The organism is Colwellia asteriadis (assembly GCF_039523295.1).
GTDB lineage: Bacteria > Pseudomonadota > Gammaproteobacteria > Enterobacterales > Alteromonadaceae > Colwellia > Colwellia asteriadis.
Map to the genome: position 1 here is coordinate 1 of NZ_BAAAFA010000010.1, position 57,671 is coordinate 57,671.

A 57,671-nucleotide genomic window follows, 5' to 3' on the forward strand; every position below is an offset into this window, starting at 1 on the left:
ACTCTTATTTAAGCTTCCGACTCGCCGAGAAGATAGAAAATATCCCCGATGGGTTAAACCTAAACCATCCAAGTATCCCCATAAAAAGAAAAATGCCAGTCAGCTTAACTGACTGGCATTGGGCATTAGCCCTTTTTTATTACTTTTTTTATGGCGGCTTTCTCTAATAATTAACCTGAACTCGGTTTAAGAGATATTTAACAAATTGAAATATCAGCAAAAATTACTTTCATGAACCTCTAGCTTGATAGTTTTTCTTCTTTTCATATGATAAGCAAAGCAAATTTCGCGTCAATAGGGAGCTATTGCAAGTAAATTTAACGAAGAAGTTAGGAAGAGTAGCTGCTAGAGAAACATTTGTTAAGCCGAGATCAGGTTAAGTTAATAGTAATAAACGAACAAAAGACATTCTAATACTAAGGCGTCCATGAATATACTTTCAAGCGCTTGCGCCTAATGTGGTTACGAATGGAGTATAAGATTGAAGTGATTTTCAGGCTATAAGTGTGATAATACTTGTTATAATTTAATAAAGTTCGCTGCATTTAAATATAAAATCAAAAAGCAGTGAAATAGTAAATAATCTGACTTTGTAATACCTGAATTATTGTTTTTAATAGTACTCTCTAAAGGTACACTCTAAAGGTACTATCTAAAAGTATTAACGCAATTTCTTCCGTGTTCTTTAGAAGCATACATCGCACTATCAGCATCACCGAGTAAGTCAGTTAACTCAAAGCCAGATATAGCAACATCACTTATACCAAAGCTTGCCGTTATTTGGTCATTAAGACCTAAAGCCTTATAGTCAATTTGTTGAATACTTAATCGACATCGTTGGGCTATATCTTCGGCGATAATAACGCTACACCCTGGTAATATATAGGCGAACTCCTCGCCACCTAAGCGACCTAAAATATCATTTTGCCGACCAATTTTTCTACAGACTCTCGCGACTTCTTTTAAGGCTTTATCGCCTATAGCATGACCGTAGTTATCATTAATGCGTTTGAAATTATCTAAATCAAATAATACACAAGTTAATGGCTGCTCTGTTTTTTGACAGTGCTTTAAGGAACTTTTTGCGAGCTGAATAAAGTGACCTCTGCTATGTACCTTGGTTAAACTGTCATACTCGGTTAACTGTTTTAAACGTTGCTGAACTAACCATGATTTATAAGCCCATAAAGCAAGTGCCATTAAAAATACGATTAAAAGCATAATCAAAAGTAATGAGTTTTCAGCTTGTTTTTTAGTTAATAGATGTTGAACACTAAGTAAATCAATTTGCTGATTTTGTTGCTCTATACGCTGTTTATTCGCGTAATCATTGTGTTTAGCTAATTGGAATGCGATTTGTTTTGCCTGCACTTCATCGAGGTGTTTTTGCGTCGCTTGGCTATATTTTTTATGAAAATATAAAGCCTGTTCAAAGTTACCTTCTTGCTCCGCAATTTGAAAAAGTAGTTTGTAAGTTGCCGCAATCTCTTTATTTTTTGTTAAACCACCGCCTACATCTTCAGCTAAAAGAGCATATTCTTTTGTCTTATCTATATCACTTTTCAAATGATATGCCTGCGCTAATAAATTATAAGTTAAGCTAATCAAAACTTTATAATGGGTAGACTTAACAGCATTTAAATGTGGCAGTAGGGCATTAATCGCATCATCTGCGTTTTTTTCATTTAAATGCAAGCGAGCTTGGTAACTTCGAATAATTCCTGTAAAAATCGGTTCATTGGCTTGTTGGCAAACTTCAATGCCTTTTGTTAATTCATTGCTTTTAATAGATAGTTGTTGGGTTTCTAATTTAGCCAATAATACCAATTGATTAACTATACAATGAGTTCTTTTTTCACTGATGTTGTGTAATAGCTGCTCACTATAATCAAGAGCTAACTGGTATTGCTCAATTTGGTTATAGAAGGCTATTACTGACACAAGTGCTAATTTAAAGTGTTCATCCCCTTCAATACTCTTTCTGGTTGTCAGTACCTTGGCTACTTGCTGTAAACCTTCTTGCCAACGTTGTTGTAACGTATATAGATTTATCAAACTATAGTTTGCTCTGAATTTGATTAACTCACTGGTGTTCGAGCCTAATAAAGCTAAGAATTTTTTTTCGCCTTCAAGGTAGTTTCCCTGATAAATTGATTTGGAAGCACTAAGGTAAGTTAAATGATGGCGTTGAGACTCGCTTAACTTAGTAATATTATTCTCTAGTTTGGTAATGATCTCTTGCCCTAAAGCAGGAGCATGGCTACGTAGTTTATCAGCCTCAATTAGCATACTATCGATATTTAAAAGGTTATTTTCACTAACACCTTGAGTGGCATAACTAGCGTGACTACACAGTATAAAAAGCGCATAAAATAAGCCTAAATAAAGCTTATGTAAAAAATTGTATTTATGAGAGAGATTTATCAACATATTAATTTTATAACTGCCGAGTAATAGTTACTCGGCTTATTTGGTCAATGAGTAAGTTAAATGGCAAATTTTATGAGGCTTTGTGCTTCTTTGTTATCTTCTTGATCACCTTCTTGCTCATCTGTTTGCTCTTCTTCGTCTTCAGCAGGAAAAATTCCGACACACTTTATGTTACCACTAAGGTTAAGTTGAGCTTCTAAACTCGAAATATCTTGCTCAAGTAGTGCTTTCTTTAATTCGCATGTGATGTCTGTACTTTTAATCGCATGACTTTTAGGTTGTAACTCTTGAAGTGTCGACTGTGTCGCCAGTTGTTCAATTAATTTAATCGTATTTTTTTCGGCATCAGTAATGAGATTGTTAACAGTGTTACTTTTCATAGAATATCCTTGTTTTTATAATTAAGCGTTAAACTAATTTAAGTTTGGGCTGGTTACTTTTTCGCCCTAAGCCTTCGAGTTTATCAAGTATGACTTGATTTACTAGCATTTTCTTTGTTGGTGGAATGACCAGTGTAGTATGTTGATAAATTTTATGACTTGCTAGCTCATTTAAAGGCACTTTATCGGCTCGCACTGTTTCTATTGGTAGTACTTTTGCTTGATATAATATTACGAGATGATCATCAGGATAAAATGTCGTTAATAAGTCCACTAAAACTTGTTTATAAGCTTTATCAGTATTAAATTTTGTTAATGACCTGTCACCAGTAAAACCTACTTGCCATAGTACTAAATATGCACTGGTATCTATCTGGCGTTGATAAAATAAAAACTGACTCGCTTCAAAGTGAGCGCAGCCATAGCTACCTGGGTCTATCGATAAATCTGCATATAAGCATGATTCAGCAGATATCCCTGGCTCCATGTGAGCATTAAACCCTTCAATATGAGCTATTTTTATTGCACGGTGAGCAACACAAGCAAAAACTCCTGGGTGACCATAAAAAGCTGCCACTACTTTTTTACCTGCTTTTACTTCATCAATAATGGCGTTAACCATTTCATTGTAACTGTGGTTGCGGTTTTTACCTTCTTGATAAAAGCTTTGTAAGCTACGTACATCATTATTTTTTTCTGCTAACCAGCGCTCAGTAATTGCAGAGGCCATTAAAGAGAAAACCACATCGGCATGCTCTATATGGCTTTGACAAATAGGGCTAATATGAGCACCAAGCATCATGCCAGTGCCTACGCAAACTAAACTCCCCTTCATAATATTCCTTCTACGCGTGTGCGCCTATTTTAATGATTTTAAACATGACCGGCTTGCCATTGTTGTGCAGTTAATTGCTGCACTAACATGGCATTTTTACTCTTAAGTGTCGATTTGCTTTTACTGAGCGATAAATTGTTAGGCGATTTGTGAGCGAGTGATGTAAAGCCTAACTTTCTAGCAATAATTTGCATTAAGTTATTGTCTTGATGAAAGCGAATGTTAACTTGGGTTAAAGATAGCTTGTTAAAGCAATAACCTAATAAACCCATTAATGCTTCTTTAGCAAACCCTTGTTTAGTTACTTCAGGTAAGAGCAATACGCCAATCTCAATATTAGCGAGTCTTTCTTGCTTCCATTCATCGTATACCATGACAATACCAAAACTCATATTTGTCGCTGTATAAGGAGCGTTTAAGCACTTCAAAGTAATAGCCCAAGTGTTAATGACGCGGTTTTGGTTTTTATTAAAATGTAGAGCGCTATAGAAAGTCTTTTTAGCTTTTTCTGCGCTATAGGGAGCTGACATATAAGCCATGGTATGCTTACTAGTGTATAGCTGACAAAACATGTCTTGATCAGCAGCGATGAGCGGCCGCAAAGTAAGCCGCTCAGTGGGTATTGATAACATTGAGTTATTAAATTGAGAAAACTAACTACAGAAGCGTGTTTTTATCTAATAAAGTGACAATAACGTCAACTTGTTGCTTTTTATCTTGTGGTGAAATAATCACCCGTATTTGCTGTTCATTAGCACGAAAGTGCAACGTCAAACGACCGTACTGAGTACCCTGACTCACTAACTCTCCATAAGCCTCTTGATAAAACTTGATAATATGAGCTTGGTTTGCAAAAGTATAATAGTTAACAATAGCGGGCAGTTCATCATCAAAATTAGCGAAAATAATAGCGTCTTGTATTACAGGAATAAACTGGTTCTCACTTTTGGTGATGTGTTCCAAAAATAGTGTAGGGTTACTTGCTAAAGGTTTTGCTGTACGAGGTTCAGTAGCGGAGGTATCATCTGGACTATTGTCAGAGTTTTTGGCATTAACAATATCAGGTGTTGATAGTTTTGGAATAACAACATCAGGCTCTTCATTAACCGTAAACTTGTAAGCAGCACCACTCATCATCGCTTTAGGATGATCGGAACTTGTGCTTTGGCTAGTGTTTGCTGTAGCAGAAAAACTGATGCTGGCATAAATCACCGTCAAAACGATAGTTAGTTGCGGTTGTTGTAATACTTTCATTTGTGGTAACTTCCTGCTGTTGAATATTTTACTTTATAAATTTATTTCAATATATCCGATTTTTATCGCTTAGGCGATAAAAAGCCTATTTTTGTTGGTAACATCAACAATTTGTTTAAAGAATAGATAAAACTTGCTTAAATAAAAATTAGTATGTTCGAGTGACAAAATTATTTTTATAGTGATCTACCCATATCGCTGTTGCACCGCAAATAGCAACAGGCATTACAATAAAATTAATAATTGGTAACATAGAGAATATAGCGATGGTTGCCCCAAAACTATAGCTTAAGCCTTGTTTTTGTTTTAATGCTACTTTCATTTCATTAAACGGCACTTTATGGTTATCAAACGGGTAATCCTTGTATTGAATAGCCATCATCCAAGTAACAAATAAAAACCAAATGATTTGGCCTATTACGGGTAAAAACCACATAATGATAAAAAAGCCTATAGCTCTTGGTAAGTAATAATAGAGCTTACTAGCTTCACGTTTTAGTGTTCTGGGAATGTCCTTAATTACAGCGAAATTGCTTTCTTGGGGAAGGGAGTCACCCGATAAAAGTGCTTCTGCTTTTTCAGATAATAAACCGTTAAAAGGCGCAGCTAGCCAATTGGCAGCGCTACTAAAAACAAAAGAAAAAACCACCAAAATAGTGAGTACGGCAAGTGGCCATAACACCATACTTAACCAATTAAGCCAATTGGGGAGCCAGCCGAGTAAGGCGTTCATGTAATGCTCAAGCTCTAATACCATAAAATACAACGCAATAGAAAAGAGCATGATGTTAATTGCCAGCGGAATAAAGACAAATTTTCTTAAGCTTTTGTGAGTGATCAATTCCAAGCCACGAAAAAAATAACTGGCTCCATTAGAAGTTACAGGTAATGTACGCATAGAGTTTTCCATTTAAGAGTACTTTTTATAATTAAATAAAGATGTTAGCGCATTAAAAACGATGACACAGTATAAATTGCGCCTCAGTGTAATAACAGCACTAACTTGTTACAAAATACCAAAGTTTCTGATAAAGTTGCTTGATATGATGTTACGCAGAACGTAACGAATAGCGTATGTAATATATCAACACGGTTAGTAAACAGGCTTAAAAAATGGAAGATAACTTCAGAAACGTATTAATTATTATTAGTGTCCTTGTGATTGGCGCTATTTTTGTACATGGTTTATGGACTATTCGTAAGCAGAAGAACCCTTATAAACTCAAAGCAACAAAAGAACGGGTAGAGCCTGTTTCTCGTGATTTTGACGGTAGTGGTTTTGATCAAGATGGTATTGGTCAAGTGACGGTAAAAAAACAATCGTCATGGCAAGATACAACAAATCAGCCAGTTGAAAATAGCTTCGAAGAAGAGCATACATCGATTAATGAAAGTGAAGCTTTAATTAATACCGAGCTTGATTCAGCCCAAAATAGTGACTGGTTTAATGAAGGGCCTCCTAAAACCTTTAGTAAAGAAGAATTAGGAGACGATCTTGTTTTAACGCAACAAGTGGCAACAAGCGAGACTCAACCTGAACCCGAGCTAGAACTAGCTAAAGAAAACACAAAAGTAAAAAGAGAGCCCGTTTATCAGCAACCCGTAATTAAAGCAAAACCGTCTCGTGTTAAACCTCCTGTTAATAAAGAGCCTGTAAAGCGTGAACAAATGGAAATTAACTTTGCTGAGCCAGTACAAGAAACTAATACAGAACAAGTGAGCGATACTCAAAGTACGGTAGACACCGTTAGCCAAACCGCTGAAAAAGTTGAGCCACAGGTTATTGTCTTATCAGTAGTTATGCCTGCCAATCAACAAATGTTAGGTGCCGCACTATTACCAAGCTTATTAACTTTAGGGCTTAAATATGGCGAAATGAATATTTTTCATCGTCATCAAGATAACGCCGGTAATGGTGATGTTACTTTCAGCTTAGCGAACATGATGCAGCCGGGATCGTTTGATTTAGATAGCATGGAAACCTTTGCAACGGCTGGGGTTAGCTTGTTTATGATGTTACCTAACCACGGTGATCCTTTTGTTGTTTTTGAGCAGATGCTTAACGCTGCCAAACAGTTAGCTACAGAGTTTAATGCGCAAATTCTCGATGATAAAAGAAATGTCATGACTCAACAAACAGAGCAGCATTATATGAGTAAAATTCGTGAGTTCGATCGCTTAAACCGTATAGCTTCCGCTTAAAGTAATAACGAATAATAATTACCAATATACAAGCTCTATTACTGCTTAGGTTGTGTGTTGGTAATTATAGTGTTTTGAGCTAACTTACCGTTAAAAAGTCGTCAAATGGTTTCTAATTAACCCATATAATTCTTAGTATTATCGCCACTTATTTTATTCTTTTTCTATAGCCTTATTGAAGCATTTATATGTCAAACCCCACTGAACAAATCAATGAAATAAAAAAACTAATTAATCAATATAATCATCAATATTATGTTTTAGACGAGCCAAGTGTTCCTGATGCAGAATACGACAGATTAATGCAGGCATTAATTGCCCTAGAGCAAGAGAACCCAACACTTAAAACTACCGACTCCCCAAGTCAAAAAGTAGGTGGCTTAGCGTTAAAAGCATTTACTCAAGTAACGCACCAATTACCGATGCTATCTCTTGATAATGTATTTGATTTAGCTGACTTCAACAGTTTTATAAAGCGTAATAAAGAGCGTTTACATAGTAATAAGGCTCTAACGCTTTGTGCCGAGCCTAAACTTGATGGTTTAGCGGTAAGCCTTCGATATGAAAAAGGTATTCTCGTACAAGCAGCGACGCGTGGCGATGGCGCCATTGGTGAAAATATTACTGAAAATATTCGTACTATTAAGTCTATACCATTGAAGTTAATTGGCGTATTGGAGACTGATTACCCTGAGGTTGTCGAAGTGCGCGGTGAAGTATTTATGCCAAAAGCAAGCTTTGAGCAGCTTAATGAGCAAGCCAAAAAACGTGGTGACAAAATATTTGCTAACCCGAGAAATGCCGCCGCAGGTAGTTTACGTCAGCTCGACTCTAAAATAACAGCTAAACGTAATTTGGCTTTTTATGCTTACAGCTTGGGTTTTGTCGGTAACTTGCAAGGTGATGAGTTAACTGAAGAATTTTTTGAAAGCTCTCACTATCAGCGTTTATGTCAAATAAAGCTGTTGGGCTTGCCTATGTGTCCAGAAGTACGCTTGTTATCAAATGAAAATGAGAGTGAAGCATTTTATCAAAACATTCTCAGCAAGCGCGCCGCGTTGAGTTATGAAATTGATGGAACGGTATTTAAAGTTGATGATATTAATCAGCAAAAACGCTTAGGTTTTGTTGCGCGAGCACCGCGCTGGGCTATTGCTTATAAATTCCCTGCGCAAGAAGAGTTAACAACCGTTGAAGATGTTGAGTTTCAAGTAGGTAGAACTGGCGCAATAACCCCTGTAGCCCGATTAAAACCTGTTTTTGTTGGTGGTGTTACTGTTTCTAATGCAACTTTGCATAATCAAGACGAAATTACGCGTTTAGGGTTAAAAATATCTGATACGGTTATTATTCGCCGCGCGGGTGATGTAATCCCACAAATTGTTAGCGTAGTGTTAGCTAAACGCCCTGAAAATGCGCGTGATGTGGTTTTCCCTAGTACTTGTCCAGTATGTGACTCTGACGTTGCAAAGCCCGAAGGTGAAGCCGTTTTACGTTGTACTGCAGGACTGTTTTGTCCCGCGCAGCGTAAAGAAGCGATTAAACACTTTTCATCACGTAAGGCACATGATATTGACGGCTTAGGCGATAAACTGGTTGAACAATTAGTCGATGAGAACATGATTAACACACCTGCTGATTTGTTTAATTTAACTGAAGTACAAGTATCGACAATGGAACGTATGGGGCAAAAGTCAGCCACTAAATTAATTACCTCGCTAGAAAAAGCAAAAAATACTACTTTGGCTAAGTTTATTTATGGTCTAGGTATTCGTGAAGTTGGAGAGGCAACTGCTGGTAACTTAGCCGCACATTTTTATACCTTAACTGCCATTGAAGAGGCAACGATAGAGCAGTTGCAAGCGGTACCCGATGTGGGTGAGGTCGTGGCTAAAAATATTATTAACTTTTTTAAAGAATCCCATAATATATCGGTTGTTAGTGCCTTAGCCGAGTTAATGTCGTGGCCTGATATTGTGAAAAAATCTGCTGATGAGCAGCCCTTAGCCGAGCAAACCTTTGTATTAACAGGGACACTAACTCGAATGGGCAGAAGCGAAGCTAAAGCAGGATTACAATCGCTTGGTGCCAAAGTATCAGGCAGTGTCTCAAAAAATACTCATTATTTAGTTGCCGGTGATAAAGCAGGCTCTAAATTGACGAAAGCGCAAGACTTAGGAGTTAAAGTGCTGACGGAAGACGAGCTAATTGCACTGTTTACTGAACATAATATTACCTTATGAAAGCGTTGATATTATCTGCTTTAAATGAGCTTGGGCTTTGGTGTCGACCTTACCAATATCAAATTGCTTTGGCTATTATTGCCACATTACTGGTGATTTTTGGTAACGACATTAATGCCAGCATAAAAAAACTCTTAAGCAAGCAACACTTAATTGTACGACTGTGCGCTTTTATTTTTATTTGTGCGGTTGGCTATGGTTTATTAACCGTTTGGCTAACAAGTTTGCTGGCAGCGCAGTTGGCGAATATACCAACAGTATACCTTGCGCCAGCTATTGTTGTGATTTTTGCTGCTTTAGCGCTTTACGCACAAAAACAACGACATATTTAAGCGTAACAAACACACATTAGCCGACATAATAGCTAATGTGTTTTATTTTATTTTATTTTATTGTGTTGTTAGCTTAATGGAGGGGTTAGCCGACGACAATGATCGCGTATAAAAATATCAACGTTGGCATTGGTAATAAAATAAAAAATAATACCGCTTCGCACCATTCAACTGCTCGGTAAAGTTTAAACCAATAACTGGACGATTTACTTTTTTCCGAAGATATTTTAGCCGCTTCTTTTTTCGAGGGAAGTTGCTGAAAAAACCAAATAAAAGCGCTAAATACCAGCAACTGCAAACCACTAAACAAAATCAAAAAGGCTAACCAAACTAGCAGCGTTGGTGTGTTGGCGTTAATTTGTGCCTGTATTAACGTAAATAATATAAGTAAAGGAGTACTCCAGCCTAATAAACGCCAGCGCAAAGATAAAAACCGCTGGGCAATTAGGTGGAATAAGTCGGGGGAGCAGTAAAGTTTCATCCGTATGTTATTACCTTAGGGACTGTTGAACTTTCGAGATTGTTTTTGCAGCTCTTTGTTGAACAGTATTTGCTTAGAATGACTAGGCAACACACTGTCTTGCGTGATTAAAACGCTTTTATCTCGAACGAAATTTAATCGCGAAAGTTCAACAGCCTCTAGTCTTCACTTAAAAAATGCTTTTGATACAAAATCCTTTAATCATTTATTGATCATAGCATGAAGTTAGTTGTTTTTTCGGGTTAATCGCCAAAAAGAAAAGCCGGCAACAAAAAATAATACCATAGGATAGAAAGCGTGGCTTGCCACCTCGATAGGTGAAATCTTTAAGGTGGCCCCTAATAATAAAGCTTGAGCGCCATAAGGCAATAACCCTTGGTTGATACAAGCAAAAACGTCTAACAAACTTGCTGACTCTGCCGGACTTAATTCGCCGTCAGTGGCGAGGTTTTTAGCGGTGTCGCCGGTCACTATAATTGATACGGTATTATTAGCAGTAAAAAAATTACACAGAAAAGCTAGACCGGCAATACCAAAACCAGCGGCACGCTTATTATTACTTGGACTTAATTTTCTAGCGAGTGACTCTATTGCCTTTGTTAATGCAGCTAAACCACCTTGTTGTCTTACTAACTCACTTAACCCCCCCATAAATAAAGATAAAATGAATATATCTTGCATGCTTGCAAAGCCACTATTAATGTCGTTTACCCAAGCGGATACTTGATAATCACTCGTTAACATACCTATAACAGCGGCGAGTATTATTCCTGCAACTAATACAGCAAAAACATTAACCCCCATCAAAGCTAGAACTAAAATAACCGCGTAAGGGAGCAGGCCAATTAACGAAGCATCACTGCTAATACTATGATTGACCTCTCCACCTAAAATAGCAAAAGCCACCAAACAGATTAACGCTGCAGGTACGGCAAATTTAAAATTTACTTTAAACTTATCTTTCATATGTGCGCCTTGACTGCGCGTTGAGGCTATCGTGGTATCTGAAATAATAGATAAGTTATCGCCAAAAATTGCACCAGAAACAATACAACCAGCAACAAGCGCTGCATCAAGCTGTGCTGAGTCGATAAATCCAAGTGCAATGGGAGTGATTGCGGCAATGGTTCCCATTGATGTGCCCATAGCTGTAGATAAAAGTGCAGCAACCAGAAACAAACCAGGCAGTAGTAGATAATCTGGAAAAATGGCTAGCCCTAACTCTACACTTGCATCAACACTGCCTGTCGCTTTTGCTACCACCGCAAAAGCACCTGCTAATAAGTAAATAACACACATGGTAGTAATGTTGCTATTACCTGCACCAGAGATAAATTGAGCAATTTGTTGGTTAAGTGAGCCTGTACCTATTCGCATACCGGCATATATCGCTACCAAGATCGCTGGGATAATAGCAATACTTGCAGGTAATTGAGAAAAGGCAGAATAGACACCTTGTAACGTTAATATAATGCCGGTACCTAAAAATAGGCTTAAAAACACCGCAAAAGGTAATAACGCACTGAGTTTTGGAGTAATTAAACTTGGCTTAGTAAATGTAGGTGAAGGTTGTTCTTCATGATTCATAGTAATGTTCTGTATTATCAACAATAGAGTGCATTATAAAAGCATAACAGAAACTGTCAATATAGATGTTTAGATGGCTAAATGGGGTTGGGAGGATTATGTAAAGATTAATGCGCTTTATTGCGACCATAAAGAAATAGAGTGCTTTAATAATAGCTTTATTAAGCCATCGTATAATTTATTACGATTTACTTTGTTACTACACTACAGTGACGTAAAGATTTATGATAAAATCCGACAAATTTTAAACCCTATCTAAAAATATTCAGTCTATGAATGGCTGATAATATCTGGAGTTAGTGAATAATGTCATTTGAAACAATTGAACAACGTGTAAGCTATGGTGTAGGTCGTCAACTAGGTGACCAATTACGTAACAACCCTTTTAAAGAGTTTGATATTACGGCAGTACAAGCAGGTATTGCTGATGCATTAGCTGATGCTGCAAGCCAAGTATCGGATGAAGATTTAAATGAAGCATTCACTGTTGTTTCTAAAAAATTACAAGAGCTAGAGCAAGCAGCAGCCAAAGAAGCAGCAGCTGCAGGCGAAGCCTTTTTAGCTGAAAATGCTCAACGTGCAGAAGTCACTGTAACTGAATCAGGTTTACAATACGAAGTAATTACTACTGGTGAAGGCGAAAAGCCAGCAGCAGATAGCACAGTAAGTGTTCATTACCATGGTACATTTGCAAATGGCGATGTATTTGATAGCTCTGTAGAGCGTGGACAACCTGCTGAATTCCCAGTAAATGGTGTTATTGCTGGCTGGACTGAAGCATTACAGTTAATGACTGAAGGTTCAAAATGGCGTTTAGCTATTCCTTATAACTTAGCTTACGGCGAACGTGGTTCACAAGGTGCTATTCCTCCTTATGCAACGTTAGTATTTGATGTTGAGTTATTAAGCATTAAGTAAGTTATTTTTAAAGCCCTCCGTTGAGGGCTTTTTATTGAACTGATATTAAGAATGAATACTAACAAAATAACTAATCTTTTTACTCGTTACTTGCAGTACTTTAAAACGTACAACTTAGCGGGGATTGCTAGTTGCTATCACTTACCTTGTACATTAAATACGCCTGATAAGTTAACGCTTGTTGTTAATGAGCAAGAGTGCCATGCAGCACTAGGGGAAATATTTACTCAGTTAAAAGAAGCTGAAACCTCTAATATAGTAGCGAGAAAAGCCAGTTACCAACAAATAGACGAAACGGTTTTTTTAGTGAGCATTGATTGGGATTTTTTCGATGGTAACCAGCAGATTTTTGCTGATTTTACTGCGCTATATCATGTGTTAGTTGTAGCTGATGAATTAAAAATAATGAATGTCATTTCTCATGAGCTTAGTAATTCATTATCACTAGAGCATTCATTCTCAATATCGGTTACTGCTTAACTAATGGCACCTTAATATATTAAACAGCATCAATTAAAAACTATTAAAGGCAATTTAACTATTTTTTAAATTGCCTTTTAAAGAAAACTCAAAGAGAAAAGTATGAAAGTAAAAGTAGCTATTTTAGGTTGTAGCGGCCGCATGGGACGTAATTTAATACAAGCGGCACATGAACACGAAAGCATTGAGCTAGTGGGTGGTAGTGTGCGTGAAAGTTCATCTTTTGTTGATTTTGATTTAGGTGAATTAGCAGGTATCGGCGCAATTGGTCTAAAAACTTCAACATCATTAACACAGTTAAGTCATGCCGACGTGTTTATTGATTTTACTTCAATAGAAACCACGTTAGAAAACTTAGCTTGGTGTAACGAACATCAAAAAGCCTTAGTGATAGGCACAACAGGCTTTAGCGACGAACAAGTTGCTACCATTAAAAACGCAGGTAACACTATGCCGGTAATTTTAGCGCCTAACACCAGTGTTGGTGTAAACCTAATGTTTAAATTACTACAAATTACCGCAAAAGCGATTGGCGACTATACTGATATAGAGATTTTTGAAGCCCATCACCGTTTTAAGAAGGATGCACCGTCAGGTACTGCGGTAAAAATGGGACAAGTGATTGCCGATGAATTAGGGCGAAACCTTAATGAGGTTGCAGTTTATGGCCGAGAAGGAATCACCGAAGAACGTAAAAAAGAAACCATTGGTTTTGCGACAGTAAGAGCCGGCGATATTGTAGGTGAGCATACTGCTTTTTTTGCTGATTTAGGTGAGCGCCTTGAAATAACCCATAAAGCTAGTTCACGTATGACTTTTGCACTAGGTGCAATGCGAGCTGCTTTTTGGCTGCAAAATGCAGACAATGGTTTTTATGATATGCAAGACGTTTTAGGGTTAAAGGATTAAAAAGCTAAAAGGTTGATAAAACCATCCTGATTATAATTTTTAACTTGTTTTTAGGATGTTATAACGAAGATAAGTGCTCTTTTTGACGGTTTGAAAACAAAATCACCTAAAAGAGCTGTTTTTTATGATTTATTACTAGACGAAATAATACTACAAGCGTAAAATAAGTGGATTTTGTCAAAAATTTAGAGGAATTTAAGTTTTTGACATTTTTTATGTGCAAATTTTGCGTTTATTTTTTCTTCCTTTGGAGGTTACATTGGCTACATCTGCTATTTTAGTGCTTGAAGACGGCACTGTGTTTAAAGGCACCGCAATTGGTGCAAAAGGATCGGCTGTTGGTGAGGTGGTATTTAATACCTCAATGACAGGTTATCAAGAAATTCTAACCGACCCCTCTTACGCAGAGCAAATTATTACCCTAACTTACCCACATATTGGTAATACAGGTACAAATAGCGAAGATAAAGAATCGAATAGTATTGTAGCTAAAGGGTTAGTTATTCGTGATTTACCTTTACTAGCAAGTAACTTCCGTAATGAACAAAGCTTAAGTGAGTACCTAATAGCGCATAACATTTTAGGTATAGCTGATATTGATACGCGTAAATTAACACGTATTTTACGTGAGAAAGGCGCACAAAACGGTTGTATCGTGAATGTATCAGATAGCGATGAAGAAAGCTTAGTAGCAGAGCAAGAAAAAGCCTTAGCGCAAGCTAAATCATTTCCAGGTCTTAAAGGCATGGACTTAGCTAAAGTTGTTTCAACTAAAGAACAATATCAATGGGACGAAGGTAGCTGGACACTGAAAGTAGCCGATGGTGAAGGTACCGGTTTCACTAAACCAGCGAGTTACGATTACCATGTTGTCGCTTATGACTTTGGCGCAAAAAGTAACATATTACGCATGTTAGTAGACCGTGGTTGTAAGTTAACCGTTGTGCCAGCTCAAACACCTGCTAGCGAAGTACTTGCGATGAATCCAGATGGTATTTTCCTATCTAATGGCCCAGGTGACCCAGAGCCATGTGACTACGCAATTACGGCAATTAAAGAGTTCTTAACAACAGATATTCCAGTATTTGGTATTTGTTTAGGTCATCAATTATTAGGTTTAGCGAGCGGTGCAACTACATTAAAAATGAAGTTTGGTCACCACGGCGCTAACCACCCAGTAAAAGATCATGCGCGCGATGTGGTAATGATAACTTCACAAAACCATGGTTTTGCAATTGATGAAGCTAACATTCCAGCTAACATTAAAGTGACGCATACTTCATTATTTGATGGCTCAATTCAAGGTATTCATTTAACCGATAAGCCAGCATTTAGCTTCCAAGGTCACCCTGAAGCAAGCCCTGGACCACATGATGCGGCACCATTATTTGATCACTTTATTGATTTAATTAAAGTATTTAAAGAAAACCAATAAACTCACAAGACAAGAGAGAAAGACAACCATGGCAAAAAGAACTGATTTAAAAAGTATCTTGATCTTAGGCGCTGGACCAATCGTTATTGGCCAAGCCTGTGAGTTTGATTATTCAGGTGCACAAGCGTGTAAAGCCCTTCGCGAAGAAGGCTATCGAGTTATTTTAGTTAACTCTAACCCTGCAACAATTATGACTGACCCAGAGATGGCCGATGCTACTTACATTGAGCCAATTCATTGGGAAGTTGTTCGTAAAATTATTGAAAAAGAACGCCCATGTGCAGTATTGCCAACAATGGGTGGTCAAACTGCATTAAACTGTGCGCTAGAACTTGAAGCTAAAGGCGTATTAAAAGAGTTTAATGTTGAAATGATTGGCGCTACAGCTGATGCAATTGACAAAGCAGAAAACCGTGAACGTTTTGACCAAGCAATGAAAAACATTGGTTTAGAATGTCCACGTGCAGAAATCGTACATACTATTGAAGAAGCGCATGAAACATCAAAGCGCATTGGCTTCCCATGTATTATTCGCCCTTCATTTACTATGGGTGGTACCGGTGGTGGTATCGCTTATAACATTGAAGAGTTTGATGAAATCTGTACTCGTGGTTTAGATTTATCACCAACTAATGAACTATTGATTGATGAATCATTAATTGGTTGGAAAGAGTATGAAATGGAAGTAGTTCGTGACAAAAATGATAACTGTATCATTATTTGTTCTATCGAAAACTTTGACCCTATGGGTATTCATACGGGTGACTCAATTACCGTAGCACCAGCACAAACGTTAACAGATAAAGAATACCAAATCATGCGTAACGCTTCATTAGCGGTATTACGTGAAATTGGTGTTGAAACTGGTGGTTCAAACGTACAGTTTGGTATTTGTCCAGATACAGGCCGTATGGTTATTATCGAAATGAATCCACGTGTATCTCGCTCATCAGCTTTAGCATCAAAGGCAACTGGTTTCCCAATTGCTAAAATTGCGGCAAAACTTGCGGTAGGTTACACACTTGATGAGTTATCTAATGATATTACTGGCGGAAAAACACCAGCATCATTTGAACCAACAATAGATTACGTTGTAACTAAGATCCCACGTTTTAACTTTGAAAAATTCGCAGGCTCAGAAGACCGTTTAACGACGCAAATGAAATCTGTTGGTGAAGTCATGGCTATTGGCCGTAACCAACAAGAGTCAATGCAAAAAGCATTACGCGGCTTAGAAGTTGGCGTAAACGGTTTTGATCCAATTGTTGATGTGAGCCAACCAGGCGCTAAAACTAAAATCATGCATGAGCTTCAAGAAGCAGGTGCTGACCGTATTTGGTACATTGCGGATGCATTCCGTTTAGGTTTAACGGTAGAAGATATCTTTAACGCTACTAAGATTGACCGTTGGTTCTTAGTTCAAATTGAAGATATCATCAAAGAAGAAGCAAATGTTGCTGATGGTGGTTTAAAAGTATTAACCCCCGATTACTTACGTAAACTTAAACGTAAAGGTTTTGCTGACTCTCGCCTTGCTAGTGTTATTGGTGTTAGCGAAACTGAAATTCGTAAAAAGCGCCATGCTGCAGATATTTACCCTGTGTATAAGCGTGTTGATACCTGTGCGGCTGAGTTTAGCTCAGATACCGCTTACATGTACTCTACTTATGATGAAGAGTGTGAAGCTAACCCGAGTAATCGTGACAAAATCATGATTTTAGGTGGTGGTCCAAACCGTATTGGTCAAGGTATTGAATTTGATTACTGCTGTGTACATGCAGCTTTAGCATTACGTGAAGACGGTTATGAAACTATTATGGTTAACTGTAACCCTGAAACAGTTTCTACCGATTACGATACATCAGATCGTTTATACTTTGAGTCAATTACTTTTGAAGACGTACTTGAAATTGTTCGTATTGAAAAGCCTAAAGGCGTTATCGTACAGTACGGTGGTCAAACACCACTTAAGCTAGCCCGTGCTTTAGAAGCGGCAGGAGTACCAATTATTGGTACCTCACCAGATGCTATTGACCGTGCGGAAGATCGTGAGCGTTTTCAACAAGCGGTTGACCGTTTAGGTTTACTACAACCAGAAAATGCAACGGTTACTTCACTTGATGAAGCAATGGCAAAAGCCGAAAGTATTGGCTTCCCATTAGTTGTTCGCCCATCTTATGTATTAGGTGGTCGTGCGATGGAAATCGTTTATGACTTAGAAGACTTGCGTCGCTATATGACAGAAGCGGTAAGCGTATCAAATGACTCACCAGTATTACTTGATCACTTCCTTGATGATGCCATTGAAGTTGATATTGACGTAGTATGTGATGGTACCGATGTTGTTGTTGGCGGCATTATGCAGCACATTGAACAAGCAGGCGTTCACTCGGGTGATAGTGCATGTTCACTTCCTGCATACAGCTTAAGTCAAGAAGTACAAGATATTATGCGTAAGCAAGTAACCGATTTAGCGTTTGAGCTAGGTGTTATTGGCTTAATGAATACGCAAATGGCGGTTAAAGATGGCAAAGTTTACTTAATTGAAGTAAACCCTCGTGCAGCACGAACTATTCCATTTGTCTCTAAAGCTACATCTGTACCTTTAGCCAAAGTTGGTGCGCGTGTTATGGCAGGGAAATCTCTAAAAGAGCAGGGTATTGTTGAAGAAGTTATTCCACCATACTTCTCTGTTAAAGAAGTCGTTATTCCTTTTAACAAGTTCCACGGTAGTGACCCGCTTGTTGGCCCAGAAATGCGCTCAACAGGTGAAGTAATGGGTGTTGGTAATACTTTTGAAGAAGCTTACGCTAAAGCTAACTTAGGCGCTGGTGTATCAGTACCTAAAGAAGGTCGCGCGTTAATTTCTGTTCGTGATAGCGATAAAGAGCGAGTATTAGAGTTAGCTAAAATCATGGTTGATTTAGGTTACGAGCTTGATGCAACGCACGGCACAGAGATTATTTTACGTGAAGCAGGTGTGCCAGTTCGCCGCGTTAATAAAGTACATGAAGGTCGTCCACATATTCTTGATAGAATCAAAAACAGTGAGTACAGCTACATTATTAATACAACAGAAGGTCGTAAAGCGATTGAAGATTCAAAAGTTTTACGTGGCGGGGCATTACGTTATAAAGTAGCTTACACTACAACGTTAAATGCTGCGTTCGCTGCTTGTATGTCGCATGCCGCTGATGACCGTAATACGGTAACATCAATTCAAGAACTACATACACGTTGTAAATAAAGTATTCTAATTGTCACCTTGAAATAACGGCTTAAAAACGTTATTTCAAGGCTAGTTAAGTATGACTAGGTTCTTATTATTGTAAAAAGAATAGACGCGGATCAAAATAAAAAAGTTGTTTTTTAACAACTTTTTTCTTTAAAAAGAAGAGATTATGAGCCAATATCCAATGACAGTTCAAGGCGCAGATAGATTGCGTGAAGAGCTAAACCAATTGAAAACAGTAAAACGTCCAGAAATTGTTGCTGCAATTGCCGATGCTCGTGAGCATGGTGACTTGAAAGAAAATGCAGAATACCATGCAGCGCGTGAGCAACAAGGCTTCTGTGAAGGACGAATTCAAGATATTGAAGGTAAGTTGGGCAACGCTCAAATTATTGATGTATCAAAAATTACCAATACAGGTAAAGTGTTATTTGGTACAACAGTTACGTTACTTAATATTGAAACAGAAGCTGAAGTTACTTATCAAATCGTTGGTGATGATGAAGCGGATATTAAGCAAAACCGTATATCAATTAGTTCACCTATTGCCCGTGGTTTAATTGGTAAAATGGTTGATAGCGAAATTGAAATAACAACCCCTGGCGGCGTTGTTGAATATGAAATTATTGCCGTTGATCACATTTAGTTTACCCGTTAGTTAATCGAGTCAATTGCTCGAGTTAATTGATAGAACTAGCTAACTTGATTGAAAATAAAAACCCCATACTCTTTTGAGTCTGGGGTTTTTTATTGCTTTGAACTAGGGCTGTTATTGACAAAATAACAAAAGACAATATAATCAAAGTCATTCCAAATGATATCTTTTTGATATCACTTTATCCGAGGTGTTTATGCAAGAGAAAAAAGGTTTTTCATTAAATGGTTATGCAGTTTTTGTAATATTGTTAGTCATTGCAGGCTTTGTTTTGAGTCAAGCGGCAACTAATAACATCAATATTGCTACTGTTATTGTTGCAATGATAGCGGTACTGACTATTCCTGGTTTCTTTATGGTACAACCTAATCAGGCTATGGTGATGACGTTTTTTGGCAGCTACGTCGGAACGGTTAAATCAAACGGCTTACAATGGACAATTCCTTTGTTTATTCGCAAAAGCATTTCTTTGCGTATTCGCAATTTTGAATCTAACCAAATGAAAGTTAACGACTACCATGGTAACCCTATTGAAATTGCAACTGTGGTTGTTTGGTCAGTTGATGATACCGCTGAAGCTTTCTTTGAAGTCGATGACTACCTTAGTTTTGTTAATATTCAAAGTGAATCAGCGCTGCGTAATATGGCGATTAGTTATCCTTATGATCAACATGAAGGTGATGAAATTGCCTTGCGAAGCCATCCGCAGGAAATATCTCAAGCGCTAAAAGAAGAAATTCAACAACGTTTAGGTAAAGCAGGTATGAAAGTTCACGAAGCACGTATTAGCCACTTAGCTTATGCCCCCGAAATAGCCAACGCGATGTTACAAAGGCAGCAGGCATCAGCTATTATCGCCGCACGAAGTATGATTGTTGATGGTGCGGTTGGTATGGTTGAAATGGCATTAAGCCAGCTTTCAGCGAAGCATATTGTCGAGTTAGATGAAGAACGAAAAGCGGCAATGGTGAGTAACTTACTTGTGGTGTTGTGTAGTGATAAAAGTACGCAACCCGTTGTTAATACTGGTAGTTTGTATTAATCATGTGCAACTTAAGTAAATAGATTACTTTTATAGTTTTAGGTTTATTATTTGTGATAAGTGATCAAACATCAGCAGAGGAGTAATAATGGCAGCTAAAAAAAGCTACCCTTTAAGAATTAATCCAGAGGTTCTTGCTGCAATGCAGCGTTGGTCTGACGATGAGTTACGTAGTGTTAATGCACAAATAGAGTATGTATTAAGAAAGGCGCTTGTTGACTCAGGTAGAGTAAAGCTGGTTGAAAAAGTTATTACCATGGTGGAGGATAACACGGCTAAAGAATAATAATGCTTTGCATGTTATTTCATACTTTGCGCGAAATATTTTACAATTTCGCGCAAAGGTATTATCGGCTCAGCAATAATATTAGATCTTAGGAATATGGATCTTTTTCTCTGCACTTTGACGATAAATGACTAATGTTTTACCAATAACTTGTACTTGGGTTGCATTAGTTTCACGACAAATTGCTTCAACAATTAATGCCTTTGTTTCTCTGTCATCTGTTGGAATTTTTACTTTAATTAATTCATGATGATTTAAGGCATAATCAATTTCAGCAACAACGGCCTCAGTTAAACCATTACTACCAAGTAAAACCACTGGTTTTAAAGGGTGCGCTACACCTTTAAGGTGTTGAATTTGTTTTTTGTTTAAGCTCATTACTCAATTTCATTATCTGTTGGCTTGAATTGACGCTATTTTACCCTTATCTAGTAATTAATACTAATACCAATCGCACTAATTTTATAATCTGTTATAAATGAGTCGCTTTAAGTCACCTGATAAAATTTATTACAGTCGACTTTGGCTACTTCCTCAATCCTAATGGTATAATCTCAATAAATTAATGTGCTTTTAATGAGTAAGCAAACATGACGAATAAAAAACACAAAGTAAGTAGCCAGCGCTGGCTTGATGAGCACTTTGAAGATGAATATGTTAAAAAAGCGCAGCGTTTAGGTTTACGCTCTCGTGCTGTTTTTAAAATAGAAGAAATAAATAATAAAGATAAATTAATTAAACCTGGTATGAAAGTGGTTGATCTAGGCGCTGCGCCAGGAGGTTGGTCTGAATATGCGGTAAAAGCCGTTGGCGATAAAGGGCAAGTAGTTGCATGCGACATATTACCTATGGATGCCATTGCCGGTGTTGATTTCTTAGAAGGTGACTTTCGAGAAGAGGCGGTATTAGAAGCATTACTTGAGCGCATTAGCGGGAAAAATATTGACGTTGTTATGTCTGACATGGCCGCAAATATGACAGGTAACGAAAGTGCTGACTCTGCACGTAGTATGTACTTAGTTGAGCTTGCACTAGATATGTGTAGTGAAGTGTTAAAGCCTAATGGTGCTTTCGTGGTGAAAGTATTCCAAGGGGCTGGCTTTGAGCAATACATGAAAGATGTTAGAGCTGTTTTTAAAACCGTTAAAACCCGTAAGCCTGAATCATCAAGAGCACGTTCAAGAGAAGTTTATTTGGTAGCTACAGGATATAAAGGTTAATTTATTTTCTTAGCTAACCTATTAATTACTCCATTGAGTTAACGCCAATTAATTAGGGACTGTTGACCTTTCGAGATTGTTTTTGCAGCTTTTTGTTGGGTATTTATACAAGGCAGAGCCTTTGTTGTGTGGTTATTCAGGACAATAAGCTCCTGCATTGTCTAATAAGCTACATCCATGTAGCGCCACATAAAAAGGTGATAACGCAGTAAAAATACCCAACAAATGCTGTCCGAAGGATTCGGCTAAAAGCGTTTTACTCTTTGTTGAACAGTATTTGCTTAGAATGACTAGGCAACACACTGTCCGCCGTGATTAAAACGCTTTTATCTCGAACAAAATTTAACCGCGAAAGGTCAACAGCCCCTAGGCAAGTTGTAACCAGTTGTAACTTGTTGCTAAAGTTAAATGGCGACTAGACTTGAATTGTAGTAAATTAAACACAATTAACATTATTAAAACTTTTTTTAATAAATTATCACGCACCACAAGAGGTCATTAAGTTGAGCGATATGGCAAAAAATCTTATTTTATGGTTAGTTATTGCGGTTGTTTTAATGAGTGTATTTCAGAGTTTTTCTCCAAATACTGCTCAAGAACAGCAAATGGATTATACCCGCTTTATTCAAGATGTCCGCCAAGGACAGATTCGTGATGCGAAAGTTGATCGAAATGGTGTGATCACCGGCGAAAAAAGAAGCGGTGAAGCTTACGTTACCACCATACCCGGTGGTTTTGATCGCGACTTAATTAACGACTTAGTTAAGCAAGGTGTTCGCGCTGAAGGTAAATTACCAGAAGAAACAAGCTTCTTAACGACTATTTTTGTATCTTGGTTCCCGTTCATCCTTCTTATTGGTGTGTGGATTTTCTTCATGCGTCAAATGCAAGGCGGTGGCGGTAAAGGTGCTATGTCGTTTGGCAAAAGTAAAGCACGTCAGTTAACCGAAGAGCAAATTAAAACAACCTTTGCAGATGTTGCTGGTTGTGATGAAGCAAAAGCAGAAGTTGCAGAGTTAGTTGATTACTTAAAAGAGCCTACTCGCTTTCAAAAACTCGGTGGTCGTATTCCATCAGGTATTTTATTAGTAGGCCAGCCTGGTACTGGTAAAACATTATTAGCAAAAGCCATTGCTGGTGAGGCGAAAGTACCGTTTTTCACCATTTCTGGTTCAGACTTTGTCGAAATGTTTGTTGGTGTTGGTGCGTCTCGTGTACGTGATATGTTTGAGCAAGCGAAAAAAGCAGCGCCTTGTATTATCTTTATTGATGAAATTGATGCCGTAGGTCGCCAACGTGGTGCTGGTATGGGTGGCGGTCATGATGAACGTGAGCAAACATTAAACCAAATGTTAGTAGAAATGGATGGTTTTGAAGGTAATGAAGGCGTTATTGTTATTGCCGCAACTAACCGTCCAGACGTATTAGATCCAGCATTACTTAGACCAGGTCGTTTTGACCGTCAAGTCACGGTTGGTTTACCTGACATTCGTGGTCGTGAGCAAATTTTAAAAGTTCATATGCGTAAAGTGCCATTAGCTGACGATGTAAATGCATCGGTTATTGCGCGAGGTACACCTGGTTTTTCTGGTGCTGATTTAGCCAACTTAGTCAATGAAGCAGCGTTATGGTCTGCACGTACATCACGACGCTTAGTGGGTATGTACGAGTTTGATAAAGCTAAAGACAAAATCATGATGGGCTCAGAGCGCAAAACTATGGTGATGAGTGAGTCAGAAAGAGAAATGACTGCTTACCATGAAGCAGGCCATGCTATTGTTGGACGTTTAGTGCCAGACCATGATCCTGTTTACAAAGTGAGTATTATTCCTCGTGGTCGCGCTTTAGGTGTCACGATGTACTTACCTGAACAAGACCGCTTTAGTCACTCTAAGCAACATTTAGAAAGCAACATATCATCACTTTACGGTGGTCGTATTGCAGAAGATGTTATTTATGGCAGTGATAAAGTCTCAACGGGTGCTTCAAATGATATTGAACGTGCAACTAATATTGCTCGTAAAATGGTTACTCAATGGGGCTTATCTGAAAAAATGGGGCCTATGCTGTTTGCAGAAGAAGAAGGTGAAGTATTCTTAGGAAGAACGTCTGCCAAGTCTTTACATATGTCTGATGAAACGGCAAGAGCTATTGATGATGAGATTAAAGCGGTTATTAACCGTAACTATCAACGCGCTGAAAGCTTGATTAAAGAAAATATGGATGTTTTACATGCCATGAAAGATGCTTTAATGAAGTATGAAACGATTGATGCGCTACAAATTGATGACTTAATGGCACGTACTGACGTAAGAGCTCCAGCTGATTGGGACGATAACAGCAGTGATTCATCACCTGATAATCGTGCTAATAAAGGCGGTGGTGAAAAAGCAGAAGAAACGGCTAATAGTGAAAGTGCCGAAAGTAAATCAGATGAAACACCTGATTTAACTAAACCAGAAGGCAATTCATCAACAAGTTAAGCCTTACTTGTTAACTTAATGTAAAGCCTCGGTGTTGAGTAAACACCGAGGCTTTATTGTATATAATGATGTAAACTAGCATCAGTAAAAAATACGTTTATTCAAAAATTAAGAAATACAATTAATATTATGACTGTAAACTCTGCAATAAACTTATCCACAGTTAAAATCATGGGAATTTTAAATGTAACGCCTGATTCATTCTCCGATGGCGGTAAATTCTTGCATACCGACTTAGCGTTGCAGCAAGTTGAAGCGATGATAAACGATGGTGCCACTATTATTGATATAGGCGGCGAGTCAACCAGACCAGGTGCTGCTGAGGTTAGTGAAACTGACGAATTAGCGCGAGTTATTCCGCTATTAAAAGCGATCAAAGAAAACTTTACGGTTGAAGTGTCTATTGATACCAGTAAAGCCGGCGTTATGGAGCAAGCTATCAGCTATGGCGCTGATATCATCAATGATGTGCGAGCACTGCAAAATGACAACTGTTTAAATGTTATGGCCAATACAACAGTGCCTATATGTTTAATGCATATGCAAGGTTTACCTCGGACGATGCAACAGGCCCCCAAATATAATGATCTTATTGGCGACATTAGTGACTTTTTCAAGCAACGTATTGATGCTTGCTTGACGGCAGGTATTGCACGCGAACGTTTAATTTTAGATCCCGGCTTTGGTTTTGGGAAAACGCTATCGCAAAATTACCAATTACTTAATCAACTATCAGCGTTTAAAGCGTTAGGTTTGCCTATTTTGTCGGGTACTTCTCGTAAATCAATGATTGGCAATTTATTATCATGCGAGGTAACAGAGCGTCTTGCGGGAAGTTTAACCACAGCCATTATCGCAATGCAGCAAGGGGCAAGTATAATTCGAGTGCATGATGTTAAAGAAACGGTTGATGCGCTCAATATTTTAAAAGCAACCAATAATTATCACGTATTAAATTGATACAAAAATAACGACAACAAAAGTTTAATTTATAAGGATTAACCATGTCTAATCGAAAATATTTTGGCACCGATGGGGTGCGAGGCTTAGTGGGACAATACCCAATAACTCCTGAGTTTGTCATGAAGTTAGGCTATGCTGCTGGTAAAGTGCTTGCGGCGCAAGGAACAAAAAAAGTTTTAATCGGTAAAGATACACGTATTTCTGGTTATATGCTTGAGTCTGCTCTTGAAGCGGGTTTTTCAGCTGCAGGTATTGATATTGGTCTTTTAGGGCCTATGCCAACACCAGGTATTGCTTATTTAACTAAAACATTTCGCGCCGAAGCGGGTATTGTTATTAGTGCGTCACATAATCCATTTTATGATAATGGCATTAAGTTTTTCTCACAAGACGGTCAAAAACTTCCCGATGAAGTTGAGCTTGCTATTGAGGCCTTACTCGACGAGCCTATGGGCTGTGTAGAGTCAGCTAGTTTAGGTAAAGCGAGCCGAATTGGTGATGCGGCTGGCCGTTATATTGAGTTCTGTAAAAGTAACTTCCCAAGTCAATTATCGCTACAAGGATTAAAAATTGTTGTCGATTGCGCTAACGGGGCTACATATCATATTGCGCCAAATGTTTTTCGAGAGCTCGGCGCAACAGTTATTGAGTTAGCTTGTTCACCGAACGGCACTAATATTAATGACGGCTGTGGTGCGACTTCAATGGATATGATCAGTAAAGCTGTGGTTGAACACGAGGCTGACTTAGGTATAGCTCTTGATGGTGACGGCGACCGACTAATGATGGTAGATCATACCGGCTACGTTATCGACGGTGATGAAGCGGTTTATATTATTGCTAGTAATGATTTGAAATCGGGTAATCTGCAAGGTGGCGTTGTTGGCACCCTAATGAGTAATATGGGGTTAGAGTTAGCATTAGAGGCACTTGATGTACCATTTGCCCGTAGTAATGTTGGCGACAGATATGTTATGGAGTTGCTAAGAGAAAAAGGTTGGCAGTTAGGCGCTGAAAACTCAGGACATATAATTAACCTAAATCATACCTCAACGGGTGATGGCGTTATTGCTGCGTTAAATGTATTAACTGCGGTTTGTCAAAGTAATAAATCGTTATATGATTTACGCCAAGGCATTACGATGTTGCCACAAGTATTAGTTAACGTACGTTTTTCTGGCAAAAACAACCCATTAAAAGATAGCGGCGTACAAGCCGAAGTGGCTAAGGTTAATGATACTTTATCAGGACGTGGTCGCGTACTTTTAAGAAAGTCGGGAACTGAGCCTTTAATTCGCGTTATGGTAGAAGGGCCTGAATTAGACGAAGTTACGAGTTTAGCTAATCAAATTGCCGACCTAGTAAAAGTAGTTAAGTAATATGAGCTAAACCCAAGCAGCGTTATCGCTGCTTGGGTTGCTAAAGTAGCGCAGTCACCTGCAGCTCGCTTCGACTTGATAAGGTTTTATTGTGCCAAGCCCTTGTTAATCTGGTTTCATGAGGCGCTCGTCGCGGCAATTTTAACAATGAAAAGCCCGCGGTAATTAATTACGTACAAATAAGCTGCAATCAGTAAAAGATATTCACTTAAATACTTGTATCTTTTGCGTAGGTTAGTTACTATCTCGCGGCTTCATTTTAGCAATGATTTGATAGCATAAATTATGAGGTAAGTATGAATAGACGAGCAATTGTTGCCGCAAATTGGAAAATGAACGGTAATTCAGCCCTAGTCGATACTATGGTAAGTGGTTTACATAACATTAGCTTATCAGACAATGTTGATGTGGTAATTTGTCCAAGTTTTGTTTATTTATCTGAACTTGCCCATAAGTTAAAAGAAAATAGCTTAGAAAACACAATCGCGCTCGGTGCTCAAAATGTTAGTGATAAAGCTAGCGGTGCATTTACCGGTGAAGTATCTACCGATATGCTACAAGAGTGCTCAGTTAAGTTTGTTATTGTAGGTCACTCTGAACGTAGAGAGCTTTACAAAGAAACATCAACGCAAGTTGCCCATAAAGTTGCAACAGTATTAAATGCGGGCTTAACCCCTATATTATGTATAGGCGAAAGTGAAAGTGAGCGTGCAACTGAGCAAACAGAGGTGGTATTATCATCTCAACTGCAGCCAGTTATTGATGAAATTGGCATAGAAAAATTTAAAGATGTTGTTATAGCGTACGAGCCTGTTTGGGCAATAGGTACAGGTAAAACAGCCTCTAAAGAAATGGCACAAGAAACACATCAATTTATTCGTCAGTTTTTAGCGCAATGTGATGCTGAAATCGCGAATAAAGTGCCTTTATTATATGGTGGAAGCGTCAATGCTTCTAACTGTGAAGCATTATTCGCACAAGCTGATATTGACGGTGGTCTTATTGGTGGTGCTAGTTTAAAAGTTGACGAATTCAGCGTAATTTGTTCAGCAGCGAAAGGAAAATAAAATGTTGTATCAAGTTTTAATTATTGCCTATGTATTAATTGCTTTAGCCTTAATCGGTTTAGTATTAATTCAACAAGGAAAGGGCGCTGATATGGGAGCATCATTTGGTGCTGGCTCTTCAGCGACAGTATTTGGCTCTGGTGGTTCAGGTAACTTCTTAACAACAAGTACGACCTACTTAGCGGTAGCATTTTTTGCAATCAGCCTAATTTTAGGTAACTTAACAGCTAACCGTACTAAAGCGGTTGATGAATGGAACAACTTAAGTGTTCCTGCTGAACAAGCTGTTGATGCTATTCCGGCTGAAAGTATTGAACCTGCAACATTAAACAGTGATGTACCGGCTTCAGCTCCAGCTAAAAAAGAACAAGAAAGCGACGTACCAAACTAGTCGTGAGTTAATTTATTGAAGTTAATACTTCCTCAGTATTGCATCATTTAAATAAATTAATGTTAAAGTGAATAATAAGATTTAGTTTTGCGCGGATGTGGCGGAATTGGTAGACGCGCCAGCTTGAGGGGCTGGTGACTTAGGTCGTGGGGGTTCAAGTCCCCCCATCCGCACCACTAAATCATAGACTATAAAAAATAATAAACCGAAATAACCTTAATTAAGGTGTTTCGGTTTTTTTATGTCTGTTGTTTGTATTTTAAAGCAGCTTGCACCGTAACCCGTATTTTAGTCTCATAATTTATATAACCAGTGAAGCGTTTGTAATCTATGTCAATTAATTACCAGCAATACCGTAGCGAATATAATAGCCAAGGATATTTTGTTATTCGAGACTACTTTGATGAGCTTGAAATAGCCGCACTTCGAAAAACCGTATTAAAGTTTCATCAAGCATGGAAAAAAGACAATGAAACTTTTTATCAAGAAGAGGCGTTTAACTCTTCACTCATTACCGGCAGCGAATATTTAAAGGCAGATGATCGCATTAAGTTATTTAACTTTATCTGCTCTAAAAAAATAATGGAGGTTGTTGAGGCGCTTGTCCCTGAACAGCCTGCTTTTATGAATACTCAATTATTTTTTAACCCTGTTAACCCCGAGCAAAAAGATTTTTGGCACCGAGATTGTCAGTATGATCATGACTTGGCAGGACAACAAAAAGCGATTCAAGAAACACAAGTCGTCCATTTACGTGTCCCTTTATTTGACGAGTTAGGAATGGAGTTAGTACCTGGTACACACCAACGTTGGGATAATGAAGAAGAGCATAATGTAAGGCAGGAAGAAAAAGGGCGAAATAGTAGCGAAGATTTAACCTACGGGGTGAAAATACCACTTGCAGCAGGTGATTTATTAGTATTTTCTGCAGATATGATCCACCGTGGTTTATATGGCTTAGATAGGCTGGCACTCGATATTTTAGTTTTTGATTCAGCCGCTGACTTTGCAGATTATGTTGACGATGACTGTTTACCTGATCAAGCTATGCTTGAAAAAATTGACAACCCTAAACTTTTAATAAATACCATTGCCGCTAAAAGTGGAGATACCCTCTATTAATAAATAGTATGCATTGTTAGCGCCGCTACAACATATATTAACAATAAGTAAGTTAAGCAAAGCTGAGTAATGGATATTGGTTTTTATCGTGCTCAGTTGCTTTACAGAGCGTTTAACGACTTTAAACGCTCTGGGGATTACACGGTAACAGTGACTAAACTAGCTTAATGGGGCAAGTAACGAGTCTAAAATATCATCGGTTAAGCTGAGTTTATTGTCACTGACCTCTTCTGATAATAGTGCTTTGGCAAGTTCAGCTTTATTTTGTTGTATTTTCTGAATTTTTTCTTCTATTGAGTTCTCAATAATATATTTGTAAACAAATACGGGTTTGTCTTGCCCAATACGGTAAGCTCTGTCGGTTGCTTGATTTTCTACCGCTGGGTTCCACCAAGGATCAAAATGAATAACGGTATCTGCGGCGGTTAAGTTCAAACCAACACCACCAGCGCGTAAACTAATTAAAAATACTGGTACTTCACCTTGCTGAAATTTGTCTACCACTTCTTGTCGGTTTGTTGTTGATCCAGTTAACTTAACATAACCAATATTATCCGCGATAAGTGCTTCTTCAATTAAAGAGAGCATACTGGTAAATTGTGAAAATATTAATATTTTACGTCCTTCATCAATTTGCTCAGGTAAAGTTTCCATTAAATAGTCAAGTTTAGCTGACTGATTTACCTTTTTAGCGCCATCAAGTGATAATAGTTTTGGGTGGTTACAAACTTGTCTTAGCTTTAATAGCGCATCTAACACTTCAATTTGGCTACGCTTTAAGCCTTTGTCGGCAATAATATCTTTTAAGCGACTATCCATAGCTAAACGTACCGATTCATATAACTCCGCCTGTTGCCCTTCAATACGTAGTGTTTGAATAATTTCAGTTTTTGGCGGTAACTCTGTGGCTATTTTGTCTTTGGTTCGTCGTAATATAAAAGGCTTAATACGTTGGTTGAGTAACTGTTTACGTTCTTGATCGCCGTGCTTTTCAATAGGGGTTCTAAAGAGTTTACTAAATTGTCTTTGTCCGCCTAAAAATCCGGGTAATAAAAAGTTAAATTGTGCCCAAAACTCACCTAAATGGTTTTCCATTGGCGTACCGGTTAAACACAATTTATGTTGTGCTTTAAGGGATATAAAGGCTTGATACAATTTGGTTTTGGTGTTTTTTATATAATGAGCTTCATCAAGAATAAGATAATAAAATTGTTGCTCACAGTAATGTGGTAAGTCTTTTGCGATTAACGCATAACTGGTAATAATAATATCAACTTGGCGTTCAATGCCATTAGCACCTTCAAGGCAGTCAAAATGCTCTTTACGCTTACTACCGTGTAATACCTGATAAGAAAGCTGCGGAGTAAACTTTTCTATTTCATTGGCCCAGTTAAAGATAACGCTGGTTGGCGCAACAATTAATACAGGCTTGTTAAGTCGACCTTGCTGTTTCTCAATTAATAAATGAGCCAAGGTTTGAATTGTTTTACCTAAGCCCATATCGTCGGCCAAAATACCGTTTAATTGATATTCACGTAAAAACTGTAACCAATTTAACCCTTGATGTTGATAGGTGCGTAATGTTGCTTTTAAGCCTTCAGGTATGGCAACGGTGGTTACTTGTTGAAAGTTCTTTAATTTCTTCGCTAGCGTTCTGAGTTTACTTGTTCCCGTTGCTACCATGCCTTGATCGTCTAGCATAGATAAGGTTTGATGCCCTTGAAATCGAGATAGCTCCATGGTGCCATCTTTCGTTAAGGCATTAGGCATAAACAGTTCAATAAATTGTTTTAATATAGGCTGTACGCTTTGGTAGCGTAGGGCAACAAAGTTGCCTTTATCTAAGTCAACATAAATAGGTAAATCTGCAGGAATTTGCGTTTCTTTTTCACGATCAAGAAGTACAGCTTTGGGTAATTGCTCAATAGCGCCTAATAAAATAGGAAATGCAGGCATTTTTTTGCCATCAATGGTTAAGTTTAACCCCAGCGAGAAAAAATCATGGTCGTCAGTCTCAATAATTTCGGCATCAAAAACACTATTGGTAGCAAGTGCTTTGTAGTAAAAATTATCAGCAAAACTTATATGCCAACCTAAATCATTAAGTAGTGGTAATTCCTGATCTAAAAAGTGATGCCATAAATAGCGACCTTGCAGCAGCATTGAATATTTAGGATCTTTGTTTTTATTCAAGTAATCTTCATTAGTAAAGGTATAACGTTTCGCTTTAGGCTGCGGGCTAAACTTTAAGGTCATAAGCTTATCAATAACAGTTTGCTCGAAAGCCAAATCACGATAAATTTTTATTGTATTACCATCATCATCTAAAGTTTCGGGCGTAATAGTAACACTGTCATTGTGTGGATTAACTAAATTTCCTTGGTAGGAAAAGTTAACTTTTACGTAGCCTGATTGCGGATCTTTTTCTAGCGGTGTTGAAAAGTGCAAGTGCACTTCGGGTGTGCTTAAGGTTTGTGAAAACTCAGTCTTAGGTTTAGGCAACCGTTTTACGGCATCGCCTAGCGACATTGAGAGCTTATTCATTATCCAAGGCAGTTTATCTTCTTCAAAAATAGGGGAGTTGAGTAAATCGGCTTCAAAGTCACATTGAGTATTGGTGTTGAGCTTGCCAAAGCTGTTTTGTTCTTCATCATAATAACAAAGAGGTTGGGCTTTAATTATATGAATACTGCTTGAGGGCTCAGGTAAAATTAACTGTAACTTGTGTAAATGGTTACCAAGCGCTATCCATTGCCACTGGGCTTCTATAGGCTCACCCAATGTAATGGCGTCGTTTAAATTGTAATTATTATGCCAAAAGCAGCGATTACTTTTAATAATACGTTCAAATAAGTCAAAGTATTTAATATTGTCGCCATATTGGTTGGTGCGCATGAGTTCGGTAATAATTAATACATCATCGCTTGTTGCATAGGCACTATTAATTAACGAGCTAGGAGAGTGTTCGCTGCCAAGTGTGCTACTCCAACCACCGTTTTTTTTAGGTTTGGTTGACTTAATTGTTAAGGTGAAATAATCCCCGTCAACATAACTGTTAGGCTTTAAAAAATATAATAAAGATTTTTGTTGGATGTTTGGCTGGTATCTACTAGGTTGAGCTTGAAAACGGCTTAACCACTTATCAACGGTTTTTTCAGAAGAGGCGATGCTATTATGATCAAAATGCTCGTTAATAAAATGCTGTGCTAAGGCAGCCGCATGTTTACAATTTCGCCCAATGTAACAGTCGCAATAACTCGCCATGCCATCGTGTTTAATATTTAACACTAATCTTGTTAAGTAACTCGATTGGCGTGAACGCTCACTTAATACTACTCCCCTAATTATGCCGCCATCAAGGGCGCAAGTGTTAACGCCTTTGTCCTGAAAAATTCTTGTGCCTTTTTTCCATTCATTTTTACTAAAGTGTTTTTCAAGTAATTCAGGGGTAAAGGTGTTTTTGGTCATAAGTTTTAATTAGTTAGCATTCAAATAGTTTAGTGAGCGTATAAGCAAGAGAATAGAAAATAAGTAGAGCTGTAATAACAAATATACTGATATGTGAGTTTGTTATTTAATGCCATTAATTGAATTTATTTATCATGTTATTGGATAATAACACTGCGTCATGAAAGCTTCAATGTAGCGTTTTAGCGAATTTACTAACTGAGCGAGGCAGAAATACGCTAAAATGTGCTATACCTTTTTGTTTTGAACCTAATAATTTAATGACCTCAGCCAAAACACCAATCAATTTTACTGATCTTGGGCTAATATCGCCTTTATTAACACGACTAACAGAGCTGGAATATCTGCGAGCAACCCCCATTCAGGAAAAGGCTATTCCAAGTGTATTATCTGGACGTGACCTAATTGCTGGCGCAAATACGGGCTCAGGTAAAACAGCAACTTTTGCTTTACCGTTACTGCAAAAGTTGCACACTGAAAAGTTAGCTTCAGTAAAAAATACAAAACAGCATAACGGTAATTACGTTGCTGGGCTTATTTTGGTGCCGACGCGAGAATTAGCCAAGCAAGTTGCCGATAGCATAAAATCTTATGCGGCACATTTAAATGGTGCAATTAAAACCGTTGCGGTTTTTGGTGGCGTTTCAGTGAATACGCAAATGCTCACGTTACGTGGCGGCTGTGATATTTTAGTGGCAACTCCTGGACGATTACTTGATTTAATTTCAAGTAATGCTATTAAACTCGATTTAGTTAATACCTTAGTGTTTGATGAAGCCGACCGTATGTTAAGCCTAGGTTTTACTGAAGAGCTTTCTGCGTTATTAGCGTTAACCCCTAAAACTAAACAAACACTATTGTTTTCAGCAACCTTTCCTGAACAAGTACAAGCTCTAACACAAGAATTGCTTAATAATCCAGTTGAAATACAAGTGCAAAGCAGCGATGCTAGCACTTTAGTACAGCGTGTTTTTACCGTTAATCAAGGTGAAAAAACGGCAGTTTTAGCGCATTTAATTGAGCAACACCAATGGCGACAAGCATTGATTTTTGTTAACGCTAAAAATCACTGTGAGCATTTAGCGCAAAAGTTATCAAAGCGTGGTATTAGCGCAGAAGTATTTCATGGTGATAAAGGACAAACCGAGCGTACGCGAGTACTTGAGGGGTTTAAATCGGGTGAAATAGCAATGTTAATTGCCACAGATATTGCTGCGCGTGGTTTAGATATTGAAAAGCTACCCGTTGTGATAAACTTCAATTTACCTCGAAGTCCTGCTGATTATATGCACCGTATTGGTCGAAGTGGTCGAGCAGGCGAAGTCGGCTTAGCATTATCTTTAATTGATCATGAAGATTTTCATCACTTTAAAGTAATTGAAAAGAAAAATAAAATTCGTTTAGAGCGTGAACAAGTTAAAGGTTTTGAGGCTGATGAAATTACCGAGGACTCTATTTTAGCCCCAGCTAAACCTATGGCAAAACCCGAAGGTAGCGGAAAGAAAAAGCGTAAAAAGAAAACCACAATTAATGCCGATATTTGGGCGGGATACTCTGAGCCTGAGTAGGTTTCTCTATAAATTGGCTTATTCTTAATGTTAGCTGCTCTAAAAGTGACTACATTTAGAGCGGCTTTAATATTTTGCTTACCTCTGAGGCTGAAAGAACAACCCCCTAGCTATTTCGTTTTTATTTTACAAATGGGTCCAACTGCTTTCATTGAGCTTTTATAGGCAACAATGAAAAGGTTAATTCAGTTAAATATTTGCTTTTCGTCGTACAGAGTTAATACTTAACCATGTAAATATGGTTGTTTATTGAACCGTAGGCGTAACTTGTATTGGCAGGAGGCTACATGAAAGCAACAACGGAACGACCTAGCTTTGATTGGTTAAATGTACTGTTAGTAGATGATAGCCAAGCTATTTTAAGCTATGTAAGCAAAGTACTAGTGAATAACTTCAATATCAGGCACCAACATGTCGCTACTTCAGCTCCCGAAGCCATGCAAATACTTCGTCAAAGTACACAAATAAATTTACTCTTTTTAGATCTTAATATGCCAAATATTGATGGAATTCAGTTATTAGAAAAACTGAGTAAACTTGAATATAAAGGTTATGTTGTGATCATGAGTGGCATTTCTACAAAAATAATTTCATCGGTTGGTTTATTAGCTAAAAAGTATGGCTTGAATTACCTAGGCACTTTAGTAAAACCCATTCATGAAGATGATTTTGAAAATATATTTAATAAAATAGGTACTTCAAGAGTAAAACGCCCAACATTAGAGTCATTAAAAAACTATGAAATTATTAGGGCGATTAAAAGCGATAATATTGAAGTGCGTTATCAGCCACAAGTTGAGTTATCTAGTCGAGGATTTATCGGCGTTGAAGCTTTATGCCGTATGAACCACCCCAGTTTAGGTATGGTTTCTCCTGATCGATTTATTGATAAAGCAGAAGAAAGTGAGTTGATAATTCATATTACTTTAGCGGTCTTAAAAAAATCAATGCGTGATTGGAAACATTGGTTTGCCTATGGGCTAGATTTAAAACTTTCTGTGAATATTTCACCTATCGCGCTGCAGCAGCCTGAATTTGCAGATACTATTTTTAGTCTTCTGACAGAGTTTTCGATGCCAGCTGATAGGTTATGCTTAGAAATTACCGAGGGGGTATTAGCTAATGACCAAGCACAAGAATTGGTAAACTTAAATCGACTTAAAATGCGAGGTGTTGCTTTAGCGCTCGATGATTTTGGGCAACGACATTCAACCATTGAGCGTTTACAAGAGCTTCCCCTAACTTATCTAAAACTCGATAAAAGTTATTTTATTGATAACCAAGACAACCCCAATCAAATCTCTTTAATTAACACAAGTTTATCTATTGCTAAAAAACTTAATATGCGCACCATTGCCGAAGGTATTGAAGACAGTCGCGTTATGAGCTTAGTCACTGAAATGGGTTGTGATATAGCACAAGGTTATTTTATTGCTAAACCTATGGAGGCAAAACATATTTTAGCTTGGCAACGGGATTGGTTGTCGCTTACATAACGTTATTTTAGTTCCTACCTTATCCTGCCTTAGTTCCAACTTTAGTAGCAATTTACCTTTCTGCACTTATATGTAGCGCTAGTGTCAGTCATAACTTCCAATATTTACCAACAAAGTATTGCAAATAAACCTTGATCTAAATCAAATTAGGTTTAAACTTTCAGAATGTTCTGAAAGTTTAATAGTTGGTTTTTTAATGTTAATGTCATCGCAAGTTGAATCGTTCGTTATGCATTGTGGCGAAATGGGGAGCCGTTGGGGGTTCAATCGTACTGTCGGTCAAATGTATGGTTTGTTAATTATTAACGAACAAGCGCTCAGTGCAATACAAATATCAGAAGCGTTAAACATATCTCGAGGTAATGTCAGTATGGGCATTAAAGAGTTACAGTCTTGGCGTTTAGTGCAAGTACAACACAAACCTAAAGACCGAAAAGAATATTACACACCAGCGGGTAGTATTTGGGAAATGGCAATACGGGTATTTGAGGAGCGTCGTAAACGTGAGGTAGACCCTACTTTATCATTACTGCGCAGTAATTTACTGGAAACTCCTAATACGCAAGAAGCACTTTTTGCGCAAGAAAAAATGAAAGAGATTCATGACTTATTAGAAACAATCACTCATTGGGCGGCAGAGCTGCAAAGTTTAAGCCCTGAAAAACTCAATACGTTAATGAAATTGGGAGCAGGGGTGAGCAAAGTTATTGATATGAAAGACCGACTTTTAAAGTAACGGTGATTATAAATAGTGAGGCTTTGAGCCTTTTTATTAATATTATCGCTAGCCTTCAATATAACAATAAATAAAATCAACCGATTGCAGTAAGTCAGCATTGAACGTAAGAGCGCTGAAAATGCAATCATTAGGAGTCACACATGTTTGAAACCTTAATGTTATCTCGTATTCAATTTGCTGCGAATATTAGCTTTCATATTCTTTTTCCTACTATTACGATTGCGTTAAGTTGGTTTTTATTTTTCTTTAAATTACGCTTTGATCAAACGGCTGATCCCGTATGGATGCGAGCCTATCGTTTTTGGGTAAAAATATTTGCTATCACTTTTGCTATAGGCGTTGTCAGCGGTATTACCATGTCATTCCAGTTTGGCACAAACTGGCCGAAGTTTATGGAAACGGTTGGTAATATTGCAGGGCCGTTATTAGGTTATGAAGTGCTGACGGCATTTTTCTTAGAGGCGGGCTTTCTTGGCATTATGCTTTTTGGTATTAATCGTGTTTCTGCCAAAGTGCATACGCTCTCTACGCTAATTGTTGCATTTGGCACAACTTTATCATCATTTTGGATTTTAGCACTCAACTCATGGATGCAAACTCCGCAAGGGCATGAAATGAGAGGCGGCGTAGCTTTTCCCGTTGATTGGCTAGCGATTATATTTAACCCGTCTTTTCCTTATCGCTTAAGCCACATGTTATTAGCATCAGGGCTAACAGCTGCCTTTTTAATTGCTGGTATTAGCGCTTATAGACTGCTGAAAGGAGATGATAAAAGAGCCCCTAAACTGACGTTGAAAATAGCACTAAGCGTAGCGATGGTGTTAACCCCATTGCAAATATTTGTTGGTGATTTACATGGCTTAAATACACTGAAGCATCAACCTCAAAAAATTGCGGCGATGGAAGGAATATGGCATACCGAAAAGTCTGCACCTTTGCTTTTGTTTGCGATTCCCGATGAAAAAAACAAGCAAAATACTTTTGAGCTAGCGATTCCTGCCATGGCGAGTTTTATTTTAACTCATGACTTTAATGGCGAAATAAAAGGATTAAATGAATTTGAAGGTAATCACCCTCCTGTTAAGCCCGTATTTTATGCTTTTAGGGTGATGGTGGGGTTAGGTATGTTGATGTTACTTCTTGCTTGGTTAGCCCGTATTCAGTTATGGCGTAAAGATAAGTTACCTCGTTGGTTGTTAAAAATACTCGTGATGATGAGCTTTTCAGGTTGGATTGGTACGTTAGCTGGTTGGTATGTCACTGAAATAGGTCGCCAACCTTGGTTAGTTACCGGTGTATTAACGGTTAAAGATGCTGCAACGACAATCGCGCCAGGCAATGTTGCTTTATCGCTATCATTATACTTATTGCTCTATCTCGTTTTAATGGTTGCCTACTTACACACCATTTTTACAATGGCAGGTCGAGCTATTGAAATTGAAGAGATTAGCGAAACAGAGCAGCAACCATCACTTAAGCAAGCTAGCATAAACGCTACGTTAGCGCAGGAGTAATATTATGTTTGAAATTAATACATTAGCAACGATTTTTGCTGCGTTAATGGGCGTATCTATTTTGTTATATGCCATTCTCGATGGTTATGACTTAGGTGTTGGGATTTTATTACCTCTTGAACAAGCCGACAATAGCGACACTATGATAGCTTCAATTGGTCCATTTTGGGATGCTAACGAAACGTGGTTGGTATTAGCTATTGGCTTATTACTGATCGCGTTCCCTGTTGCCCATAGTTATGTGTTTGAGGCGCTGTATTTACCTACCGCGATTTTACTGATTAGTTTAGTACTACGTGGCGTTGCGTTTGATTTTAGGGCTAAAGCGGCTTTTAGTCATAAGCCTACGTGGAATAAGGTTTTTAAAGCAGGCTCTTTGCTAGCAGCATTAAGCCAAGGCTACATGTTAGGTATGTATGTTATGGGGTTTGAAAGCTCAATGGCGGCATATTGTTTTAGTATGTTAAGTGCTTTTGGTGTTGCTGCAGCATATAGCTATATTGGCGCATGTTGGCTAATTATGAAAACCGAGGGAGCATTACAAATTCAAGCGGTGAACTGGGCTAAAAAAGCTGGCTGGATTTGTTTTTTTGGTGTGCTATTAGTGTCAATAGTTAACCCACTGATAAATGCTGATGTTTACGCTAAATGGTTTACTTGGCCTGTCACCTTATATATTTTACCTCTGCCATTGTTATGTTTTACTTTATTTGCTGTGAGTTATCGCGTTTTACAAAACTTACCTAAAACAGAAGATAGACATTGTTGGTTGCCATTTTTTTTAACGGTTATTATTTTTACTTTATGCTTTATTGGCTTGGCGTTTAGCTTTTTCCCTTATATTGTGCCAGGCAAATTAACTATCTGGGAAACCGCTTCTGCACCTGAGTCATTGAGCTTTATTTTGTGGGGCGCTATTGTTGTTATTCCAGTGATTGCAAGTTATACCGCTTTTTCATACCGAGTTTTCTGGGGCAAGGTACAAGAATTACGATATCATTAAGCACAGTGTTTCCCTTGAGTTTTCTCGTTATTAAGTGAGCGAATGAAGCGTGTTATGAATAATAGTGATAATAATATGACAGCAATAATTACAGCGCAGCAGTTGGCCAATGAAAACATCGTGGAGGAGTTAAAAGGCTTTGGTGATTGTAACTTTAATTTTGCCGTTTACATTGCTAATCAACCCAATATGTTTGAATATCAAAATCTCACTAGCGTTAATCCGTTAGTGACTGGCGAAATAAATAGCATTAATCAAGCGTGTGGTAATGGTTGGCGTAAGGTTTTTAATGTTTATGCTAAGCTACTTTATGCCTTAAATAGCTCTTATTATACTTTTTCAAAAAATGCACAAACTTGGCAGCAATACCGAGACCACTATTTACTTCAACAACACAGTAAAACCGCATTACTTTTTAGCCCACCAGAGCTTTCTCGGTCAGATGTAGTGCATATTATTTGTGGTAAAACCTATGCTAAGCAATTATTGGCGAGTGAAAAAATACAGGCTTCATTAATTTGGTTAGATGACGAATTTGCTATTGATTATGCAAGTAAGCTGATTGTTTGTCCTTATTTTGATTACCGACAACTGTCCAATATTAAAATTGAGAAACTGTCTGAATTACTAACCCAGCTGAAAAAATAATAAAATAAACGTTGGCTTTATATTGAAGTTACTGTATATTCGCGCTTGTTGTTTATTCCTATCTAGTTTAATTAACAAGTTATCCATGAGATAACACGTGTTATGCCTTTCCCTTTCACAGTCAGTCAGCACCTCAAATAGTAAGCATAATTATTGTCATATTTTTCGATAGTGTCGTTAAATACTTTGAGTTAACAGTTCAAGTTAAAAAATTACGTAAAATCTTCTGTCATTAAAACAGATTTCATTTATAAAATTTTCATGTAAACAATAATTTAGCTTTCTTAGTCGCGTTTAACGCAATTTAAAGGAGTTTTATTATGTCTTATACCTATAAAGGTAAAGTAGTTTCAATCGTATCGCCGTTAGTATCAATCTCTGTTAACAAACTAAATGTTGTTATTAAAGATCAATCAGGCACACAATTTTTTGAATTTACTAACCGTATTGAGTCAAAAGATTTTTTAACACTATTAGTTAATAGCTAATTGTATTAAAAATGATTACTTAAGGTTAGCACCTTAAGGAAGAGCAACTAACTCATCGTTAATGAGTTAGTTGCTAAAATTTAGTCAAGTTCGCCTATTCGTAGCTTAAGTTACGCTTCTATAAGTTTTACTTTAGACCAATCCTGCTTCTCCAATAAGTCATGTAATGCTTGTGCTAAACGCTCAGTTTCACTTAATACCGTTAACCAATATTGAATACGTGTTTTAGCATCCATTTGAGTAAAGTCGTTTCTATCTGGAATTTTTTGGTAGGGGAGTGATTGAATGAAGCGTGCGGACGGCACTAGTAATACGGTATTATCGTAACTTTTCTGAGATACACCTCGTTTACTGCTCTTATCAAACCAGCCCGCTTTAGGCATGCTATTAAAGTGTGGGTATAAGGTTAATGCTGGTGACTCATTTACCGATACTGTTTGCGCATCTTCTAACGTGAAATCAAAATGGTAGTCAATAATTCCGCCATCTCGGTAGGTATAATTTGGGAGGTTAGTAATACTTTTTACACCCGACATTACCATGGGGATAGAGCCTGATGCTAATAAAGCTGATTTAATATTCGCTAATGATAAGTTGTGATAATGGCTTGGAATATTATGTGGATCGACAATGTTAATATTACTGCTAGGCGCTTTAAATACATAGCGCTGATACTGTAATGCTAAGAACTTTCGATTAATTTTATTTAACGTCATGCTAGCGAGTAAACCTGCGCCTTGCGCTAACTTACTTTCATAGCCCGTTAAGCCACGACACTGGCTGACAATAAAATGTGCTTTTAACTGCTTGTTATTTATTACTTCTTGAGCGCCATGCTCACCAAAAATATGGTCGACAATTGTTACTGCCTTAGTTGATATTTCATTTGCGGTAGGCTTTGTTGAATATTCTGTATGAGCGTAGCTATAAGCCAAGCGCTCAATTGCAGCCACAGGATTTTTTTGAGCAAAACAAGCGGCTCTAAAAGCACCTGCACTTGAGCCAACAATATTTAACGGTGCAGCATTAGCCATATTAGTGTTATTGAAGAACTCACTAAATATATACTTGTCTAATCCAAATAAAGTAAACCACTTAGGGCCGCCACTAGCACCTAAAAAGTGAGTAAACAAATGAGGGGTGAAACCGTGTGTTAATAGGGCTTTTTTTGCGCTTTTTCCAGCATAAATATCGAGCATAATTTTCTATTCGTTGGTGATTAAACTGTTTAACTAAGGCGGTAACCCGACTCGCTATTAGCGTGAAAAAGAGATTGATAAAGGCCCATAGCATAATCATCTGTCATGCCTGCAATATAGTCGGTAATAATACGTTGGTGATTTTGTTGGTTGTTTTTAGCGTGTAACCAACGTGCAGCAGTACTATCAGGTAATAATTTTATAGGGTCAGAAGAAAGTGCTTCAAATAATTCCATCACTATTTGTTGACCACGATACTCTTTGCGTTGAATCGATGTTTGTTTAATCACAAACTTAAATACAAAACGTTTAAATATTTGTAATACCTGTGCGCTTGTTTCGGGCAAGGTCGCATTATAGCGTAATAGTGGTTCATTAAAAGTAGTGTTGTGGCTAGTGTTAAGGTCGGTTAGTTCAATCGCGGTAATTAAGTAATTGACTAAATCTCCAATAACATCTTTTTGTAGGTGATGTTTATGGCTGAATAATTTTTCAGTTAGTCCCTTACAGAAGCTTTGTAACCAAATATCATCAATTAGCACTAACTTATTTACTACATGTTGTTCAAAATCATTAGGGCTGATCACTTGAGTGACTACGGCATCTTCTAAATCGTGAATACCGTAAGCGATATCGTCAGCAAGCTCCATTATTGAACAGTCTAATGACTTGTAATACGTTTTGGCGTGTTCGAGTTCATTACATGGTTGGCTTTGTTGTTGAAATAAGCTGCGATCGGCATCAGATAGTGGAGCTAGTACCCAATCAATAATATCTTGGTCATCGTCATATAACCCTTTAGGCGGGTGCCAAAGTGCGGACTTTAGTTGTCTAAAGTTAACAGGAACATCAGAGGTTAGTTGAGAGTGCAGTTTACTGAGTGTTTGCGGGTACTTCATTAACCCCAGTAGTGTTCTTCTCGTTAGGTTCATACCATAACTTTCACTAAAAGTTTCTAGTCGAGCAACAATCCTTAAGGTTTGTCCGTTTCCTTCAAAGCCTCCGTCGTTACGCATCATATAGTTTAATGCCACCTCACCACCATGACCGAAGGGCGGATGACCTATATCATGAGCTAAACAAATACTTTCAATTAAATTATCACTGTCGGGGAGTAAAGTATGACAAAGCTCAGGATATTTGTAACGTAACTGTGAAGTAATACCAGAGCCTATTTGAGCTGCTTCTAACGAATGAGTTAAGCGAGTTCGAAAAAAGTCACTGCCACGACTACCCATTATTTGTGTTTTTGATTGTAAACGCCTAAACGAAGCCGAGTGTAATATTCTGGCACGATCACGTTGAAATGGGGTTCGGTGATCTGCTTTGCGCGCCGTCACTTTTTCTAATCGTCGTGCAACCCAATATTTTTCAATTTTCATCCGTTATTACTTCCGTTAAATGAGCTTAGACAGTGACGCTTTGAAGTTAATAGCACCTGACACTGTGTTACTTATTGATAAATGTGGTCACAGAGTGTTTTCATAACTATTATTCAACATAGATTTCATTAATGTTACTATAGTTTTAACCTTAAACTTGTAGTGATTTCAGAGTCAACGTATATTTATTGAATGTTATACGCTTATATGAGAGCTTATAGTGAGGAGATATAGCTATTTTTACAACCAGATTCGTTGCCTTTTTATGTTTAAGTTGCTGTTTCACATTATTTTCTAGCTCTGTTAGTGCACTAACTCACGTTGAAAGAAGCATAGATTTGTCTGCGGGGTTATCAAAACCTCCTTTTGTCATTGCTAATGATAATGAAAACTCAGGTATTCAACTTGATGTTATTAGAGCTGCTTTTGCTACAGAGCAGCAAGGCGTTAATTTTATTCATGTTCCTTTAGCGCGTAGCTTCTCTAGTATTAATAAGTGGCACTTTGACGGGACAATTACGTTACCAACAACTCATCAGCGTGAAGACGTTTATTTATCTGACCCTTATATTGGTTATCAAAATGTTGTCATTACATTAGCAGAAGATAATATTGAGATTAATGATGTAAGTGATTTAGCTAATAAGAGAATTGTTGCTTTTCAAATGGCGAAAAACTTTTTAGGTCCTGATTATGTTAGTGCCGTCAATAAAGCACAAGATTATCGTGAGTTGGCCGATCAAATGAAGCAAATAGATATGCTGTTTTTTAAACGTACAGATGCTTTAGTGCTTGATATAAGTATATTTAAGTATTTTTTATTGCAGCATCATGGTGATAAATATAAGAAATCTTATATTGTGCATCAGATATTTAAACCAGTTAAGTATGGCGCTGGTTTTAAAAATAAAGCGGATAGAGATAAATTCAACCAAGGCTTAAAAGTGATAAAAGCTAACGGTACTTATCAGAAAATACTTGATAAATACCAACGCTAGCTTTTAATTAGTTATAACTAAACGGCTTCTTATGGTTATCGTTATTTATTAGCAATAAAAATAGCACGCTTAGGAGCAGGGTAGCCTTCTATCGTTTTAGTATTGTCATTAGGGTCAAGAAAGTCTTGGAGCGACTCTGTATCTATCCATGATGTTTTACGCTGTTCATCAAGGGCTGTTACGTCAATATTTACCATACGCACATTTGAAAAACCACAGCGCTCTAGCCAAGCACACATTGCCTTTCCACTGGGTAAAAACCAAACATTACGCATTTTAGCATAACGCTCACCAGGTACTAATACGGTATTTTCATCCCCATCAACAATTAATGTTTCTAATACTAACTCTCCGCCTTTAACCAGCTGGGCTTTAAGTTGGTATAAAAAATCAATAGGTGAGCGGCGATGATAAAGTACACCCATTGCAAAAACCGTATCGAATGCGGCTAACTCAGGAAGTTGCTCAACTCCTAACGGTAGTAAGTTAACTTGAGGATCGTTAATGAAGTGTTGTACTGCGTTAAACTGCATTAAAAATAGTTGGGTAGGATCAACACCAACAACAAATTCAGCGCCAGCACCACGCATACGCCATAAGTGATAACCACTACCACAGCCAATATCGAGCACATATTTCCCTGTTAAGTCAGCAATATGTGGTGCTAAGCGATCCCACTTAAAATCGCTTCGCCACTCAGTATCTATATGTAAACCATGTATATGGTAAGGCCCTTTGCGCCAAGGCTTAAATTTTTTCATTAGGTTTTCAAGGCGTTTGAATTCGCCCTCGGTAAAGTCACCTAATTCACCTACTTTTACTGTACTTTGTAAATCAACAGTTGCCCCGTTTTTAGTTGTTGGTAAAGCATCTAAGGTTTTTTGCCAATGTTGATATTCACCATGTAAATTATTATTATGCCAATCGCTTAATTGAGCAGGTAAGCTTGTTAGCCAGTGGCTTAAACGGTTAGTGGCTATTTGTTGATAAAAAGTATTAAAACGGGTCATAAGTATTAAATTAAGGCCTTAGTTGGTGAATAGCGTTATATTGGAGGTAGTGCTAATTGAGCACTATTTTATTGCAACAAACGAGGTAAAGTTGAAGCACTGAAACCAGGGAGAAATATGATTAAAACCTGCATTTGTTAAACGCTCTGTATGTACTTCAATAGTATCGGTTAGCATCACTTTTTCTAATGCGCTACGCTTTTGCGCAACCTCTAGTTCACTGTAACCATTATCACGTTTGAATTTGTGATGAAGATCTATAAGTAGCTCATCTATTTTATTATCGCCCTTAGCTATTTTCTCAGATAATACTAATAAGCCACCGGGTAACATACCTTGTGATATTTTATTGAGTAACGCTTGGCGTTGTTCTTTTTCAATAAATTGCAGGGTGAAATTTAAAACCACCATAGAAGCATTATTAATATCAATATCTTGAATATTACCTTCAACAATTGTAACGGGAGTTTTTCCTTTAAACGCATCTACATGCATTTTACAGCGCTTCACCATATCGGCTGAGTTATCGACCCCAATAATTTGACAATTATCGGCGTTAACCCCCTTACGCATAGCAAGTGTGGCAGCACCGAGTGAGCAACCTAAGTCGTAAATATTGGTATTTTTTTGGACAAACTGTTGGCTAAGTCGACCTATTGTGTCGATAATAGTGTTATAACCGGGTACTGAGCGGGCAATCATATCTGGAAAAACTTCCACTACTTGCGCATCAAAAGCAAAGTCTTTTACTTGTTTGTGTGCTTTAGAGTAAATTAAATCAGTGTCAGAATGATGCATAGTGTTAGTACCTAGAGAAAATAATGGTTATTTTAACTGATCTCACTGGCAAGGCTATATTTATAGGGTTTTTTTTGAAAAAAATTTATCAATGTAATAGTAAAAAAAGTGCAATCATGCTGTTACTCTTTGTTGCTTTAGGCTTTTTTAGTTTAAGTAAACAATCATATGCACTAGCTACTGAGCCATTTTCAGGCACTGAACTTGACTTATCAAAGCCGTTAACTATTGCGGTTAATCGCACTTCTGCTCCTTATCATTATGTTAACAGTGAAGGAGAGGTCGCTGGTATCATGCCTGACTTATGGCGGTTATGGGCTAAAAAGCAACAAGTTGAGATAGAGTTTGTGGTAATGCCATGGAGTGATACCTTAACCAGTGTTGGCGAGAGCAAAGTGGATATTCATGCTGGTTTGTCTATTGTTGATAGTCGAAAGCAGTATTTAAGATTTTCTACACCTCATTTTCCTATTTATATGTATTTTTATGTCAATAAAAAACTTCATGAGGTTAATAAGATAAATGACTTAGCACCATATACGGTTGGTGTTGTGAAAAACTCAGCACAGCCTGAGATGCTAGCTAAAAGCTATCCGTGGTTACCATTAAGGCCTTATATTAATCGTTATGCTGTTTACCAAGCGGCATTACAAGGTGAAATCTTTGTATTCACAGGCATGGAGAAACTCTCTGATGCTTATCCTGAGCATGATCGACTAACGGGGATGTTTCCTGCCTATAAAACAATACGCTACCAGCAAGGTGATTACGCTGTTGCTGTCGCCAAAGATAACAAAGTATTAATGAGCTTTATTGAGGAAGGGTTTGCTAAAATAGACCCAGAAGAAAAAGCAACGATTGAACGAAAGTGGTTGGGGATTGAAAAAAAGAAAAACAGTTTACTTGTTGCTTTTGATCCGAATTATGCACCTTATATGGCACTTAGCCCGTTAGGAAAACCTCAAGGCTTATTAATTGATATATGGCGTTTATGGTCAAAAAATACCGGCATAGCGGTTGAGTTTGTCGCAAGAGAAATTACTAATGATGTTAACTTGGTTCAGCAAAATAAAGTTGATGTGCTGCTTGCTTATCCCGAGGTAGCTACTCCGCCCAGCAATACGTTATTTACTCAGCCTATTTATCAAGGCAAAATGAAAACTTATATAGCGAAAACTTTTCTTGATACTACTACAGATAATAGTGTTGAAGTAAGTTCGCTAGAGGAGCTTTCTCAGCGTTACCCGAATAAAGTGATTGGTGTATGGCAGCAGAGCTCATTTAAAGATAAATTAAATGAACTCTATCCAGCACTCAATATTCGTTATTTCAACACCGTACCTGAAATACTTAAAGCGATAGAAGATAACGAAATATCGGCAATGATTGGGCTTGAAGATATATTAAGTACCCGCCTTATTCAAAATAACTTACAAGCACAGTTTTACCACATTGAACAACCAGATTTTATGCTTGATTTATCGCCATTAATACATGTGAATAATGCGAAATTGGCTCGTATTATTAATGATGGGTTTAAAGGTCTGGATATCAAAAATCTTGTCGCTTTGGAAAAACGCTGGTTAAACGGTGGTGAGCATTATTACCAACGACAGGCTAAAAAAGTGACCTTAAGCGCACAAGAACAAGAATTTTTAGCGAACTATAAAACAGTTAATTTCGGATTAATTAAAGACTTATCTCCAGTAGAGTCAATAAATGAGCGAGGTGATTTTGTTGGGATTAATCGCGATATTATTAACCTAATCAGTCAGCGCACTGATATTAAGTTTAACTATGTGGCTTATGACTCTTGGCAACAATTATACCAAGCATTATTGGATAATAAGGTGGATATGCTTGCCAGTATTACTCCAACGGAGCAGCGCGAGAAAGAAATATTATTTAGCGAAAGCTATTGGAAAATGCCTTGGGTTATTCTTCATCAACAAAAAACAGGTAAACAATTAAGCTTAAAAGATTTTTATGGTAAGAGTCTCGCTATTGTTAAAGGCTATTATTTAATAGGGATGTTACGAGAACAATACCCGTTAATTAACTTTAAGTTAGTTGATAATCGAGAACAAGCTGTGGTTGCTATGCAGCAAGATATAGTGGCAGGGTTTGTAACTACCATGGCATCAGCAACGCAGTTACTTAAAAAAGAGCATTTAGTACCGTTAATGATCTCAGTAGTAGAAGAGGTTAATTTAGACATAAGTCATTTTGGTATTAACAACCAACTTCCTTTATTACAAAGTATTATAAATAAAGGCTTACTGAGTATTAGCGAGCGAGAAACTCAGGCTATTTACGATGCTTGGTTTAGCGTATCAATAAATACGGGCTTAAACAAAAAAATGGTGATGCAGGTTGCCGCGCAAGTTGGTGTTATTATTTTATTTGTTTTAGTGGTTATTGTTATGTGGAACCGGCGCTTGCAAGTAGAAATTAAACGCCGAGAACAATTAGAAAAAATAATGAAGCATATGGCCACTCATGATGAGCTAACGGGGCTGGCAAATAGAGTGCTACTTAAAGATCGCTTAAATTCAGCGATAGCCTTTCATCAAAGGCAGCAATTAAAAATAGCCGTATTATTTATTGATTTAGATGGCTTTAAAAGTATTAATGACAATTATGGCCATGATGTTGGTGATGAACTTTTACAAGAAGTAGCCTCTCGTTTAAAAGGGTGCGTGCGAGAGTCTGACACTATAGTACGCTTTGGCGGCGATGAATTCGTTTTACTGTTAACTGGGCTACATAGTAATAATGAGGCAGCATATGTTGCCGAAAAAGTTCTGAGGTTAATGCAGGCAGAGTTTACTCTATCAACAGATAGCGCTTATATTGGTTGCAGTATTGGTATTGCTGTTTATCCAGAGGACGGAGTTGATGATAATGAGCTACTCAAAGTTGCAGATACGTTAATGTATAAAGTAAAAGCAGCAGGTAAAAATCATTATATGTTCAATTAAACTCACCTTGCTAATATGTTAAACGACACGATGACAGTTAACTTAAACGTCGATTGACGATAGACGGGTGACATTAACAATCTTTGCTTTATAATATGCGAAAAATTATCATAACGAGCAGTACAATATCTCTATTTGTACCTTAGTGTTCGTTAATTATTTCGATACAAACGTAAGGCAAAAATACATGCGCAGTCTTTATTGTGGTGAGGTTAATGAATCTCACATTGGTCAAGAAGTTACTTTATGTGGTTGGGTTAATAAACGTCGTGATTTAGGCGCGGTTATATTTTTAGATTTACGCGATCGAGAAGGCCTTGTTCAAGTTGTCTATGATCCTGATTTACCTGAGGTCATTAAAAAAGCCAATACCTTACGTAATGAATTTTGTGTGCAAGTTAAAGGTAAAGTACGTGCTCGTCCAGAAGGGCAAATCAATAAAGGCATGAAAACGGGCGGTATTGAAGTTCTCGGTTTAGAGCTAACCATTTTAAATAAATCGGCACCATTACCACTTGATCCAAATCAGAAAAATTCAGAAGAACAACGTTTAAAATATCGTTATTTAGACTTACGCCGTAGTGAAATGACGGATCGTTTGCGTTTTCGCGCAAAGGTAACATCAGCGGTTCGTTCATCACTTGAATCACAAGGCTTTCTAGACATTGAAACGCCAATTTTGACAGCGGCAACTCCAGAAGGCGCACGTGATTACTTAGTGCCAAGTCGTACACATAAAGGCCAGTTTTTTGCATTGCCACAATCACCACAATTGTTTAAACAATTGTTAATGATGTCTGGCATGGAGCGTTACTATCAAATCGTTAAGTGTTTCCGTGATGAAGATTTGCGTGCAGATAGACAGCCTGAATTTACACAAATAGATATTGAAACCTCATTTATGAGCAGCGATCAAGTAATGGAAGTTACTGAAAAAATGATCCGTGAGTTATTTTTAACCATGCTTGATGTTGATTTAGGTGACTTCCCTCGTATGCCTTATTCAGAGGCAATGACACGTTTCGGTAGCGATAAACCAGACTTACGTAACCCATTAGAAATTGTTGATGTTAACGACATCTTAAAAGATGTTGATTTTAAAGTTTTCTCAGGCCCTGCCAATGACGATAAAGGTCGTGTTGCCGTTATTTGTGTACCTGATGGAGCATCGAAATTTTCACGTAAAGGTCTTGACGAATTAACTAAATTTGTTGGCATTTACGGCGCTAAAGGTATGCCTTGGTTAAAAGTAAATGATCGAGATGCTGGTCTTGAAGGTTTACAGTCACCTATCTTGAAATTCTTAACTGAAGAAGCAGTTAACACTTTATTAGATCGCGTTAACGCCAAAACAGGGGATATTATTTTCTTTGGCTCTGATACTTATAATGTGGTAACAGAATCATTAGGTGCTTTACGTTTGAAGTTAGGTGAAGACTTAGATTTATTACAAGGTGAATGGAAACCATTATGGGTTGTTGACTTCCCGATGTTTGAAGAGGTTGATGGTCATATGCATGCTATCCATCACCCATTTACAGCACCTACTAATTTAACCGCAGCAGAATTAGAGGCTAACCCTGTTGGCGCTTTATCTGATGCTTACGACATGGTATTAAACGGTTGTGAATTAGGTGGTGGTTCGGTACGTATTCATAATCAAGATATGCAAGCAGCAGTTTTTAGAATTTTAGGTATTAGCGACGAAGAAGCTCAAGAGAAATTTGGTTTCTTACTTGAAGCACTACAATATGGTGCGCCGCCACACGCAGGTTTAGCGTTTGGTTTAGACCGTTTAGTGATGTTAATGACGGGGGCTTCATCAATTCGTGATGTTATGGCTTTCCCTAAAACAACAACTGCAGCGTGTCCATTAACTAATGCACCAGGTAATGCAAACCCAGAGCAATTAGTTGAATTAGGTGTAGCGGTTATCCCAGCAGCAAAAAATGAAGAGCCTAGCGAATAAACGACGCTCCTCTTTAAATAGAAATAAATCATAATTTGTATTAGTCACTAAGACAGTTATGGCAATATAATGCAGCGAGAACATTAAGTTTTAGCTGCATTTTTTATAACTTAAAACATGCCGCTTAATAAAAGGTTAGCCATTGACTATTATTTTAGGGATTGACCCTGGCTCCCGTTTTACCGGGTACGGCGTTATCAAACAAGAGAAACGAGGTTTTAGTTACTTAGGGAGTGGTTGTATCAAAGCCCTTAGTCAGGGAGAAGATCTTGCTTCGCGTCTGCAAACTATTTTTGCTGGCGTTTCAGAAATTATCTTACAGTTTCAACCAGACACGTTTGCCATTGAGCAGGTTTTTATGGGCGTGAACCCTGGGGGAGCCTTAAAACTAGGTCAAGCCCGCGGGGTAGCTATTGTGGCGGCAACGAATGTCGGTTTACCCATTGCTGAATATTCAGCACGGCAAATAAAACAAGCCGTTGTTGGTACGGGCGCTGCAGATAAAAATCAAGTACAGCATATGGTTAAAAATATGCTTAAGCTTCCAGGTACTCCACAAGCTGATGCTGCCGATGCTCTCGCGGTTGCGTTGTGCCATGGTCATAGTCATATTAATATTGCGCGACTATCCGGGCAAGCCAGTAAAACAGTACGTGGCCGACTGCGCTAATACTTTAAGAATGATTTATTAAAAATATTGTAGCGTCTTTACTGTATATATATATAGTGTTATTATTTTTTCACTAAAGAAATAATAATAGGTCTTCGTTGTGATTGGACGTTTACGCGGTACTTTAGCTGAGAAGCTGCCCCCTGAAATTTTAATTGAATGTGCTGGCGTTGGTTATGAAGTTACCATGCCAATGACAAGCATTTATGCACTACCTGAACTTGAGCAACAAGCGACAATTTACACGCATTTTGTGGTGCGCGAAGATGCTCAACTACTTTATGGTTTTGCTAATAAAGTTGAGCGTAAGTTATTTCGCTTACTTATTAAAGTGAATGGCGTAGGCCCTAAATTGGCACTAGCAATATTATCATCGATGTCTGCTGATCAGTTTGTCAGTTGCGTAAGACATGATGATGTTAGTGCTATTGTTAAAATACCAGGAGTGGGTAAAAAAACTGCTGAGCGTCTATTAATTGAAATGCGAGACCGCTTAAAAGATTGGCAAGTACAAAAGCCTATTATTGATGATAGTATGCCAGAGCAATTGTTAGCGCAATTTTCAGGTGAAAATGGTTTTGAAGATACCTTTGTTAATGATGAAAAAGGTGATGCGATTAATGCATTATTATCACTAGGTTATAAACAGGCACAAGCAGATAAAGCGGTAAAATCTGTTTATCAAAAAGGGATGGTCAGTCAAGACATTATCCGTGACGCCCTTAAATCGATGTTATAAAAATTGCCATGTGCCAGCTATAAATGATGCTGAGTATAATGAACATAATAGGAAAATAGAGCTACATGATAGAAGCTGATCGTTTAATAGAGCCCATAGCTACCATTGAAGATGAAAGTGTTGATCGCGCTATTCGTCCTAAGATGTTGCAAGACTATACAGGTCAAGCTCATGTAAAAGCACAAATGGAAATTTTTATTCCCGCAGCTAAAAATAGAGGCGAGCCACTCGATCATTTACTTATTTTTGGGCCCCCAGGTTTAGGTAAAACCACCTTGGCAAATATTGTTGCCAATGAAATGGAAGTGAATATTCGTACCACTTCAGGACCCGTATTAGAAAAAGCAGGGGACTTAGCGGCATTACTGACTAATCTTGAAGAAAACGACATTTTATTTATTGATGAAATACATAGATTAAGCCCTGTTGTTGAAGAAATTCTTTACCCCGCCATGGAAGATTACCAATTAGATATTATGATTGGTGAAGGGCCAGCAGCACGTTCCATAAAATTAGATCTACCGCCATTTACGCTAATTGGCGCGACCACACGAGCAGGGGCGTTAACTTCACCTTTACGAGACCGTTTTGGCATAGTGCAGCGTTTAGAGTTTTATAATGTGGAAGATTTAACGAGTATTGTCAGTCGCTCGGCGCACTTTCTTAATTTAAATTTAGATGATGATGGGGCTTTTGAAGTAGCAAGACGATCTCGTGGTACACCTCGTATTGCTAACCGTTTATTAAGGCGAGTACGAGACTACGCAGATATAAAAACTCAAGGAGTCGTTAATCGAGCAACTGCTGCTGCCGCGCTTGATATGCTTGAGGTCGATAATGAAGGTTTTGATATTATGGACCGTAAATTATTACATGCCATTATTGATAAGTTTATGGGCGGCCCTGTTGGTCTTGATAATGTTGCCGCCGCCATTGGTGAAGCACGTGAAACTATTGAAGATGTTTTAGAGCCCTTTTTAATTCAGCAAGGCTTTTTACAGCGAACGCCGCGAGGGCGTATTGCTACCGATAGAGCCTACCAACACTTTGGCATTGAGCGTTCGCCGTCACAATAGCTATTTTGAACTGAAGCTAATCTATTGCAAATGAACTCAAGGTGCTTGGTGATTTAAATAGTAGCTCGAGATGAATTTATTATCCCGAGTTTAGGTTATTTATGACCGCGGCTTTTCCATGCTTTAATTACACTATAACGCCATAAACTTTGAATACCAAAATAGCCAAGCACAGAAAAAACAATGGCTAAAAATAAGCAACCTACAAAAAAGGCAGGCCCAATAGTCGATAAACTATCAACAACCCACTGCCAATTTGCTTCAAAAGCAAATTTTCTTTCGGGTACGGCTAATAATAATGTTCCAACTAAGTAACAGGCATAAAAAATAACTGGCATAGTTAATGGGTTAGTTAGCCACACTAAAGCAATTGAAAGCGGTAAATTTGCATGAAATATTATGGCGCCGCCTGCAGCGAGTACCATTTGAAATGGTACGGGTATAAACGCAAAAAATAAGCCTATCGCAAAAGCTTTTGCTACCGAGTGACGATTTAAATGCCAAAGATTAGGATTGTGCAGTAAATCTCCGAACACTTTTAAATACTTATTATCTCTGATGGTTTGATGATCAGGCATAAAACGTTTAATAGTCTTTTTTGGCATAAATTATCTAAAGTCCTTTAAAGCGCCAATGTCGTGAAATAGTGATTATTCTACTATCCTTTATGTAGCTTAAATACAAAGGATTAAGTTGCACTATGGATTGGTGGCTTATTACATTTTTTATCGGTGCACTATTGTCACTATTTTTACCAATAGTGCCAGCGCTTTTTCAGCTATTTTGTCTTCTTTTGTTCGCATTAGTGTTTTTTTATTATAAACCGTTGCGTACAAGCTCTGGTTTATTGTTTGCAATGTGCTGGGTTTTACTACACGCTTGGCATTATCAGCATCAATTACCGTCTGAGCTGGTGAGCATGATGCACGATAAGCAAAGTATGTTGATTCAAGCTGAAATATTGAATTTACAACAACCATCACAAGTAAATGAGCTGCAAAAAAATAACCTAACTCAGTCTGGCAAACAACGCTTAAGTAAATCACCCGCACGTAAACTGAATGTCAAAGTGTTAAATGTTAATGGTACCACGTTACAACAACATTTTATCGCAAGACTTAGCTTGGCAAATGAAAAAATTAATATGTTTAACCCCTTGGCTCAAGGACAAGTTATTGAGCTGACGGTAAAGCTAAAACCTGCCCATGGCTTGGCAAACCTAGGGGGCTTTAATTATCAAATGTGGCTGAAAAGTCAAAATATTGCGGCAACAGGTTATGTCACAGCACCCAAGAAAATTGTTAGTCAGACCTACAATACAAACCCAGCAGCATATCAGTTAAGCGGTAACGCTTCTTTTCGGCAGCAATTATTTACTCAATATAAAAGTCTTTTACCTGAACATCAGCTCTCACCTTTATTGTTGGCTCTAGGGTTTGGTGAACGTAGCGAGCTCACGCCTGAGCATTGGCAGCTATTGCAAGCAACAGGCACAGGTCACTTAATTGCAATTTCAGGCTTACACATTGGCTTAGTCGCTAGTAGTGGATTTTTTATGGTGATGTTTATTATACGAATATTACCTCAACGTGCTTTGCTTTCACTCGGCGCTAATAGCATTGGATTTCAGCAACGTAATAGCCGTTATTTAGCAGTCGGCTTTAGTGTTTTATTGGCGTTTTTTTATGGTTATTTAGCGGGTTTTTCATTACCGACACAGCGAGCTTTAGTGATGTTACTTTTGTACTGGTTGAGCCGGCTATGTTTTATCAAATTATCACTTATACGCTGGGTTCTAATGACTTTATTTGTTTTAGTTATGATTAGCCCATTTAGTTTATTCACCGCCAGTTTTTGGTTATCGGTGTATGCGGTGGTAATTATTTTTTTTACCTTATGGCGATTTCGTTATTATTTACAGGGGGGTCATAGCTTCATTCGCTTTGTTAAAGGTTTAGTTGTTATTCAATTAAGTCTAACTTTATTGATATTGCCCGTTGCAGCTGTGTTTTTTCAAAAAGTATCAACAGTGGCATTATTTGCGAACCTGTTAGCTGTTCCTTGGATGAGCTTATTTACGATACCGTTAACCTTACTTTCTGTTGTGGTGATGTTAATTGAAAGTTTTTTTGCTGTATTCTTTGTAGAGCCAGTAAGTTACCAGTTCTCAAAAGGGTTGATTTCATTAAGTACAGATTCACTCGCTTTTTTATGGCAATGGCTTAGTTATTTAGCAGACGTTAATTACTCGACCATTAATGTTTCGTTAACAGAGCAAATACTTATAATCTTGTGTGGCGGCTTGGCATTATGGTTTATGTTTTTTAGTCGCACGGGTAGTCGTCCAAGGTTATTTATTTACGCTACTTTACTGGTTAGTGTTGTCTGTTATCGCTTTTTGTTCACGCCTTTATTAAATAAAGCTGAGGCTGCTCAACATAACCAGCAACCGTGGCAAGTTATTATGTTTGATGTCGGCCAAGGCTTATCGCTATTGTTACAGCGCAATCAACACGCTATTTTATATGATACCGGCGCGGCTTATCCAAGCGGTTTTAATATGAGTGAGGCGGTAATATTACCGTATTTGCAATATGCCAATATTAGCGTACTAGATAAGGTTATTTTAAGTCATAGCGATAATGATCATGCAGGGGGCTTATTATCGTTGTCTCAAGGTGTCGCTATTAAACAATTAGTTACTAATGATGCCGGCATTGCTGAACAATTTAATGATGCTAAAAATAATCATACTCAAGCAGTTGTTCGTGAACCAACTACAGTGAAAAAAATAGCATCCTGTCATCAAGGAAGTAGCTTTTCGTGGCAAGGCTTGCGTTTTGATATTTTATCACCGCTAGCCTCTATTCATAATACTAAGCAAAGTAATGATAACTCTTGTGTCATTTTAATTTCAGATGGGAGAGTACGGGTTTTATTGACCGGAGATATTTCAAATAAGGTAGAGAAGCAGTTATTGCAACAATACCCTAAACTTAATACGCAAATATTAGTTGCTCCGCATCATGGCTCGAAAACTTCATCAAGCCAATCATTTTTACAGCAGTTGTCACCTGAAATATCTTTAGTGAGTGCCGGTTTTCTCAATCGCTGGCATATGCCTGTTAATGAGGTTGTTGAACGATATCAAGATATTAACAGTCCGTTATTAAATACCGCTATTTCAGGACAAATTATAGTAACTATTTACAAAGACGATATTACCGTACAAAGCTACCGTGAACATTTACGTCCTTTTTGGTTTGCTAATTAATTAGTTGGTTGTCGAGCTAAATCACGGTAAAATCAAGATGTTTAATAGTAAAAGGCTAAAAAAGCAGTATTAAAAAACAGTATTAACTTTAGCCTAGCCGAAGCTGATTTTATTTAAGCTTAATTCAATTAATGTCGTTTAAGTCGCTAATGTAATTATGGCGCAAATATATGGTAACGTTCTGTGCTAAAAACATTAATAGTAGTGACTAATTTACCTTCAAGTTCCTCAAGAGTATTATAATCAATGACCCAATCTTCTTCAGAGCCATCAGAGCCATCAGAGACATTAACTCTCACTCCTGCGAATACATGGCAAAATTTTAAACGACTATTAACTTACGCTAAGCCTTATAAACTGGGCTTTATTGCGGCAATTATTGGCATGCTTGGCTATGCCGCCATTGATGTGTATTTTTTATCTAAATTAGAGCCACTTATTGATGAAGGCTTAAAAGGTACTAACCCTGAGTTTATGAAATGGGCGCCTATTTTCGTCGTAGTTGCGTTTATTATTCGTGGTTGCTTTCATTTTGTTGCTACCTATTGCCTTGGTTGGGTAGGTAATCATGTTGTTAATGATTTAAGACAAAAGTTATTTGAACATATTATGAGAATGCCTGTTGCCTTTCATGATAAAGAGTCGACCGGCTCACTTATTTCTAAGTTAACTTTTGACACTGAGCAAGTGCTTAATTCAGTAAGTAAATCAATTTTAACTATTGTACAGCAAAGCGCCTTTGTTATTGGTTTATTGGGTTTAATGTTTTATAAAAGCTGGCAACTATCGGTAATATTTTTACTGATTACTCCTATTATTGCCGTCATTGTAGTCATGGTTTCCAAGCGTTTTCGCCAAGTCAGTAAAAAAATCCAAGGTGCTATGGGCGAGGTAACTACGGCTGCAGAGCAAACCTTTAACGGTCATAAAGTTGTGCTTACTTTTGATGGTCAACAACGTGAATCTGAGCGCTTTAGTCAAATTAATAAGCATAATCGTCAACAACGTATGAAGCTTTTAGCAACTAAGGCTGCTAGCGTTCCTATTATTCAAATTATTGCCTCATTTGCGCTGGCATTTGTCTTTTATGCCGTAACGTCTGAAACGTTAAAAGAGAGTATTTCTCCGGGGATATTCGTTAGTATTATTACTTACATGGTTATGTTGCTTAGACCACTGAAGCTGTTAACCAATGTGAATAGTGAATTCCAACGAGGTATGGCCGCTTCGGTCAGTATTTTTGCGGTACTTGACCAAAATAAAGAGCAAGATAATGGCACCAAAGAAATTGTTCGGGCGAAAGGACAGCTTGATTTCAATCAGGT

The 57,671-nt window shown here is 37.8% G+C and carries 48 protein-coding genes, 1 tRNA gene and 1 pseudogene (1 of these 50 running past the window's edge); 34 read left to right on the forward strand and 16 right to left on the reverse strand.

Annotated elements, in window-relative coordinates; all coding sequences use genetic code 11:
- Window positions 1-648: 648 nt before the first annotated feature.
- From ABD005_RS14145 to cysZ, 6 genes are all read right to left on the reverse strand, one after another.
- Window positions 649-2,430 carry a GGDEF domain-containing protein gene (locus tag ABD005_RS14145; protein ID WP_343818231.1) on the reverse strand — a complete coding sequence of 594 codons (1,782 nt, stop codon included), beginning with the start codon at window positions 2,428-2,430 and terminating at the stop codon, window positions 649-651.
- A gap of 56 nt (window positions 2,431-2,486) precedes the next feature.
- Window positions 2,487-2,810, reverse strand: a complete 324-nt coding sequence (locus ABD005_RS14150; protein ID WP_215980419.1) for a hypothetical protein — start codon at window positions 2,808-2,810, stop codon at window positions 2,487-2,489.
- Window positions 2,811-2,838: 28 nt separating this feature from the next.
- Window positions 2,839-3,645, reverse strand: a complete 807-nt coding sequence (locus ABD005_RS14155) for an SAM-dependent methyltransferase (protein ID WP_343818234.1) — start codon at window positions 3,643-3,645, stop codon at window positions 2,839-2,841.
- Window positions 3,646-3,683: 38 nt separating this feature from the next.
- Window positions 3,684-4,277 carry a GNAT family N-acetyltransferase gene (locus ABD005_RS14160; RefSeq protein ID WP_343818235.1) on the reverse strand — a complete coding sequence of 198 codons (594 nt, stop codon included), beginning with the start codon at window positions 4,275-4,277 and terminating at the stop codon, window positions 3,684-3,686.
- A 25-nt stretch (window positions 4,278-4,302) separates the two neighbouring features.
- Entirely contained in the window at window positions 4,303-4,899 is a 597-nt protein-coding gene (locus ABD005_RS14165; RefSeq protein WP_343818237.1) for a hypothetical protein, read from the reverse strand.
- A gap of 148 nt (window positions 4,900-5,047) precedes the next feature.
- Complete coding sequence (gene cysZ / locus ABD005_RS14170) at window positions 5,048-5,809, reverse strand: sulfate transporter CysZ (protein ID WP_343818239.1); 762 nt, start codon at window positions 5,807-5,809, stop codon at window positions 5,048-5,050.
- 203 nt (window positions 5,810-6,012) lie between these two features.
- Between cysZ and zipA the strand changes: the two genes are divergently transcribed.
- The 3 genes from zipA to ABD005_RS14185 all read left to right on the forward strand — a co-directional run bounded on the left by zipA (window position 6,013) and on the right by ABD005_RS14185 (window position 9,676).
- Entirely contained in the window at window positions 6,013-7,101 is a 1,089-nt protein-coding gene (gene zipA / locus ABD005_RS14175; RefSeq protein ID WP_343818241.1) for a cell division protein ZipA, read from the forward strand.
- Window positions 7,102-7,289: 188 nt separating this feature from the next.
- Window positions 7,290-9,344 carry an NAD-dependent DNA ligase LigA gene (ligA, locus tag ABD005_RS14180; RefSeq protein ID WP_343818243.1) on the forward strand — a complete coding sequence of 685 codons (2,055 nt, stop codon included), beginning with the start codon at window positions 7,290-7,292 and terminating at the stop codon, window positions 9,342-9,344.
- Window positions 9,341-9,676 carry a DUF3392 domain-containing protein gene (locus ABD005_RS14185; RefSeq protein WP_343818245.1) on the forward strand — a complete coding sequence of 112 codons (336 nt, stop codon included), beginning with the start codon at window positions 9,341-9,343 and terminating at the stop codon, window positions 9,674-9,676. Before ligA ends, ABD005_RS14185 begins: the two co-directional genes overlap by 4 nt.
- Before the next feature lie 85 nt (window positions 9,677-9,761).
- On the opposite strand, the gene ABD005_RS14190 is transcribed toward ABD005_RS14185, so the two are convergent.
- Entirely contained in the window at window positions 9,762-10,157 is a 396-nt protein-coding gene (locus ABD005_RS14190) for a hypothetical protein (RefSeq protein ID WP_343818247.1), read from the reverse strand.
- 225 nt (window positions 10,158-10,382) lie between these two features.
- Window positions 10,383-11,744 (reverse strand): Na+/H+ antiporter NhaC family protein, encoded by a 1,362-nt coding sequence (locus ABD005_RS14195; protein ID WP_343818248.1) that lies wholly within the window; start codon window positions 11,742-11,744, stop codon window positions 10,383-10,385.
- Between the two features lie 306 nt (window positions 11,745-12,050).
- Here ABD005_RS14195 and bamJ point away from each other — a divergent pair, with 306 nt between their 5' ends.
- The 8 genes from bamJ to ABD005_RS14235 all read left to right on the forward strand — a co-directional run bounded on the left by bamJ (window position 12,051) and on the right by ABD005_RS14235 (window position 20,701).
- On the forward strand, window positions 12,051-12,662 hold the full coding sequence (gene bamJ / locus ABD005_RS14200) for a BamJ family beta-barrel-assembly machinery protein (protein WP_215980409.1): 612 nt from the start codon (window positions 12,051-12,053) through the stop codon (window positions 12,660-12,662).
- A gap of 51 nt (window positions 12,663-12,713) precedes the next feature.
- Entirely contained in the window at window positions 12,714-13,142 is a 429-nt protein-coding gene (locus ABD005_RS14205) for a hypothetical protein (protein ID WP_343818251.1), read from the forward strand.
- Between the two features lie 102 nt (window positions 13,143-13,244).
- Window positions 13,245-14,051 (forward strand): 4-hydroxy-tetrahydrodipicolinate reductase, encoded by an 807-nt coding sequence (gene dapB, locus ABD005_RS14210; RefSeq protein ID WP_343818253.1) that lies wholly within the window; start codon window positions 13,245-13,247, stop codon window positions 14,049-14,051.
- A 259-nt stretch (window positions 14,052-14,310) separates the two neighbouring features.
- Complete coding sequence (gene carA, locus ABD005_RS14215) at window positions 14,311-15,486, forward strand: glutamine-hydrolyzing carbamoyl-phosphate synthase small subunit (RefSeq protein WP_215980406.1); 1,176 nt, start codon at window positions 14,311-14,313, stop codon at window positions 15,484-15,486.
- A gap of 28 nt (window positions 15,487-15,514) precedes the next feature.
- Complete coding sequence (carB, locus tag ABD005_RS14220) at window positions 15,515-18,733, forward strand: carbamoyl-phosphate synthase large subunit (protein WP_215980405.1); 3,219 nt, start codon at window positions 15,515-15,517, stop codon at window positions 18,731-18,733.
- Window positions 18,734-18,887: 154 nt separating this feature from the next.
- The gene (gene greA / locus ABD005_RS14225) at window positions 18,888-19,364 is read left to right on the forward strand and encodes a transcription elongation factor GreA (RefSeq protein ID WP_215980404.1); all 477 of its coding nucleotides are present in this window, start codon (window positions 18,888-18,890) and stop codon (window positions 19,362-19,364) included.
- Window positions 19,365-19,569: 205 nt separating this feature from the next.
- Window positions 19,570-20,415: an SPFH domain-containing protein gene (locus ABD005_RS14230; RefSeq protein WP_343818254.1), complete on the forward strand. Its 846-nt coding sequence runs from the start codon at window positions 19,570-19,572 to the stop codon at window positions 20,413-20,415.
- 88 nt (window positions 20,416-20,503) lie between these two features.
- Entirely contained in the window at window positions 20,504-20,701 is a 198-nt protein-coding gene (locus ABD005_RS14235) for a type II toxin-antitoxin system antitoxin (RefSeq protein ID WP_343818256.1), read from the forward strand.
- 81 nt (window positions 20,702-20,782) lie between these two features.
- Here the strand turns inward: ABD005_RS14235 and yhbY are convergent, their stop codons facing one another.
- Entirely contained in the window at window positions 20,783-21,079 is a 297-nt protein-coding gene (gene yhbY / locus ABD005_RS14240) for a ribosome assembly RNA-binding protein YhbY (protein ID WP_215980401.1), read from the reverse strand.
- Between the two features lie 212 nt (window positions 21,080-21,291).
- Here yhbY and rlmE point away from each other — a divergent pair, with 212 nt between their 5' ends.
- The gene (gene rlmE / locus ABD005_RS14245; RefSeq protein WP_215980400.1) at window positions 21,292-21,921 is read left to right on the forward strand and encodes a 23S rRNA (uridine(2552)-2'-O)-methyltransferase RlmE; all 630 of its coding nucleotides are present in this window, start codon (window positions 21,292-21,294) and stop codon (window positions 21,919-21,921) included.
- Between the two features lie 48 nt (window positions 21,922-21,969).
- Here the strand turns inward: rlmE and ABD005_RS14250 are convergent.
- Window positions 21,970-22,224 (reverse strand): annotated as a pseudogene (locus tag ABD005_RS14250) (hypothetical protein).
- 200 nt (window positions 22,225-22,424) lie between these two features.
- Here ABD005_RS14250 and ftsH point away from each other — a divergent pair.
- The 7 genes from ftsH to ABD005_RS14285 all read left to right on the forward strand — a co-directional run bounded on the left by ftsH (window position 22,425) and on the right by ABD005_RS14285 (window position 29,326).
- Window positions 22,425-24,404: an ATP-dependent zinc metalloprotease FtsH gene (ftsH, locus tag ABD005_RS14255; RefSeq protein ID WP_343818258.1), complete on the forward strand. Its 1,980-nt coding sequence runs from the start codon at window positions 22,425-22,427 to the stop codon at window positions 24,402-24,404.
- Window positions 24,405-24,533: 129 nt separating this feature from the next.
- Window positions 24,534-25,364, forward strand: a complete 831-nt coding sequence (folP, locus tag ABD005_RS14260; RefSeq protein WP_343818259.1) for a dihydropteroate synthase — start codon at window positions 24,534-24,536, stop codon at window positions 25,362-25,364.
- A 44-nt stretch (window positions 25,365-25,408) separates the two neighbouring features.
- Window positions 25,409-26,746 carry a phosphoglucosamine mutase gene (glmM, locus tag ABD005_RS14265; protein ID WP_343818260.1) on the forward strand — a complete coding sequence of 446 codons (1,338 nt, stop codon included), beginning with the start codon at window positions 25,409-25,411 and terminating at the stop codon, window positions 26,744-26,746.
- A gap of 296 nt (window positions 26,747-27,042) precedes the next feature.
- Entirely contained in the window at window positions 27,043-27,813 is a 771-nt protein-coding gene (gene tpiA, locus ABD005_RS14270; protein WP_215980396.1) for a triose-phosphate isomerase, read from the forward strand.
- 4 nt (window positions 27,814-27,817) lie between these two features.
- Complete coding sequence (gene secG, locus ABD005_RS14275; protein ID WP_215980467.1) at window positions 27,818-28,204, forward strand: preprotein translocase subunit SecG; 387 nt, start codon at window positions 27,818-27,820, stop codon at window positions 28,202-28,204.
- Window positions 28,205-28,295: 91 nt separating this feature from the next.
- A tRNA-Leu gene (locus ABD005_RS14280) sits at window positions 28,296-28,380 on the forward strand.
- Window positions 28,381-28,534: 154 nt separating this feature from the next.
- Window positions 28,535-29,326, forward strand: coding sequence for a phytanoyl-CoA dioxygenase family protein (locus ABD005_RS14285; RefSeq protein WP_343818261.1), 792 nt, complete (start codon window positions 28,535-28,537; stop codon window positions 29,324-29,326).
- 159 nt (window positions 29,327-29,485) lie between these two features.
- Here the strand turns inward: ABD005_RS14285 and ABD005_RS14290 are convergent, their stop codons facing one another.
- Window positions 29,486-32,794, reverse strand: coding sequence for a DEAD/DEAH box helicase (locus tag ABD005_RS14290; RefSeq protein WP_343818263.1), 3,309 nt, complete (start codon window positions 32,792-32,794; stop codon window positions 29,486-29,488).
- Between the two features lie 260 nt (window positions 32,795-33,054).
- Here ABD005_RS14290 and ABD005_RS14295 point away from each other — a divergent pair, with 260 nt between their 5' ends.
- The 7 genes from ABD005_RS14295 to ABD005_RS14325 all read left to right on the forward strand — a co-directional run bounded on the left by ABD005_RS14295 (window position 33,055) and on the right by ABD005_RS14325 (window position 40,250).
- Complete coding sequence (locus ABD005_RS14295) at window positions 33,055-34,362, forward strand: DEAD/DEAH box helicase (protein ID WP_343818265.1); 1,308 nt, start codon at window positions 33,055-33,057, stop codon at window positions 34,360-34,362.
- A gap of 287 nt (window positions 34,363-34,649) precedes the next feature.
- The gene (locus ABD005_RS14300; protein WP_343818266.1) at window positions 34,650-35,858 is read left to right on the forward strand and encodes an EAL domain-containing response regulator; all 1,209 of its coding nucleotides are present in this window, start codon (window positions 34,650-34,652) and stop codon (window positions 35,856-35,858) included.
- Between the two features lie 196 nt (window positions 35,859-36,054).
- Window positions 36,055-36,594 carry a GbsR/MarR family transcriptional regulator gene (locus tag ABD005_RS14305; RefSeq protein ID WP_215980389.1) on the forward strand — a complete coding sequence of 180 codons (540 nt, stop codon included), beginning with the start codon at window positions 36,055-36,057 and terminating at the stop codon, window positions 36,592-36,594.
- A gap of 143 nt (window positions 36,595-36,737) precedes the next feature.
- Entirely contained in the window at window positions 36,738-38,111 is a 1,374-nt protein-coding gene (locus tag ABD005_RS14310) for a cytochrome ubiquinol oxidase subunit I (RefSeq protein ID WP_343818267.1), read from the forward strand.
- A 4-nt stretch (window positions 38,112-38,115) separates the two neighbouring features.
- Window positions 38,116-39,114, forward strand: coding sequence for a cytochrome d ubiquinol oxidase subunit II (locus tag ABD005_RS14315; RefSeq protein ID WP_343818268.1), 999 nt, complete (start codon window positions 38,116-38,118; stop codon window positions 39,112-39,114).
- 117 nt (window positions 39,115-39,231) lie between these two features.
- The gene (locus tag ABD005_RS14320; RefSeq protein WP_343818428.1) at window positions 39,232-39,762 is read left to right on the forward strand and encodes a DUF6942 family protein; all 531 of its coding nucleotides are present in this window, start codon (window positions 39,232-39,234) and stop codon (window positions 39,760-39,762) included.
- Window positions 39,763-40,082: 320 nt separating this feature from the next.
- Window positions 40,083-40,250 carry a hypothetical protein gene (locus ABD005_RS14325; protein WP_215980386.1) on the forward strand — a complete coding sequence of 56 codons (168 nt, stop codon included), beginning with the start codon at window positions 40,083-40,085 and terminating at the stop codon, window positions 40,248-40,250.
- 110 nt (window positions 40,251-40,360) lie between these two features.
- On the opposite strand, the gene ABD005_RS14330 is transcribed toward ABD005_RS14325, so the two are convergent.
- Both ABD005_RS14330 and ABD005_RS14335 read right to left on the reverse strand, forming a co-directional pair.
- Window positions 40,361-41,449, reverse strand: coding sequence for a patatin-like phospholipase family protein (locus ABD005_RS14330; protein ID WP_343818269.1), 1,089 nt, complete (start codon window positions 41,447-41,449; stop codon window positions 40,361-40,363).
- Window positions 41,450-41,478: 29 nt separating this feature from the next.
- On the reverse strand, window positions 41,479-42,831 hold the full coding sequence (locus ABD005_RS14335) for an anti-phage deoxyguanosine triphosphatase (RefSeq protein WP_343818270.1): 1,353 nt from the start codon (window positions 42,829-42,831) through the stop codon (window positions 41,479-41,481).
- A gap of 338 nt (window positions 42,832-43,169) precedes the next feature.
- Here ABD005_RS14335 and ABD005_RS14340 point away from each other — a divergent pair, with 338 nt between their 5' ends.
- Window positions 43,170-43,829 carry a substrate-binding periplasmic protein gene (locus ABD005_RS14340; RefSeq protein ID WP_215980383.1) on the forward strand — a complete coding sequence of 220 codons (660 nt, stop codon included), beginning with the start codon at window positions 43,170-43,172 and terminating at the stop codon, window positions 43,827-43,829.
- Window positions 43,830-43,870: 41 nt separating this feature from the next.
- Here ABD005_RS14340 and cmoB read toward each other — a convergent pair whose 3' ends face one another.
- Together cmoB and cmoA are read right to left on the reverse strand one after the other, a co-directional pair.
- Window positions 43,871-44,839 carry a tRNA 5-methoxyuridine(34)/uridine 5-oxyacetic acid(34) synthase CmoB gene (gene cmoB / locus ABD005_RS14345; protein WP_343818271.1) on the reverse strand — a complete coding sequence of 323 codons (969 nt, stop codon included), beginning with the start codon at window positions 44,837-44,839 and terminating at the stop codon, window positions 43,871-43,873.
- A 63-nt stretch (window positions 44,840-44,902) separates the two neighbouring features.
- Window positions 44,903-45,637: a carboxy-S-adenosyl-L-methionine synthase CmoA gene (cmoA, locus tag ABD005_RS14350; protein WP_343818273.1), complete on the reverse strand. Its 735-nt coding sequence runs from the start codon at window positions 45,635-45,637 to the stop codon at window positions 44,903-44,905.
- Between the two features lie 74 nt (window positions 45,638-45,711).
- On the opposite strand from cmoA, the gene ABD005_RS14355 reads away from it, so the two are divergent.
- The 5 genes from ABD005_RS14355 (at window position 45,712) to ruvB (ending at window position 53,072) form a co-directional block, all read left to right on the forward strand.
- Window positions 45,712-48,618, forward strand: coding sequence for a transporter substrate-binding domain-containing protein (locus ABD005_RS14355; RefSeq protein WP_343818275.1), 2,907 nt, complete (start codon window positions 45,712-45,714; stop codon window positions 48,616-48,618).
- A gap of 187 nt (window positions 48,619-48,805) precedes the next feature.
- Window positions 48,806-50,587, forward strand: a complete 1,782-nt coding sequence (gene aspS / locus ABD005_RS14360; RefSeq protein ID WP_343818277.1) for an aspartate--tRNA ligase — start codon at window positions 48,806-48,808, stop codon at window positions 50,585-50,587.
- Window positions 50,588-50,729: 142 nt separating this feature from the next.
- Window positions 50,730-51,257: a crossover junction endodeoxyribonuclease RuvC gene (ruvC, locus tag ABD005_RS14365; protein WP_343818279.1), complete on the forward strand. Its 528-nt coding sequence runs from the start codon at window positions 50,730-50,732 to the stop codon at window positions 51,255-51,257.
- A gap of 100 nt (window positions 51,258-51,357) precedes the next feature.
- Window positions 51,358-51,996 carry a Holliday junction branch migration protein RuvA gene (gene ruvA / locus ABD005_RS14370; RefSeq protein ID WP_215980378.1) on the forward strand — a complete coding sequence of 213 codons (639 nt, stop codon included), beginning with the start codon at window positions 51,358-51,360 and terminating at the stop codon, window positions 51,994-51,996.
- Window positions 51,997-52,061: 65 nt separating this feature from the next.
- Entirely contained in the window at window positions 52,062-53,072 is a 1,011-nt protein-coding gene (gene ruvB / locus ABD005_RS14375; RefSeq protein ID WP_215980377.1) for a Holliday junction branch migration DNA helicase RuvB, read from the forward strand.
- A 95-nt stretch (window positions 53,073-53,167) separates the two neighbouring features.
- On the opposite strand, the gene ABD005_RS14380 is transcribed toward ruvB, so the two are convergent.
- The gene (locus tag ABD005_RS14380; protein WP_215980376.1) at window positions 53,168-53,677 is read right to left on the reverse strand and encodes a DUF2062 domain-containing protein; all 510 of its coding nucleotides are present in this window, start codon (window positions 53,675-53,677) and stop codon (window positions 53,168-53,170) included.
- Window positions 53,678-53,772: 95 nt separating this feature from the next.
- On the opposite strand from ABD005_RS14380, the gene ABD005_RS14385 reads away from it, so the two are divergent.
- Together ABD005_RS14385 and msbA are read left to right on the forward strand one after the other, a co-directional pair.
- Window positions 53,773-56,346 carry a DNA internalization-related competence protein ComEC/Rec2 gene (locus tag ABD005_RS14385; protein ID WP_343818283.1) on the forward strand — a complete coding sequence of 858 codons (2,574 nt, stop codon included), beginning with the start codon at window positions 53,773-53,775 and terminating at the stop codon, window positions 56,344-56,346.
- Window positions 56,347-56,592: 246 nt separating this feature from the next.
- Window positions 56,593-57,671 carry the 5' portion of a lipid A export permease/ATP-binding protein MsbA gene (msbA, locus tag ABD005_RS14390; RefSeq protein WP_343818285.1) on the forward strand. 706 nt of this gene lie beyond the right edge of the window, so 1,079 of the gene's 1,785 nt are visible here — the first part of the coding sequence; the start codon lies at window positions 56,593-56,595; its stop codon lies beyond the right edge, outside the window.

Bases quoted from the DNA above. Each gene is read 5' to 3' on its own strand.
- greA (WP_215980404.1), top strand. From the start codon at position 18,888: ATGAGCCAATATCCAATGACAGTTCAAGGCGCAGATAGATTGCGTGAA.
- rlmE (WP_215980400.1), top strand. From the start codon at position 21,292: ATGACGAATAAAAAACACAAAGTAAGTAGCCAGCGCTGGCTTGATGAG.
- cmoB (WP_343818271.1), bottom strand. From the start codon at position 44,839: ATGACCCGTTTTAATACTTTTTATCAACAAATAGCCACTAACCGTTTA.
- ABD005_RS14145 (WP_343818231.1), bottom strand. From the start codon at position 2,430: ATGTTGATAAATCTCTCTCATAAATACAATTTTTTACATAAGCTTTAT.
- cmoA (WP_343818273.1), bottom strand. From the start codon at position 45,637: ATGCATCATTCTGACACTGATTTAATTTACTCTAAAGCACACAAACAA.
- ABD005_RS14155 (WP_343818234.1), bottom strand. From the start codon at position 3,645: ATGAAGGGGAGTTTAGTTTGCGTAGGCACTGGCATGATGCTTGGTGCT.
- ruvB (WP_215980377.1), top strand. From the start codon at position 52,062: ATGATAGAAGCTGATCGTTTAATAGAGCCCATAGCTACCATTGAAGAT.
- carB (WP_215980405.1), top strand. From the start codon at position 15,515: ATGGCAAAAAGAACTGATTTAAAAAGTATCTTGATCTTAGGCGCTGGA.
- ligA (WP_343818243.1), top strand. From the start codon at position 7,290: ATGTCAAACCCCACTGAACAAATCAATGAAATAAAAAAACTAATTAAT.
- tpiA (WP_215980396.1), top strand. From the start codon at position 27,043: ATGAATAGACGAGCAATTGTTGCCGCAAATTGGAAAATGAACGGTAAT.
- ABD005_RS14150 (WP_215980419.1), bottom strand. From the start codon at position 2,810: ATGAAAAGTAACACTGTTAACAATCTCATTACTGATGCCGAAAAAAAT.
- zipA (WP_343818241.1), top strand. From the start codon at position 6,013: ATGGAAGATAACTTCAGAAACGTATTAATTATTATTAGTGTCCTTGTG.
- ABD005_RS14300 (WP_343818266.1), top strand. From the start codon at position 34,650: ATGAAAGCAACAACGGAACGACCTAGCTTTGATTGGTTAAATGTACTG.
- glmM (WP_343818260.1), top strand. From the start codon at position 25,409: ATGTCTAATCGAAAATATTTTGGCACCGATGGGGTGCGAGGCTTAGTG.
- ABD005_RS14230 (WP_343818254.1), top strand. From the start codon at position 19,570: ATGCAAGAGAAAAAAGGTTTTTCATTAAATGGTTATGCAGTTTTTGTA.
- folP (WP_343818259.1), top strand. From the start codon at position 24,534: ATGACTGTAAACTCTGCAATAAACTTATCCACAGTTAAAATCATGGGA.
- ABD005_RS14160 (WP_343818235.1), bottom strand. From the start codon at position 4,277: ATGTTATCAATACCCACTGAGCGGCTTACTTTGCGGCCGCTCATCGCT.
- ABD005_RS14330 (WP_343818269.1), bottom strand. From the start codon at position 41,449: ATGCTCGATATTTATGCTGGAAAAAGCGCAAAAAAAGCCCTATTAACA.
- ABD005_RS14380 (WP_215980376.1), bottom strand. From the start codon at position 53,677: ATGCCAAAAAAGACTATTAAACGTTTTATGCCTGATCATCAAACCATC.
- ABD005_RS14205 (WP_343818251.1), top strand. From the start codon at position 12,714: ATGAATACTAACAAAATAACTAATCTTTTTACTCGTTACTTGCAGTAC.
- ABD005_RS14315 (WP_343818268.1), top strand. From the start codon at position 38,116: ATGTTTGAAATTAATACATTAGCAACGATTTTTGCTGCGTTAATGGGC.
- aspS (WP_343818277.1), top strand. From the start codon at position 48,806: ATGCGCAGTCTTTATTGTGGTGAGGTTAATGAATCTCACATTGGTCAA.
- ABD005_RS14165 (WP_343818237.1), bottom strand. From the start codon at position 4,899: ATGAAAGTATTACAACAACCGCAACTAACTATCGTTTTGACGGTGATT.
- cysZ (WP_343818239.1), bottom strand. From the start codon at position 5,809: ATGGAAAACTCTATGCGTACATTACCTGTAACTTCTAATGGAGCCAGT.
- ABD005_RS14385 (WP_343818283.1), top strand. From the start codon at position 53,773: ATGGATTGGTGGCTTATTACATTTTTTATCGGTGCACTATTGTCACTA.
- ABD005_RS14335 (WP_343818270.1), bottom strand. From the start codon at position 42,831: ATGAAAATTGAAAAATATTGGGTTGCACGACGATTAGAAAAAGTGACG.
- ABD005_RS14190 (WP_343818247.1), bottom strand. From the start codon at position 10,157: ATGAAACTTTACTGCTCCCCCGACTTATTCCACCTAATTGCCCAGCGG.
- ABD005_RS14235 (WP_343818256.1), top strand. From the start codon at position 20,504: ATGGCAGCTAAAAAAAGCTACCCTTTAAGAATTAATCCAGAGGTTCTT.
- ABD005_RS14285 (WP_343818261.1), top strand. From the start codon at position 28,535: ATGTCAATTAATTACCAGCAATACCGTAGCGAATATAATAGCCAAGGA.
- ABD005_RS14310 (WP_343818267.1), top strand. From the start codon at position 36,738: ATGTTTGAAACCTTAATGTTATCTCGTATTCAATTTGCTGCGAATATT.
- ABD005_RS14290 (WP_343818263.1), bottom strand. From the start codon at position 32,794: ATGACCAAAAACACCTTTACCCCTGAATTACTTGAAAAACACTTTAGT.
- dapB (WP_343818253.1), top strand. From the start codon at position 13,245: ATGAAAGTAAAAGTAGCTATTTTAGGTTGTAGCGGCCGCATGGGACGT.
- ABD005_RS14325 (WP_215980386.1), top strand. From the start codon at position 40,083: ATGTCTTATACCTATAAAGGTAAAGTAGTTTCAATCGTATCGCCGTTA.
- bamJ (WP_215980409.1), top strand. From the start codon at position 12,051: ATGTCATTTGAAACAATTGAACAACGTGTAAGCTATGGTGTAGGTCGT.
- ABD005_RS14195 (WP_343818248.1), bottom strand. From the start codon at position 11,744: ATGAATCATGAAGAACAACCTTCACCTACATTTACTAAGCCAAGTTTA.
- ABD005_RS14295 (WP_343818265.1), top strand. From the start codon at position 33,055: ATGACCTCAGCCAAAACACCAATCAATTTTACTGATCTTGGGCTAATA.
- ABD005_RS14185 (WP_343818245.1), top strand. From the start codon at position 9,341: ATGAAAGCGTTGATATTATCTGCTTTAAATGAGCTTGGGCTTTGGTGT.
- ABD005_RS14305 (WP_215980389.1), top strand. From the start codon at position 36,055: ATGTTAATGTCATCGCAAGTTGAATCGTTCGTTATGCATTGTGGCGAA.
- yhbY (WP_215980401.1), bottom strand. From the start codon at position 21,079: ATGAGCTTAAACAAAAAACAAATTCAACACCTTAAAGGTGTAGCGCAC.